Annotated in this window: 32 protein-coding genes and 5 pseudogenes; 24 read left to right on the top strand and 13 right to left on the bottom strand. The window is 70.4% G+C overall.

All coding sequences use genetic code 11. The annotated features are described in order from the left end of the window. Positions 1-629: 629 nt before the first annotated feature. Positions 630-803, bottom strand: a pseudogene (locus tag G3I71_RS30020) (mobilization protein); the annotation flags it as partial. Between the two features lie 226 nt (positions 804-1,029). On the opposite strand from G3I71_RS30020, the gene G3I71_RS30010 reads away from it, so the two are divergent. Continuing rightward, positions 1,030-1,944 carry a HipA family kinase gene (locus G3I71_RS30010; RefSeq protein WP_164319376.1) on the top strand — a complete coding sequence of 305 codons (915 nt, stop codon included), beginning with the start codon at positions 1,030-1,032 and terminating at the stop codon, positions 1,942-1,944. After that, positions 1,941-2,246: a SelT/SelW/SelH family protein gene (locus G3I71_RS30005; RefSeq protein WP_164319374.1), complete on the top strand. Its 306-nt coding sequence runs from the start codon at positions 1,941-1,943 to the stop codon at positions 2,244-2,246. The genes G3I71_RS30010 and G3I71_RS30005 overlap by 4 nt, the downstream gene beginning before the upstream one ends. Before the next feature lie 30 nt (positions 2,247-2,276). On the opposite strand, the gene aceB is transcribed toward G3I71_RS30005, so the two are convergent. Both aceB and G3I71_RS29995 read right to left on the bottom strand, forming a co-directional pair. Then, a complete protein-coding gene (aceB, locus tag G3I71_RS30000) occupies positions 2,277-3,908 on the bottom strand; it encodes a malate synthase A (protein WP_164319372.1) in 1,632 nt (543 codons plus the stop codon). Positions 3,909-4,048: 140 nt separating this feature from the next. Beyond that, positions 4,049-4,648, bottom strand: coding sequence for an NTP transferase domain-containing protein (locus G3I71_RS29995; protein ID WP_164319370.1), 600 nt, complete (start codon positions 4,646-4,648; stop codon positions 4,049-4,051). 166 nt (positions 4,649-4,814) lie between these two features. Here G3I71_RS29995 and G3I71_RS29990 point away from each other — a divergent pair, with 166 nt between their 5' ends. Further along, a complete protein-coding gene (locus G3I71_RS29990) occupies positions 4,815-5,129 on the top strand; it encodes a DUF5955 family protein (protein WP_164319368.1) in 315 nt (104 codons plus the stop codon). A gap of 44 nt (positions 5,130-5,173) precedes the next feature. Here the strand turns inward: G3I71_RS29990 and G3I71_RS29985 are convergent, their stop codons facing one another. Next, positions 5,174-5,980 (bottom strand): IclR family transcriptional regulator, encoded by an 807-nt coding sequence (locus G3I71_RS29985; RefSeq protein WP_164319366.1) that lies wholly within the window; start codon positions 5,978-5,980, stop codon positions 5,174-5,176. A gap of 298 nt (positions 5,981-6,278) precedes the next feature. Between G3I71_RS29985 and allB the strand changes: the two genes are divergently transcribed. Both allB and alc read left to right on the top strand, forming a co-directional pair. Further along, on the top strand, positions 6,279-7,619 hold the full coding sequence (gene allB / locus G3I71_RS29980; protein ID WP_164319364.1) for an allantoinase AllB: 1,341 nt from the start codon (positions 6,279-6,281) through the stop codon (positions 7,617-7,619). A gap of 76 nt (positions 7,620-7,695) precedes the next feature. Further along, the gene (alc, locus tag G3I71_RS29975; protein ID WP_164319362.1) at positions 7,696-8,811 is read left to right on the top strand and encodes an allantoicase; all 1,116 of its coding nucleotides are present in this window, start codon (positions 7,696-7,698) and stop codon (positions 8,809-8,811) included. A 192-nt stretch (positions 8,812-9,003) separates the two neighbouring features. On the opposite strand, the gene G3I71_RS29970 is transcribed toward alc, so the two are convergent. Further along, entirely contained in the window at positions 9,004-9,750 is a 747-nt protein-coding gene (locus G3I71_RS29970) for an SDR family oxidoreductase (RefSeq protein WP_164319360.1), read from the bottom strand. Between the two features lie 150 nt (positions 9,751-9,900). Between G3I71_RS29970 and G3I71_RS29965 the strand changes: the two genes are divergently transcribed. Next, positions 9,901-10,527, top strand: coding sequence for a dihydrofolate reductase family protein (locus G3I71_RS29965; RefSeq protein ID WP_164319358.1), 627 nt, complete (start codon positions 9,901-9,903; stop codon positions 10,525-10,527). 150 nt (positions 10,528-10,677) lie between these two features. Beyond that, the gene (locus G3I71_RS29960; protein WP_164319356.1) at positions 10,678-11,073 is read left to right on the top strand and encodes a ribonuclease domain-containing protein; all 396 of its coding nucleotides are present in this window, start codon (positions 10,678-10,680) and stop codon (positions 11,071-11,073) included. An 85-nt stretch (positions 11,074-11,158) separates the two neighbouring features. Here the strand turns inward: G3I71_RS29960 and G3I71_RS29955 are convergent, their stop codons facing one another. Beyond that, positions 11,159-11,359, bottom strand: coding sequence for a hypothetical protein (locus G3I71_RS29955; RefSeq protein WP_164319354.1), 201 nt, complete (start codon positions 11,357-11,359; stop codon positions 11,159-11,161). A 179-nt stretch (positions 11,360-11,538) separates the two neighbouring features. Here G3I71_RS29955 and G3I71_RS29950 point away from each other — a divergent pair, with 179 nt between their 5' ends. Beyond that, a complete protein-coding gene (locus G3I71_RS29950) occupies positions 11,539-12,894 on the top strand; it encodes a histidine kinase (protein WP_343243113.1) in 1,356 nt (451 codons plus the stop codon). A 54-nt stretch (positions 12,895-12,948) separates the two neighbouring features. On the opposite strand, the gene G3I71_RS29945 is transcribed toward G3I71_RS29950, so the two are convergent. After that, on the bottom strand, positions 12,949-13,983 hold the full coding sequence (locus G3I71_RS29945) for an aldo/keto reductase (protein ID WP_164319350.1): 1,035 nt from the start codon (positions 13,981-13,983) through the stop codon (positions 12,949-12,951). Positions 13,984-14,078: 95 nt separating this feature from the next. Here G3I71_RS29945 and G3I71_RS29940 point away from each other — a divergent pair, with 95 nt between their 5' ends. Next, positions 14,079-14,759, top strand: a complete 681-nt coding sequence (locus tag G3I71_RS29940) for a response regulator transcription factor (RefSeq protein WP_203731732.1) — start codon at positions 14,079-14,081, stop codon at positions 14,757-14,759. Positions 14,760-14,798: 39 nt separating this feature from the next. Further along, positions 14,799-14,918: pseudogene (locus G3I71_RS29935) on the top strand (cytochrome P450); the annotation flags it as partial. A gap of 130 nt (positions 14,919-15,048) precedes the next feature. Here the strand turns inward: G3I71_RS29935 and G3I71_RS29930 are convergent. Next, complete coding sequence (locus tag G3I71_RS29930; RefSeq protein WP_164319348.1) at positions 15,049-16,062, bottom strand: Gfo/Idh/MocA family oxidoreductase; 1,014 nt, start codon at positions 16,060-16,062, stop codon at positions 15,049-15,051. 130 nt (positions 16,063-16,192) lie between these two features. Between G3I71_RS29930 and G3I71_RS29925 the strand changes: the two genes are divergently transcribed. The 5 genes from G3I71_RS29925 (at position 16,193) to G3I71_RS29905 (ending at position 23,960) form a co-directional block, all read left to right on the top strand. After that, on the top strand, positions 16,193-16,930 hold the full coding sequence (locus G3I71_RS29925; RefSeq protein WP_343243115.1) for a GntR family transcriptional regulator: 738 nt from the start codon (positions 16,193-16,195) through the stop codon (positions 16,928-16,930). A gap of 140 nt (positions 16,931-17,070) precedes the next feature. Continuing rightward, positions 17,071-18,258: an ROK family glucokinase gene (locus G3I71_RS29920; protein ID WP_164319345.1), complete on the top strand. Its 1,188-nt coding sequence runs from the start codon at positions 17,071-17,073 to the stop codon at positions 18,256-18,258. Beyond that, on the top strand, positions 18,255-18,857 hold the full coding sequence (locus G3I71_RS29915; RefSeq protein ID WP_164319343.1) for a sugar kinase: 603 nt from the start codon (positions 18,255-18,257) through the stop codon (positions 18,855-18,857). Before G3I71_RS29920 ends, G3I71_RS29915 begins: the two co-directional genes overlap by 4 nt. Before the next feature lie 127 nt (positions 18,858-18,984). After that, complete coding sequence (locus G3I71_RS29910) at positions 18,985-21,816, top strand: DEAD/DEAH box helicase (protein WP_164319341.1); 2,832 nt, start codon at positions 18,985-18,987, stop codon at positions 21,814-21,816. Continuing rightward, positions 21,816-23,960: an SWIM zinc finger family protein gene (locus G3I71_RS29905; RefSeq protein WP_164319339.1), complete on the top strand. Its 2,145-nt coding sequence runs from the start codon at positions 21,816-21,818 to the stop codon at positions 23,958-23,960. Before G3I71_RS29910 ends, G3I71_RS29905 begins: the two co-directional genes overlap by 1 nt. Before the next feature lie 67 nt (positions 23,961-24,027). Here the strand turns inward: G3I71_RS29905 and G3I71_RS29900 are convergent, their stop codons facing one another. Together G3I71_RS29900 and G3I71_RS29895 are read right to left on the bottom strand one after the other, a co-directional pair. Beyond that, positions 24,028-24,756 carry a spermidine synthase gene (locus G3I71_RS29900; RefSeq protein ID WP_164319337.1) on the bottom strand — a complete coding sequence of 243 codons (729 nt, stop codon included), beginning with the start codon at positions 24,754-24,756 and terminating at the stop codon, positions 24,028-24,030. A 134-nt stretch (positions 24,757-24,890) separates the two neighbouring features. After that, complete coding sequence (locus G3I71_RS29895; protein ID WP_164319335.1) at positions 24,891-26,576, bottom strand: ribonuclease J; 1,686 nt, start codon at positions 26,574-26,576, stop codon at positions 24,891-24,893. 131 nt (positions 26,577-26,707) lie between these two features. Here G3I71_RS29895 and G3I71_RS52750 point away from each other — a divergent pair. From G3I71_RS52750 to G3I71_RS51435, 5 genes and pseudogenes are all read left to right on the top strand, one after another. Beyond that, positions 26,708-26,828 (top strand): annotated as a pseudogene (locus tag G3I71_RS52750) (3-oxoadipate enol-lactone hydrolase); the annotation flags it as partial. A gap of 662 nt (positions 26,829-27,490) precedes the next feature. Continuing rightward, complete coding sequence (locus G3I71_RS29890; protein WP_164319333.1) at positions 27,491-28,999, top strand: NAD(P)/FAD-dependent oxidoreductase; 1,509 nt, start codon at positions 27,491-27,493, stop codon at positions 28,997-28,999. Positions 29,000-29,014: 15 nt separating this feature from the next. Next, the gene (locus G3I71_RS29885) at positions 29,015-30,142 is read left to right on the top strand and encodes a hypothetical protein (protein WP_164319331.1); all 1,128 of its coding nucleotides are present in this window, start codon (positions 29,015-29,017) and stop codon (positions 30,140-30,142) included. Positions 30,143-30,146: 4 nt separating this feature from the next. Further along, a complete protein-coding gene (locus G3I71_RS29880) occupies positions 30,147-30,770 on the top strand; it encodes a TetR/AcrR family transcriptional regulator (protein WP_164319329.1) in 624 nt (207 codons plus the stop codon). A 24-nt stretch (positions 30,771-30,794) separates the two neighbouring features. After that, a pseudogene (locus G3I71_RS51435) lies at positions 30,795-30,986 on the top strand (hypothetical protein); the annotation flags it as partial. A 620-nt stretch (positions 30,987-31,606) separates the two neighbouring features. On the opposite strand, the gene G3I71_RS29870 reads toward G3I71_RS51435, so the two are convergent. Beyond that, positions 31,607-31,810: a cold-shock protein gene (locus G3I71_RS29870; RefSeq protein WP_164319327.1), complete on the bottom strand. Its 204-nt coding sequence runs from the start codon at positions 31,808-31,810 to the stop codon at positions 31,607-31,609. Between the two features lie 823 nt (positions 31,811-32,633). On the opposite strand from G3I71_RS29870, the gene G3I71_RS29865 reads away from it, so the two are divergent. Continuing rightward, entirely contained in the window at positions 32,634-33,719 is a 1,086-nt protein-coding gene (locus G3I71_RS29865) for an IS110 family transposase (protein ID WP_203731730.1), read from the top strand. Between the two features lie 180 nt (positions 33,720-33,899). On the opposite strand, the gene G3I71_RS29860 is transcribed toward G3I71_RS29865, so the two are convergent. Beyond that, positions 33,900-37,292 (bottom strand): hypothetical protein, encoded by a 3,393-nt coding sequence (locus G3I71_RS29860; RefSeq protein ID WP_164319326.1) that lies wholly within the window; start codon positions 37,290-37,292, stop codon positions 33,900-33,902. An 850-nt stretch (positions 37,293-38,142) separates the two neighbouring features. On the opposite strand from G3I71_RS29860, the gene G3I71_RS29855 reads away from it, so the two are divergent. Continuing rightward, a complete protein-coding gene (locus G3I71_RS29855; RefSeq protein WP_164319400.1) occupies positions 38,143-38,721 on the top strand; it encodes an SAV_6107 family HEPN domain-containing protein in 579 nt (192 codons plus the stop codon). Beyond that, on the top strand, positions 38,722-39,756 hold the full coding sequence (locus G3I71_RS29850) for a hypothetical protein (RefSeq protein ID WP_164319324.1): 1,035 nt from the start codon (positions 38,722-38,724) through the stop codon (positions 39,754-39,756). Between the two features lie 117 nt (positions 39,757-39,873). Here G3I71_RS29850 and G3I71_RS51430 read toward each other — a convergent pair. After that, positions 39,874-40,017: pseudogene (locus tag G3I71_RS51430) on the bottom strand (IS5/IS1182 family transposase); the annotation flags it as partial. A gap of 128 nt (positions 40,018-40,145) precedes the next feature. On the opposite strand from G3I71_RS51430, the gene G3I71_RS29845 reads away from it, so the two are divergent. Next, positions 40,146-40,601 carry a transposase gene (locus G3I71_RS29845; RefSeq protein WP_239149425.1) on the top strand — a complete coding sequence of 152 codons (456 nt, stop codon included), beginning with the start codon at positions 40,146-40,148 and terminating at the stop codon, positions 40,599-40,601. The last annotated feature ends 324 nt before the right edge of the window (positions 40,602-40,925 follow it).

The following is a 40,925-nucleotide window of genomic DNA, read 5'->3' as shown; positions in this document are numbered from 1 at the left end:
TTGCTCGACCGGAGACCACCTCACTGTCGATGTCCTGCGGTACCCGGGTTCAAGACGTCCGCCCGGGCGATCCTGATGGCGCTCGGCCCCTCCGTTCTTCCCTCTGGGATCAGTCACTTACGACCTGCTGAGCGGGTACTGCGTACTGCTTTCGGCAGCCAGCCCCGTCGCCCGTCCTGCGTCAACTCTGGCTTGGAACCCCACTGCCGAACCTCCCGGTGCGCGCGCCCGCAGCCCGACGCCTTCACCGAGGTACCACTCACCGACCTCACTGCTGCATGTTGTGAACCGCACCTACGGGTACTTCTCCTGCGGTACTGCTCACGGCGGCCCCTGATCACTGCGGGCCACCCGGTCCGACGGCCAGTCCCGTCGCCGTCCTGCAACAACCCTGGCTTCGAAACTCCACCACCGCACCGCCCTGCACACTGCAACTACGGGTACTGCCGCCCGGCAGTTCGTGTCTGCCAGGCCCTGCTGTCTCTCTGGGCTACGAGAGAAACCATAACCAGGCCAACCATCGAATGTCTACTCCGGTCGACATAGATTTTCGCGCGTTCGACAGCGAGGTAATCCCTCTTGACCAGCGGCAGGGCAGGGCAGGACCAGGATCGGTTCGAGGCGGGCGGGTCGCCGGAGGGTGCGGCGCGCTTGCGGATCAGCAGGCCGACGGCGGGCAGCCCGTCGAAGAACTCCTCCTCGCCCATGGCTCCCGCCACTGCCCGCCGTACGGTCTCGCGCGGTTCTTCGCGTGCCGCCTGCTCTCTGCCCTTTCGCTGGGCCCTGTGGAGTTCGGCGCTGGTGACTCCTCGCCTGTGATCACCCTTGGTTACTATGCTCACTTCATGCCGGAGGCCGGAAGCAAGGGGCGAACCGCCATCGACGGACTGCTCGGGAAACGGGGAGAACCGCATGCCGGTCGGAACTCCCCAGATTCTCCCCAGGGCCGTTGACGGGTGGTTCCCGCTGGGACACCTCCCCGACAGTGTTCGTGGATTTCAAGGCTGAAGAGACAGGTGGCCTGGGAAAATGCTAAAAGAGGTCACTGTGACCCGTTATGTCACGCCCCTGCGTGAGGGTGGTTCGCTGCCGGGGCTCGTCGAGGCCGACGACCTGGGCACCTACGTCGTGAAGTTCACCGGCTCCGCGCAGGGCCGCAAGGCGCTGGTCGCCGAGGTGGTCGTCGGAGAGCTCGCGCGCGCCCTCGGGCTGCGCTTCCCCGAGCTGGTCCTCGTCCACTTCGACCCGGCCACCGGCGCCCACGAGCCCCACCAGGAGGTCCAGGACCTGCTGCGCGCCAGCGCCGGCCTCAACCTGGGCATGGACTACCTGCCGGGCGCGAAGGACCTCACCCCTGAGGCGGCGGCCTCGTTCGACGTCGATCCACTGGAGGCGGGCCGGATCGTCTGGCTGGACGCCCTCACCGTCAACGTGGACCGTACGACGCACAGCTCCAACCTGATGGTCTGGCCCACGTTCGGCATCGCGCCGCCGCGCCTGTGGCTGATCGACCACGGCGCCGCCCTCGTCTTCCACCACAGGTGGGACCTGTCGGCACCGGAGAAGGCGTACGACTTCCGCCGCCACGCCCTCGGCCGCTACACCCCGGACACCCGCGCCGCCGACGCCGAACTGGCGCCCCGCGTCACGGAGCAGCTGCTGCGCGAGGTGCTGGCCGAGGTCCCGGACGCCTGGCTGGAGATCGAGGCGGGCTTCACGACCCCCGACGAGGTCCGGGACGCCTATGTGTCGTACCTCCACGCGCGCGTACGGGCCTCCGGGTCCTGGCTGCCCACCGAATTCCCCGGCCGCGAGGAACTGGCCGCCGAGGACGCCCAACGTGCGGCGAAGACACAGCGGGACCGGCCGAACTGGCTCAAGCGGGTCCCCGACCTGCACGGCAAACCGGCGGCGGAACAGGATTGGTCGGTGCATCTCGGATGACGGACACACAGACGGCGGAGACCGGGACGGACGCCGTGCACCGCGTGGAGATCGAGTACTGCACCCAGTGCCGTTGGCTGCCCCGCGCCGCCTGGCTGGCGCAGGAACTCCTCACCACCTTCGAGACCGAGCTGACGGAACTGTCCCTGAAGCCCGGCACCGGCGGCGTCTTCGTCGTACGCGTGGACGACGAGGTGCTATGGGACCGGCGCGAGCAGGGCTTCCCCGAGCCGACGGCGGTGAAACGGCTCGTACGCGACCGAGTGGCCCCGGAAAAGTCCCTGGGCCACTCGGAGAAGTGAGCAACTTCCTTGCTCTGAAAAGCTGTTGACCTAACCCCTGAGCTGCTCGTACGCCGGCAGGGTCAGGAAGTCCGCGTAGTTGTCGTCGAGGGCCACGGTGAGGAGCAGGTCGTGGGCCTGCTGCCAGTGGCCGGCCGTGAAGGCCTCGTCGCCGATCTCGGCGCGGATGTCGGCGAGTTCCTCGGCGGCGATCTTGCGGGCGAGTTCAGGGGTGGCCGTCACCGTACTCCCGGCGTGCTCGAACTCGACGCCCGCGTTGATCCACTGCCAGATCTGTGAGCGGGAGATCTCGGCGGTGGCCGCGTCCTCCATGAGGTTGAAGATGGCGACCGCGCCGAGCCCGCGCAGCCACGCCTCGATGTAACGGATGCCGACCTGCACGGCGTTGACCAGTCCGTCGTACGTCGGGCTCGCCTTGAGGGAGTCGACGGCGATCAGGTCGGCGGCCTCGACGTGGACGTCCTCGCGCAGGCGGTCCTTCTGGTTCGGCCGGTCGCCGAGGACCGCGTCGAAGGAGGCCATGGCGATCGGGACGAGGTCGGGGTGGGCGACCCAGGAGCCGTCGAAACCGTCGCCGGCCTCGCGGTCCTTGTCGGCCTTGACCTTCTCGAAGGCGACCTTGTTGACCTCTTCGTCGCGCCGGGACGGGATGAACGCCGCCATGCCGCCGATCGCGTGCGCGCCGCGCTTGTGGCAGGTGCGGACGAGGAGTTCGGTGTAGGCACGCATGAACGGGGCTGTCATCGTCACGGCGTTGCGGTCCGGGAGGACGAACTTGGCGCCGCCGTCACGGAAGTTCTTGACGATGGAGAACAGATAGTCCCAGCGGCCCGCGTTCAACCCCGAGGCGTGGTCGCGGAGTTCGTAGAGGATCTCGTCCATCTCGTACGCGGCCGTGATCGTCTCGATGAGCACGGTCGCGCGGACGGTGCCCTGCGGGATGCCGACGTAGTCCTGCGCGAAGACGAACACGTCGTTCCACAGGCGGGCTTCGAGGTGCGACTCGGTCTTGGGGAGGTAGAAGTACGGCCCCTTGCCGAGGTCGATGAGCCGCTGCGCGTTGTGGAAGAAGTAGAGGCCGAAGTCCACGAGGGCGCCGGGCGCCTGCTGACCGTCGAGCTGGAGGTGACGCTCGTTCAGGTGCCAGCCGCGCGGACGCATGACGACGGTCGCGAGTTCGGCAGCGGCCTTGAGGGCGTACGACTTGCCGCTCGTCGGGTCGGTGAAGTCGATGTTCCGGGTGTAGGCGTCGGCCAGGTTGACCTGCCCGAGGACCACGTTCTCCCAGGTCGGCGCGGAGGCGTCCTCGAAGTCCGCGAGCCAGATCTTCGCGCCTGAATTGAGGGCGTTGATCGTCATCTTGCGGTCGGTCGGGCCGGTGATCTCGACGCGCCGGTCGTTCAGGGCAGCGGGAGACGGGGCGACCCGCCAGGAGTCGTCGGCGCGGATCGCGGCCGTCTCGGGGAGGAAGTCGAGAGTCGAGGTGCGGGCGATCTCGGCGCGGCGCTCCGCACGGCGCGCGAGGAGTTCGTCACGCCGGGGCGTGAACCGCCGGTGCAGCTCGGCCACGAAGGCGAGCGCCGCGTCGGTGAGCACCTCCTCCTGCCGGGGCAGGGGCTCGGCGTCGACGATGGCCAGCGGGGACGGCGCTGGTGCGGACATGAGCGGTCACTTCCTTCAGCGGGCTGATGTGGGCTGCTGTGGCTTCTTGGCACGGATGTTTCTGATCAGTGGATGCTAGTTTCCTCATCGTGGAAGTTCAATGATTTGTTGATGTCGAGATTCTTCGCGGCGAGAGGCCCTTACGCCAGACGGTCCAGGTCGGACGGCGTGTCGATGTCATACGGCTGAGCCACGTCACCGCACTCGACGAGGGTGATCGCGTCGTGGCGGGTCCTGAGGTAGTCGCGGGCGCCACGGTCACCGACCGCCGCCGCCGCGACGCCTGTCCAGTGGGCGGCGCCGAACAGCACCGGATGCCCGCGCGTTCCGTCGTACGAGGCCGCCGCGAGGGACTCCTCGGACGTGTACGCGGCAAGGACGCGGGCCACGGCCTCCGGCCCGATGCCCGGCTGGTCGACGAGCGAGACGAGGGCCGCGCGGGCCCCGGAGCCGAGTAGGGACGCCAGCCCGGCCCGCAGCGAGGACCCCATGCCCTGCGCCCACTCCGGGTTGTCCACCAGGACGCACCCGGGCAGATCCGCCCGCTTCCGTACGTCGTCGGCCCGCGCCCCGAGGACCACATGGACCGGGGTGCAGCCCGCCGCACGCAGGGCGTCGGCCGCGTGTTCGACGAGAAGGTGTCCACGGTGTTCGAGCAGGGCCTTGGGCCGCCCGCCGAGCCGTCGCCCCCCGCCTGCCGCGAGCAACAGCCCTGCCACCTGCTCCGGTTTCTCCGTCATGCCTCCTGCATACCTGACCCGGAGGCGGACCGCCGGTGTTCATGGGCTGAATTTCGGCCCTTGGTGTGGCGCCCGTCGCGTGGGTGGCGTTTACTGTCCCGCGTCCCTGGCGCCCGACCAGCGCGATGGGGGCTGCAGGACGCGTGTGGGGGCCAGTGGGGGAGCCGTGTTGCGGAGCTTGGGGCAGAGGTCGGTGACCGGCAGCGACGAGGACCCGAGAGTGGCGGAGTTGCGGACCGCGGTGTCCCGGCTGCGCCGTGAACTCGCCGCGCATCCGGCCGAGTTCCCCGACCGTGGCATCGCCGAGGACGAACTGGCCTGGCTGGCCGCCATGACGATCACCGGCAGCCCCGAAATCCCGCGCCTGCGCCGCTCGTTACTCCTGATCGCCGGCGCGATCGGCTCGGTCAGCGCACTCGCCCGGGGCCTGTCGGACGTCCGTGCCGCGGTGGACCTGTTCGGGAAACCGCCGCACCGCTGACGGCGGCCCGAGAGGTTGCGGGCCGACGGGCGGAGGTTTCAGGTTCAGTGGGCGGGGTTGCCCGAACTGGCCAGTGCCACCGACAACTCGGCCGCGACCTGCTTCAGCACGGGCACGATCTTCTCCGTCGCCTCCTCGGTGACCCGGCCCGCCGGGCCCGAGATCGAGATCGCGGCAGCCGTGGGGGAGTCGGGGACGGAGACCGCGAGACAGCGGACGCCGATCTCCTGCTCGTTGTCGTCGACCGCGTAACCGAGGCGGCGCACGTCCTCCAGGGCGGCCAGGAAGCCGTCCGGGGTCGTGAGCGTCTTCTCCGTCGCGGCCGGCATGCCCGTACGGGCGAGCAGGGAACGCACCTCGTCCGGCGGGAAGCCGGCGAGCAGGGCCTTGCCGACGCCGGTGGAGTGCGGCAGGACGCGCCGGCCCACCTCCGTGAACATGCGCATCGAGTGCTTGGACGGAACCTGCGCCACGTACACGATCTCGTCGCCGTCCAGGAGCGCCATGTTGGCGGTCTCGCCGGTCTCCTCGACCAGCCGGGCCAGATACGGGCGGGCCCAGGTACCGAGCAGCCGGGACGCGGACTCGCCGAGGCGGATCAGGCGCGGGCCCAGCGCGTACCGGCGGTTGGGCTGCTGGCGTACGTAACCGCAGGACACGAGCGTGCGCATGAGCCGGTGGATGGTGGGCAGGGGCAGCCCGCTGCTCACGGACAGTTCGCTGAGGCCGACTTCGCCGCCCGCGTCCGCCATGCGCTCCAGCAGATCGAAGGCACGCTCCAGGGACTGGACACCACCGCTGGCGGCGGCGGGTTTGGCGGCGTCGGTGGAGCTGGCGCTGGGCGTCGGCACGGCGCGTTCCTTTCACTGCTGACAGGCGATGGTGCAGCCTACCGGGCGGTTGCTTGACGGCCTTCTGGCGTATGGCTACGTTCTGTTTTCCGGAACCCTAATTCCGTCTTGTGGAAACATCCAGGTTGCCGCCTCGGCTTTCCCTGGCTGGCGTCGGGTCGGGTGGGTCGGCAGGGTTGCTCTTGACGGTGCGAGGCCCTCGGTGAAGACTCCTTCAACAGAAAGTTGAATTCCGTTACGTGGAAGTTAACGGCGGAATCCACAGTGGCAGAGGTGACAGAGGAAGAGAGGGGTCCGGGTGTCCGAGATCGAACTGGTGTTGCGTTCGACGCGCGTCATCACGCCCGAGGGGACGCGTGCGGCCACCGTCACGGTCGCCGACGGCCGGATCGCGGCCGTACTCCCGTACGAGGCCGAGGTGCCGCCCGGCGCACACCTGGAGGACTTCGGCGACGATGTCCTGCTGCCCGGGCTGGTCGACACTCATGTGCACGTCAACGACCCCGGACGCACGGAGTGGGAGGGCTTCTGGACCGCCACGCGTGCCGCGGCGGCCGGCGGCATCACCACCCTCGTCGACATGCCCCTCAACTCCATCCCGCCGACGACGACGGTCGACCACCTCCGTACGAAGCGGGAAGTGGCCGCCGGCAAGGCGCACATCGACGTCGGATTCTGGGGCGGTGCGCTGCCCGACAACGTCAAGGACCTGCACCCCCTGCACGACGCCGGTGTCTTCGGCTTCAAGGCGTTCCTGTCGCCGTCCGGCGTCGACGAGTTCCCGCACCTCGACCAGGAGCGACTCGCCCGGTCGATGACCGAGATCGCCGGCTTCGACGGACTCCTCATCGTGCACGCCGAGGACCCGCACCACCTCGACTCGGCCCCGCAGCGGGGCGGCCCCGAGTACGCCCACTTCCTCGCCTCTCGCCCGCGCGGCGCGGAGGACAGGGCGATCGCCGACCTGATCGAGCAGGCGAAGCGCCTGCACGCGCGCGTGCACGTCCTGCACCTGTCGTCGAGCGACGCGCTGCCGCTGATCGCGGCGGCGAAGGCGGAGGGGGTGCGGATCACCGTGGAGACCTGTCCCCACTACCTGACCCTCACCGCCGAGGAAGTCCCGGACGGAGCAAGCGAGTTCAAGTGCTGCCCGCCCATCCGGGAGGCCGCCAACCAGGACCTGCTGTGGCAGGCGCTGGCCGACGGCACGATCGACTGCGTGGTCACCGACCACTCGCCGTCCACCGCCGACCTGAAGACCGCCGACTTCGCCACGGCGTGGGGCGGCATCTCGGGGCTCCAGCTGAGCCTCGCGGCGGTGTGGACCGAGGCGCGGCAGCGGGGCCACTCCCTGGAGGACGTCGTGCGCTGGATGTCCACGCGTACGGCCGCGCTGGTGGGCCTCGGCGCGCGCAAGGGTGCCATCGAGGCGGGCCGGGACGCCGACTTCGCGGTACTCGCGCCGGACGAGACGTTCACCGTGGACCCGGCGGCCCTGCAGCACCGCAACCGCGTGACGGCGTACGCGGGCAGGACCCTCAGCGGTGTCGTCAGGTCGACGTGGCTGCGCGGCGAACGCATCGTGGCGGAGGGCGAGTTCACCGAACCGAAGGGACAACTCCTCACCCGCATGCCCTGATTCGCAGTCCTCCTTTTCCCCTCCTCCCGTCTCCCGGCACCCGCAGCGCCGACTCCGAAAGGCAGAACTGATCACCGTGACCGCGATTCCGAGCTTCACCGGCGACGCGAACCCCTACGGCGGCGGTGACCCGTACGCGGACTACCGCACCGCGGACTTCCCCTTCACCCGGTACGCCAACCTCGCCGACCGCCGCCTCGGCGCCGGGGTGATCGCCGCCAACGACGAGTTCTTCGCCGACCGCGAGAACATGCTCGTGCCCGAGCCCGCCGAGTTCGTGCCCGAGCACTTCGGCCACAAGGGCAAGATCATGGACGGCTGGGAGACGCGGCGCCGGCGCGGCGCGTCCGCCGAGCACCCGTGGCCGACGGCGGAGGACCACGACTGGGCGCTGGTACGGCTCGGCGCGCCGGGCGTCGTACGCGGTGTCGTGGTCGACACGGCCCACTTCCGCGGGAACTATCCGCAGGCCGTGTCGGTGGAGGGCGTGTCGGTGCCCGGCTCCCCGTCGCCCGAGGAACTGCTGGCGGACGATGTGAAGTGGACGACGCTGGTGCCGCGCACGAAGGTGGGCGGTCACGCGGCGAACGGCTTCGAGGTGTCGCTCGAACAGCGTTTCACGCACCTGCGGGTGAACCAGCATCCCGACGGGGGGATCGCGCGCCTGCGGGTGTACGGCGAGGTGGTCCCGGACCCGGAGTGGCTGGCGGCGCTGGGCACCTTCGACGTGGTCGCCCTGGAGAACGGCGGCCGGGCCGAGGACGCGTCCGACCTGTTCTACTCGCCGGCGTCGAACACCATCCAGCCGGGGCGCTCCCGGAAGATGGACGACGGGTGGGAGACACGCCGCCGCCGCGACCAGGGCAACGACTGGATCCGCTACCGGCTGGTGGCGCGGTCGGAGATCCGGGCCGTCGAGATCGACACGGCGTATCTGAAGGGGAACAGCGCGGGTTGGGCGACGGTGTCGCTCCGGGACGGCGAGGATGGTGAGTGGACGGAGATCCTCCCGCGCACCCGCCTGCAGCCCGACACCAACCACCGGTTCGTCCTGCCGACCCCGGCGGCGGGCACGCACGCGCGCGTGGACATCTATCCGGACGGCGGGATCTCGCGGCTTCGGCTGTTCGGCTCTCTGACGGAGGAAGGGGCCGGGGAACTGGTGGCTCGGTATCGGGGGATCGAGGGCTGAGGCGGCCTTCGGCGGTGAAGCGGGGACGGCGCATGGGGCATGGGGCTTCGGGCATGGGGAGGACGGGGCCGGGTGGGGAGCGGGCTGCTCGGCCAGGAGGCCCGACCCAGCTGCTTCCTCGCCCCCGCACCCCGCCCGGAGCTCTGCCTCTACCCCGGAGGAAACCGCGTTCCGGAGGGTCTCTTCCGACCGTTACGCCGCGTGGCCGCCGTCCACGGAGTACTCGGCGCCTGTGACGTAGCCGGCCGTCGCGAGATGGACGACGGTTGTCGCCACCTCCTCCGTCCGGCCGAAGCGGCCGAGGGCGGTCATCGCGGACTGGGCGGAGGCGTACGGACCGTTCGCCGGGTTCATGTCCGTGTCGATCGGGCCGGGGTGCACGATGTTCGCCGTGATTCCGCGGGCGCCCAGTTCCCTGGCCAGCGCCTTTGTCAGACCGACCAGGGCCGACTTGCTCATCGCGTAGAGGGTGCCGCCGGGACCGGGCACCCGCTGCGTCATACAGGTGCCGATCGTGATGATCCGGCCGCCGGAGGTCATGCGGGCGGCGGCGGCCTGGGAGGCCAGGAACACGCCGCGCACGTTCACCGCCAGCACGTGGTCGACGTCAGACAGGGCCAGGTCCGCCAGTGGCCCGAGGACGCCGACGGCCACGTTGTTCACCAGCACATCCAGGCCACCGAGCGCCTCCGCCGTACGCTCCACCGCCCCGGCGGCCTCAGCCGCGTCCGCCGAGTCCGCCCGCAGGGCCACCGCACGGCGTCCCAGGGCCTCGACGGCCCGTACGACGTCCTGCGCCGCCTCCTTGCCGTTCACGTAGGTGACGGCCACGTCCGCGCCCTCCTGGGCGAGCCGCAGCGCCGTCGCCGCTCCGATGCCTCGGCTGCCGCCGGTCACCAGTGCGACCTTGCCGTTCAGGGGTCCCTGAGAAGTTGTCATACGGCCATTGCAGCGGTGGGCGACAGCGTGTGCTGGCGGTGAGCGGACACCGACGTCCGGCGCCCCCGATCCCACCGACCGATGAGTTGCGGGCGCCGACGGGGTCTGAGCTGATGACAACAGACCCCTCCGAGAGAGCAGGCATCCGCCATGGGCACCCTCACCCTCACCTCGTTCGTCACCCTCGACGGCGTCTACCAGGCCCCCGGCGGCCCCAAGGAGGACCCTCGGGACGGCTTCGAGCAGGGCGGCTGGAGTGTCCCGTACGGGGACGAGGACTTCGGCAGGTTCGTCGAGGAGGTCTTCGGGCGCGTCGACGCCTTTCTCCTCGGCCGCCGTACGTACGACATCTTCGCCTCGTACTGGCCCAAGGTCACCGACCCCGCCGACCCGGTCGCCTCCAGGCTGAACGCCCTGCCGAAGTACGTCGCCTCCGCGAGCCTCAAGGACCCCGAGTGGGCTGCCACGACCGTGCTGAACGGCGACCTCGGTAAAGAGGTCACCGCCCTCAAGGAGCGCACCGATCGTGAGGTCCAGGTGCACGGCAGCGGAGCCCTCGCCCAGTCCCTCCTCGCCCTCGACCTTGTCGACAAGGTCCACCTGGTGACCTTCCCGGTCGTCCTCGGCGCCGGGCGCCGCCTCTTCGCGGAAGGCTCCGTCCCGACCGCCTTCCGGCACATCGGCGGCCGCACCACCGCGGCGGGCGTCTCCATCCAGACGTACGAGCTCGCGGGCCGCCCGGAGTACGGCACGTACGAGCTTCCGAAGAACGCGTAACGCGGTGGCCGATGACGCGCCACGAGGTCCCCACGCACGCGTGGGCACCTCGTGGCGCACGTTAACACCGCGAAAACTCATCGGACGAGACGGGAAATTCTCCGGAGTTGTCATTGACATGCCACGGTCTACGCGCGTCATCATGAGGGCATGAGATTCCCCCCACGGATCACTCGTATCGGAGCTGCGGCCGCCGTTCTGTCCGCTCTCCTGGTCGGCGGTGCCGTCACCGTCGGAACCGCCGACGCCGCCACCTCGGCGGTCGGCAGCATCTGCTACGGCGACCTGCCGTCGCAGGCCCACACCACGCTCAACCTGATCGCGAAGGGCGGCCCCTACCCGTACTCGCAGGACGGCGGCGTCTTCCAGAACCGGGAACGCCTCCTGCCTTCGCAGTCCACCGGCTACTACCACGAGTACACGGTCAAGACCCCCGGCTCCTCCACGCGCGGTGCGCGCCGCATCATCACCGGTGAGGAGAGCCAGGAGGACTACTACACCTCCGACCACTACGCGTCGTTCGATCTGATCGACTACGGCTGCTGACACCACCGTCGAGCGAACAGTGCGACCCCGCCGGAAGCCCGGACCGGGCCGAACCCCACTTCGGTCCCGCCGAACCCCCCTTCGGTCACCCGGGCTTCCGGCTCTCGGCGGCGGCGAAGAGCGCGAACGACAGCGCGAGCAGCGCCACGCTCGCGTAGATCTCGTAACCGTCGAGAATGCCGAGTTTCTGTACGAGGCCCCACCGCAGGTCGGTGAACGCCTGCAGCAGGCCCGCGGCGCCCTGCACCAGGGAGACGAAACCAGCGATTTCCAGAAGCTGCTTCATCCCTAGATCCTCGCTCCGCGAACCAGCCGCTTCCATCGGCCGCAGGGCGAGGCATCCTTCCTCCGAAGTCGCCGGTCGCTCCCGGAAACGGCGCCGAAAGTCTGCGGCGGCGCGACTTTGGTCGACGATCACGGTTCGGTGGGGGTTGCGTGGGCCGGCACTGCGTAGATTTGTCGACCGTGAGTGGTGACAGACCGACATCCGTGCCCGAGGCCCCGACGGCGTTCGCCGGGCGGCGCTGGCTCTTCCCGTCGGCCGTGCTCGACGAACTCGATCACGACCCCGGTTCCGGTCCTGGTTCCCCTCCCGGTTCCGGTCCCGACTCGGCGCGGGAGCGGGCCAGGTGGTTCGGAAGGTCTGCGCAATCCCGGCGCACCGCGCGCGACTGGGTCGTCGACTTCACCTGCTTCCTGCTGGCCGTCCTCATCGGCGTGCTGGGCGCCGACGCCCTGGCCGGCGACCCGAACACCCCGCACGCCGTCGCCGTCGTCGACCAGTGGCTCGGCGCCCTCTCCTGCGCCGCCGTATGGCTGCGCCGCCGCTGGCCGCTCGGCCTCGCCGTCGCGATGCTCGCGGTGAGCCTCGTGTCGAGCACCGCGGGCGGCGCCGGCCTGGTCGCCCTCTTCTCCCTCGCCGTGCACCGGCCCTTCCGGTACGTCGGCCTGGTCGGCGCTGCCTCCGTCGTGGTGATGCCCCTCTTCTACTGGCTGCGCCCCGACCCGGACCTGCCGTACTTCGTCTCGGTGGTCCTCAGCGTCCTGCTGACCGCGACCGCGGTCGGCTGGGGCATGCTCGTGCGGTCCAAGCGCCAGCTCATGGTGAGCCTGCGGGACCGGCTGCGGCGGGCCGAGACGGAGTCGCTGCTGCGCGCCGAGCAGGCGCAGCGGCTCGCCCGCGAGGCCATCGCGCGCGAGATGCACGACGTGCTCGCGCATCGGCTCACCCTGCTGAGCGTCCACGCCGGCGCCCTGGAGTTCCGGCCCGACGCACCCCGCGAGGAGGTCGCGCGGGCCGCAGGAGTCATCCGGGAGAGCGCGCACGACGCCCTCCAGGACCTGCGGGAGATCATCGGCGTCCTGCGGACCGGCGACGCGGAGGAGGCCGGGCGCCCGCAGCCGACACTGGCCGCACTCGACACCCTGGTGACCGAATCCCGAGAGGCCGGCATGAAGATCGTGCTGGACAGCCGCGTGACGGCACCGGCCGCCGTACCCGCCTCCGTCGGCCGCACCGCCTACCGGATCGTCCAGGAGGGCCTCACGAACGCCCGCAAGCATGCCCCGGGCGCCGAGGTCACGGTGTCCCTCGCGGGCGCCCCGGGCGACGGCCTGACCGTCTCCGTACGCAATCCCGCGCCCCCGGGGGAGGTCCCGCACGTCCCCGGCTCAGGACAGGGCCTCATCGGGCTGACCGAGCGCGCGACGCTGGCGGGCGGCCGGCTGGAGCACGGCGCGGAGGCGGACGAGGGCGGCGGTGAGGATGTCGGCGGGACCGGGGGATTCGCCGTGCGCGCCTGGCTGCCGTGGGGTGTCTGACGGCACCGATCCCAAATCCTGAAAATGGCACCTCTTTAAAACAGGAGGGCGGTTTCAGGCGCGCACCGTGCGCGGCACCACCCGTTGTCCCGCCTCCCCGTACACCCAGGCCGAGGTCTCCTCGATGAACTCGGTCGGGAAGCCCGGGCGGAATCCGGTGGTCTCGTCCAGGTTCGCCACCAGGTCGGCGGGGAGCGTCAGTTCGGCCGCGCCGAGGTTGTCCGTGAGCTGCTCGACCCGGCGCGCGCCCACGATCGGGTGCACGGCGGGGGAGTGCGCCATGGTCCACGCGATGGCCACCTGCGCCGGAGACGCGCCGAGTTCGTCCGCCGCCGACTGCACCGCCCGTGCCACCGAGTGCTCGCGCTCGCCGATCGCGTCCGCGGACAGCCGTACGGACTCCTCGGGGGCGATGCCACGCGCGCGTGTGTACTTGCCGGACAGAATGCCGTTCTGCAGCGGGCTCCAGGCCGCCACCGACATCCCGAACGCCTCGGCCATCGGCAGCAGTTCGCGCTCGATGTCCCGGTTGAGCAGGCTGTACGGCACCTGGAGCGCGGCGAACTGCGACCAGCCCCGCCACTCCGCCAGGGTGTTGGCCCGGGACACCACCCAGGCCGGGGCGTCCGAGATGCCGACGTACAGCACCTTCCCGGAGCGCACCGCGTCGTCGAGGGCACGCATGGTCTCCTCGACGGGCGTGGCACGGTCCCAGATGTGCACCCAGTACACGTCGACGTAGTCCGTGCCGAGCCGACGCAGGCTCGTCTCCAGGGACAACGTGAGGTTCTTGCGGTGATTGCCTGCGGCGTTGGGGTCGGCGCCGTCGCGCGAGATCGTGTACTTCGTGGACAGTACGAGCCGGTCGCGCCGCCCCCTGAGGAGTTCGCCCAGGATCGTCTCGCTCGCACCACCGCGGTAGTTGATCGCGGTGTCGACGACATTCCCGCCGGCGTCCTCGTACGCGTCGAGGATGCGCGCGCACTCCCCCTTGGGCGCTCCCACCCCGCCCTGGTCACCGAAGGTCATGGCCCCCAGGAAGAGCTCGGAGACACGTAGACCGGTTCGGCCCAGCAGTCGGTAGCGCACGAAAGTCCCCTCGTTGCACGGGTGTTCAGGTCGGCAATGTAGCCCGCGCCACCCATGTGCGTCCGGGCGCCGCACAACCGTGATTACGTAGGGCCATGACCGTGATCAGACTGCTCCTCGTCGACGACGACCCCCTGGTACGGGCAGGCCTGTCCTTCATGATGGGCGGCGCCGACGACATCGAGATCGTCGGCGAGGCGGCCGACGGCAGCGAGGTCGAGGCGCTCGTCGGCCGCACCGGCCCGGACGTCGTGCTCATGGACATCCGGATGCCGACGGTGGACGGACTCGTCGCCACCGAACGCCTGCGGGCCCTCAAGAACGCCCCGCAGGTCGTGGTCCTCACCACCTTCCACGCCGACGACCAGGTACTGCGTGCCCTGCGCGCGGGCGCCGCCGGCTTCGTCCTCAAGGACACCCCGCCCGCCGAGATCCTCGCCGCGGTACGCCGGGTCGCGGCCGGTGACCCCGTCCTGTCGCCCGCCGTGACCCGCCAGTTGATGGCCCACGCGGCGGGCGGCACGGCCGACACCCGGCGGGCCGGCGCCCGGGAGCGGACCGGCGCGCTGAACGACCGGGAACGCGAGGTCGCGGTCGCCGTCGGCCAGGGCAGGTCGAACGCCGAGATCGCCGCCGCCCTGTTCATGAGCGTCGCCACCGTCAAGACGCACGTCTCCCGCATCCTCGCCAAGCTCGACCTCAACAACCGAGTGCAGATCGCCCTGTTGGCGTACGACGCCGGATTCCTGGAAGAAGACGGGCAGGACGGGCACTAGCGGCCGACGGCACACGTTCTCCTGGCAGCGGCACACGGAATGCTCGATCTGGGGGAGTTCGGCGACGGGTTCAGTACGGACCCCCATCCGGTGTACGCCCGTCTGCGCGCCCGCGGCCCCGTGCACCGCGTGCGGCTGCCGCACCCGGACGCGCACCACCCGGCGACCGGCTCCCGGGGATGCTGATGCGCGGGGTGCCCAGCCTGCCGGTGCGGTGGTAGCCGGCCGGCCCGGCTGACCGCGAACGCCCGCGAATCCGGACGTTCGCTCGCTGCCGCTCTCCCGGCTCTCAGCTCCACCCGCCCTGAATCTCCGCGAGGTGTACGGGCCTGCGCTCCCGTCTGGACAGTTCGCAGGCCTCCGCGACCCGCAGGGCCTGGAGTGCCTCGCGGCCGTCGCACGGGTTGGCGCGTTCGCCGCGCACCACCTCGACGAAGGCCGACAGCTCGGCCTCGTAGGCGGGGCCGAAGCGCTCCAGGAAGCCGGTCCACGGCTTGCTCGCGGCGGGCGGTCCGGCCGGTTCGGTGGACGCGATGGGCGTACGGTCGTCCAGGCCGACGCCGATCTGGTCCAGTTCCCCGGCCAGCTCCATGCGGACGTCGTAGCCGGCGCCGTTCATACGCGTCGCCGTCGCCGTGGCGAGCGTGCCGTCGTCCAGGGTGAGGACAGCGGCGGCCGTGTCGATGTCGCCCGCGTCGCGGAACATCGAGGGCCCGGCGTCCGACCCGGTCGCGTACACCTGGACGATCTCGTGCCCCGTCACCCAGCGCAGGATGTCGAAGTCGTGGATCAGGGTGTCCCGGTACAGCCCGCCGGACAGCGGCAGATACTCGGGCGGTGGCGGCGTCTGGTCCGACGACATCATGCGGACGGTGTGCAGCCGGCCGAGCTTCCCGGACCGCACGGCCTCGCGGGCGCCCGTGTAGCCGGTGTCGAAGCGGCGCTGGAAACCCATCTGGAGGATGGTGCCGGCCGCCTCCACCTCGGCGATCGCGGCCAGGGTGGCAGGCAGATCGAGTGCGATGGGCTTTTCGCAGAAAACCGGGAGACCCGAGCGTGCTGCCCGACCGATCAGTTCGGCGTGGGCCGAGGTGGCGGCTGTGATCACCACGGCGTCCACGCCCCAGGTGAAGATCTCGTCGACACCTGGTGCGGCCGTGGCTCCTAAGCGGTGCGCGAGATCCTGTGCCCGCCCGCTGTCCGCGTCCGTGACGATGAGGGAGCCCCCTACCTCGCGGTGGCGGCTGAGGGTCTTCGCGTGGAATGTACCGATGCGGCCCGTCCCGATGACTCCGATGCGCATGAGAACCAAACTGGGGTCCGAGCAGGCACGCTGTCAATGCGTATGTCCGGACAACCGAACTACACGACTTCCCGTCAACAGTCCCCGGAGCTACGCTCGGGCCGTGCCGAAACCAGATGTGGGTCCGACAGTGCCGCTGGAACTCAGGGTGGACCGGAGCAGTCCGGTGCCGCTCTACTTCCAGCTGTCCCAGCAGCTCGAAGCCGCGATCGAGCACGGAGCACTCACCCCCGGCAGTCTGCTGGGCAACGAGATAGAGCTGGCCGGGCGGCTCGGCCTGTCCCGCCCCACGGTGCGCCAGGCCATCCAGTCCCTCGTGGACAAGGGCCTGCTCGTACGCCGCCGGGGCGTCGGCACCCAGGTCGTGCACAGCCAGGTCAAGCGCCCCCTGGAACTGAGCAGCCTGTACGACGACCTGGAGGCGGCGGGCCAGCGACCCGCGACCAAGGTCCTGGTCAACACGGTCGTACCGGCCTCCGCCGAGGTCGCCGCCGCGCTCAACGTGGCCGAGGGCAGCGACGTACACCGCGTCGAACGGCTGCGGCTGTCGCACGGCGAGCCGATGGCGTACCTCTGCAACTATCTCCCGCCCGGCCTGTTCGACCTGGACACCGGCCAACTGGAGGCCACCGGCCTGTACCGGCTGATGCGCGCCGCCGGGATCACCCTGCACAGTGCCCGCCAGTCGATCGGTGCGCGCGGGGCGATGGCCGAGGAGGCGGAACGCCTCACCGAGCGCGAGGGCGCCCCCCTGCTCACGATGCAACGCACGACCTACGACGACACAGGCCGCGCAGTCGAATTCGGCACCCACACCTACCGCCCGACACGCTATTCGTTCGAGTTCCAACTACTGGTACGCCCCTGAAAGGGGCGCGGGGCTGTGACATTTGCGGCTCCGCCGCGGGGCGCGAACAACCACGACGTACCCGCACCCGGCAAACAACCGCAGAGGCCCGTGCTCCCCCGCAACGCACCCGCATTGCCGGTGAGGCAGAATCACTCCCGATGAGCAGCTACCGCGACCTCGCACTCCCCAGGGCACTGGCCGGCTCCGCCCGAGAGGGCAGCGCCCCCATCGGCTCCCGCAGAGCCCCCGCCCTGCGCACCGTCGGCACGCGTGAGCGCCGTTCCCACCTCACGGCCCCCCGTGTGCCCACCGTCGGTATCGACATCGGCGGCACCAAGGTGATGGCGGGAGTGGTCGACGCCGACGGCAACATCCTGGAGAAGCTCCGCACCGAGACGCCCGACAAGTCCAAGAGCCCCAAGGTCGTCGAGGACACCATCGTCGAGCTGGTCCTGGACCTGTCCGACCGGCACGACGTGCACGCGGTCGGCATCGGCGCGGCCGGCTGGGTCGACGCCGACCGCAACCGGATCCTGTTCGCACCCCACCTGTCGTGGCGCAACGAGCCCCTGAGGGACCGTATCTCCAGCCGCCTCGCCGTCCCCGTCCTGGTCGACAACGACGCCAACGCCGCAGCCTGGGCCGAGTGGCGCTTCGGCGCGGGGCGAGGCGAGGACGACCTCGTCATGATCACGCTCGGTACCGGCATCGGCGGCGCGATCCTGGAGGACGGCCACGTCAAGCGCGGCAAGTTCGGCGTCGCCGGCGAGTTCGGCCATATGCAGGTCGTGCCCGGCGGCCACCGCTGCCCGTGCGGCAACCGCGGCTGCTGGGAGCAGTACAGCTCCGGCAACGCGCTGGTCAGAGAGGCACGTGAACTCGCGGCTGCCGACTCCCCGGTGGCGTACGGGATCATCGAGCACGTCAAGGGCAACATCGCCGACATCACCGGTCCGATGATCACCGAGCTGGCCCGCGAGGGCGACGCCATGTGCATCGAACTGCTCCAGGACATCGGCCAGTGGCTCGGCGTCGGCATCGCCAACCTGGCCGCCGCCCTGGACCCCTCCTGCTTCGTCATCGGCGGCGGCGTCTCCGCGGCCGACGACCTGCTGATCGGCCCCGCCCGGGAGGCATTCCGCCGCCACCTCACCGGCCGCGGCTACCGCCCCGAGGCCCGTATCGCCCGCGCCCAGCTCGGCCCCGAGGCGGGCATGGTGGGCGCCGCCGACCTCGCCCGGCTGGTCGCCCGCCGCTTCCGGCGCGCCAACCGGCGCCGTGTCGAGCGGTACGAGCGCTACGAGAAGTTCGTCGAGACCCGCCGTACCACCCAGGGGCCGCTGTGACCGCCTCCCTGCCCCGCCAGGCCATGCCCCCGGACGAGCCGCCCGGGCCGCCCGAGGACCGCGTTCACAGGAACCGCCGTCGCGCCCTGACCCTGCTGATCATCGTGCTGCTCATCGGTGTCCCGGCCGGCTATCTGGTGATCTCCGCCAACCAGAGCCGCGACAGCGGCAAGGACAAGGAGCGGAAGTGGGCGGCGCGCGGCCTCACCGAGGCGTGGCCCTCCAAGGTCCAGCGCCACATCTACGAGGTGCCCGTCCCGCGCCAGGCCGACGGCGAGGGAATCCTGTCGACGAAGGTCGCGTACTACGAGACGAACAACTGGCGCACCAGCCGCCTGTACGTCCAGTTCATGACCACGAACGCGGGGCTCGACTACTTCTTCAAGGCCATGGGCGTCCCCCGCACCAGCCTGAAGAAGGACGACCTCTCCATCAGCGCCCGGGACCGGAAGATCGTCGGCTGGGAGTTCAAGGAACCGGGCCCGTGGTGGGGGCTCGCCCACTCGCAGAAGAACCCGGCACCGACGCAGCACATCGTCGTGAAGTGGTCCCACCCCAACCACTACATGGTGTACGTCGTCTCGCGCACGACCCCCTGACCGGCCGCGCGACGCGCTTCGACCCGTTTCCGGAACCTGAGTATCAGCATCAATGTCAGACCCCGCCCGTACAGTCGAAGACGTCCGACCGGACGGACACGGCATGAGGGCGGGAGGTGACGTACGCATGAGCCACGAGACGTCGGCGACAGCGGTGGCGGACGTGTCCGTGCGCCTCGCGGCCGTCTTCCTGCCCGCCCCTCTTCCGTGCGAGGGCCGCATCGCCTTCTGGGACCCGGAGGGGGACACGGGCCTGCCGGACGGGGGCGACGGTCATACGGAACTGACGGTCGTACGACGACACGGCGCCGGCGTCCGCCGCCGGACCACCCCCGCGCTGACGCTGCCTGTCGACGCGGCGCTGCCGCTGCTCGTGCGGGCCCGCCGCGACCCCGCCGCCCACCCCGCCACGGCCTGCTGGGGCGCCGCCGCGCTGCACGCCCTGCGGCTCACGGCCCGCGGCAGACTGCTGCCCGGGCTCACCCCCACCGGCCACGACGCCTGGCGTGCGGGCCCGCTGGACCCCGACGACATCGCCCACCTCAGGGCCATCGCCGCCGCCCTGCCGTACGAGGGCCACGCGGTGCCCCTGCCAGGCTCCGGCCCCCTGCTGCTGCCCGAGCCGGAGGCGCTGCTGCGCGCCTTCCTGGACGCCGTCGCGGACACCCTGCCGCGCACCCCCGCCGCTCCGTACGCGTCGGGGATGCCCTTCGCCGCGCGTCCGGCCCAGCGGCTGCCGGACGCCCACGACTGGGCGGCGGAGGTCGCCGCGGGCATGGACGCGGGTGTACGGATCTCGCTCCGCCTCGACCTGTCGGCGTACGAACTGTTCGACGACCCCGGCCGGGCGCCCACCGCGGGCGCGGCGATCGTCCAGGTGCACAGTCTCGCCGACCCCACCCTGGTGACCGACGCGGCGACCCTGTGGGCGGGCACCGCGGACGCGGCCTTCGGAGCCCGCGCCCGCGTGGACGCCGCCCTGGCGGTGCGCCGCGCGGCCCGCGTCTGGCCCCCGCTCGACCGCCTCACCGAGCAGGACACGCCCGACGTCCTCGCCCTCTCCGAAGAGGAGCTGTACGACCTGCTCGGGGTGGTCGCGACCCGGCTCGCCGCCGCCGGCGTCGCCGTGCACTGGCCCCGGGACCTCGCCCAGGACCTGACCGCCCAGGCGGTCGTACGCCCGGCGCCCGGCTCGGCCAAGGACGGCACCGGCTTCTTCGAGAGTGAGGAACTCCTGCAGTTCCGCTGGCAGTTGGCGCTCGGCGGAGATCCGCTCACCGAGGCCGAGATGGATCTGCTGGCAGAGGCCCACCGTCCCGTCGTCCGTCTCAAGGACCAGTGGGTGCTCGTCGACCCGGCGCTCGTCCGCAAGGCACGCAAGCGCGAACTGGGCCTGCTCGACCCGGTCGACGCGCTCTCCGCCGCACTCACCGGCCGTGTGGAGGTCGACGGCGAGAGCGTCGAGGCGGTCCCGGTCGGCGCGCTCGCGGCCCTGCGCGACCGGCTGACGGCGGGCATCACTCCCGTGGAACCACCCCCGGGGCTGCAGGCCCGCCTCCGCGACTACCAGCTCCGGGGCCTGGCCTGGCTGGACCTGATGACCTCCCTCGGCCTCGGCGGCTGCCTCGCCGACGACATGGGGCTCGGCAAGACGATCACCGTCATCGCCCTGCATCTGCGACGGTCCCGCAGTGAGCCGACGCTGGTGGTCTGCCCGGCCTCGCTGCTCGGCAACTGGCAGCGCGAGATCAACAAGTTCGCGCCCGGTGTCCCCGTCCGCCGCTACCACGGCCCCGACCGCACCCTGGACGACATGACGGGCGGCTTCGTCCTCACGACGTACGGCACCATGCGCTCGATGGCGCCCCGGCTGGCCGAACAGCCGTGGGGGATGGTCGTCGCGGACGAGGCACAGCACGTCAAGAACCCGTACTCGGCGACGGCGAAGGCACTGCGCACGATCCCGACCCCCGCGCGCGTAGCGCTCACCGGCACCCCCGTGGAGAACAACCTCTCCGAACTCTGGGCCCTGCTCGACTGGACGACCCCCGGTCTCCTGGGCCCCCTCAAGTCCTTCCGCGCCCGGCACGCGCGCGCGGTGGAGACCGGTGAGGACGAGGAGGCGGTGGCCCGGCTCGCCCGCCTGGTCCGCCCGTTCCTGCTGCGCCGCAAGAAGTCCGACCCGGGCATCGTCCCCGAACTGCCGCCGAAGACGGAGACGGACCACCCGGTCCCCCTGACCCGCGAACAGGCCGCGCTGTACGAAGCGGTCGTGCGCGAGTCGCTGCTCGCCATCGAGGCGGCGGACGGCATCGGCCGCCGGGGCCTGGTGCTGAAGCTGCTGACGTCCCTCAAGCAGATCTGCGACCACCCCGCCCTGTACCTGAAGGAGGAGGCCCCCGGTCCCGCCGCAGGAGACCGGCTGGCCGCCCGTTCCGGCAAACTCGCCCTGCTGGACGAGTTGTTGGACACCCTGCTCGCCGAGGACGGCTCGGCACTGGTCTTCACACAGTACGTGGGGATGGCCCGCCTGATCACGTCCCACCTCGCGGCCCGCGCGGTCCCGGTGGAACTGCTGCACGGCGGCACCCCGGTCCCTGAGAGGGAACGCATGGTGGACCGCTTCCAGAGCGGGGCGACCCCGATCCTGATCCTCTCCCTGAAGGCCGCCGGCACCGGCCTGAACCTCACGCGCGCGGGCCATGTCATCCACTTCGACCGCTGGTGGAACCCGGCGGTCGAGGAACAGGCCACGGACCGCGCCTACCGCATCGGCCAGACCCAGCCGGTCCAGGTGCACCGCCTGATCACCGAGGACACGGTCGAGGACCGCATCGCGGAGATGCTGGAGTCCAAGCGGGCCCTGGCCGACGCGATCCTGACCTCCGGCGAGTCGTCCTTCACGGAACTGACGGACCGGGCACTGTCCGACCTGGTCTCCCTGCGCGGGGCGGTGTGATGTCGTCGGAGGAGCACGGAGAGCACCGGGAGCGAGAGGAAGGGCACGCCACGGTGGGGGAGGAGCCGACGTCGGGCGGGCGCCCCCTGTCGGGCGAGGCCGAGCCGGACCGGCCCGCCGACGCCGCGCGCAGGGCGTTGCGGGCCGCGCGGGAGCGTGCGGGTCAGGAGACGACCGGGACCCATGGCGCGGTCGAGGCCGGAGCGCGTGAGACCCGGCCGGGAGACGTGGCTCGTGCCGCTCTGCGGGGCGCGACGTCGCGGGCCGGGGGCCAGGTCGCCCAGGCGGAGGCAGAGGCGGCTGACGTGACCGGCCAGGAGGTTCGTGAGGTTCCGACGACGCGTGCCGACCCCGGGGACCGCACGGGCGGGCGCCCCGCGGATGTCGCCCGGGAGGCTCTGCGCGCCGCGCGCGGGGAGGCGCGGCGGGCCCGGCCGGACGCGGAGACGCCGGCAGTCGCGGCCACCCGGCGGCCCGTCCGGCCCGTGCCTGGGCGGGACCCACGTGACCGGAGTCCCGGGGACCGGAGGCGTGACGTACGAGAACTGCTCGCCGGTTCCTTCGAGTTGCCCGCCGACGAGTCCCCGGCGGATCCGGTGAGGGGCCCGGAGACCCGGGACGACGGGCCGAGCACGGATCCGTCGCCGCCGGTGACCGTCGGGGATGTCCTGCGTGCCGTCGCCGCACCGGCTTCGCGAGGCGGCAGCACGGGTGTCGAGGCCCCGGAGGCTTCACCCGGCGGGCCATGGGACACCCGGAACACCCTGGGCACCGCGAACACCCGGGACACCGCCAGGTTCCGGCAGGCGGCGCCCCTCGTCGAGGCTCCCCGCAACATCTCACGCCTCGCCTCCCCGTCCTCCTCCATGGCCGCCCCCGGCCGTGACGGTGAGCTGCGCCGCACCTTCCCCGCCCTGCCGGCCTCGACGAACCGGGAGGCGTCGTCCCAGCAGGTCGGCTTCGCGGAGAGCTGGTGGGGAAACGCCTGGGTGGCCGCCCTGGAGGAGGGCGCGTTGGATGCCGCCCGGCTGGTGCGGGGGCGCGGGTATGCCGCAAAGGGGCACGTCGATGCCATCACCGTGACACCGGGGCTCGTGCTCGCCTATGTGCAGGGCTCCCGGCCGCGCCCGTACCGCGTCCAGGTGCGGCTGCGCACCCTCGGCGACCAGGAGTGGGAGCGGTTCCTGGACGCCGCCGTGGAGCGGCCCGGCCACATCGCCGCACTGCTCGACAAGGAGCTGCCCCAGTCCCTCGCCGACTGCGGGGCTCCGCTGCTGCCCGGCCCCGGCGACCTCGAACCCCTGTGCAGCTGCCCCGACTCCGGACACCCCTGCAAGCACGCCGCCGCGCTCTGCTACCAGACCGCCCGCCTCCTCGACGCCGACCCCTTCGTCCTGCTCCTCCTGCGGGGCCGGGGCGAACGGGAGGTGCTCGACGAGTTGTCCCGGCGCAACGCCGCCCGCGCCGCCCGTGCCGCTCAGGAGCAGCAGCCGGGGTCCTTCCCAGGGGTCCGGGCCTCCGACGCGCTCGCCCCGCGCACCCGCCCGCCCCTGCCGGCCCCGCTGCCTCCCCGCCCGCACCCCGAGCCGCCTCCGGCCTACCCGGCGTCCCCGGGTGGCCCGGACCCCTTCGCGCTGGACCAGTTGGCGACGGACGCCGCCGCCCGCGCCCACACGCTGCTCACCAGCGGCCTCGACCCGGTCGGTGAGCTGACCCTGTGGCAGGACGCCGTACGTCTCGCCGCCGCCCGCCCCGGCTCCGGCCTCACCGCCGGCACCCGCGCCCTCTACTCCTCGCTCGCGAGAGCCGCCGGCTGTAGCACGGCGGATCTGGCGCGTGCGGTGGCCGCCTGGCGGCAGGGCGGACTCGACGGACTCGCGGTCCTCGAGGAGGCCTGGGACCCGCCGGCGGGACGGTTCGACCGCGCCCGCCCCCTCCTCCTCGCCGCCGACCTCCCCGCCTTCAGACCCCGGCGCAACCACCTCACCCACCCGCGCGGCCACATACAGCTGCGCCTGGGCCGCGACGGCCTCTGGTACGCGTACGAGTCCGAACCGGGCCACGACGACTGGTGGCCCCGCGGCACCCCCGACCTGGACCCGGTCGGCGCCCTCACCGGCCTCGGCAACCCGACGGAGCCCTGACCCGGCGGGTGGCCTGGCCGTCCGGCGTCAGGCCTCCGCCGAAGGGTGGTGGTAGGGAACCGTTCGCCTACCGCGGGCCCGGCTCGGTGCCGGCCACGTAGACGGTGTTGGTCGAGGTGCCACCCTGCAGGAAATTGTCGAAGTCGACGACATGGGCCGCCGACCGCGAGAAGACCTCTGCGAGTACGGCGGTGAACTGTTCGTCCGGCGGGTCGTTCGACCACAGGGCGAAGACCCCGCCCGGGTGGAGGTGTTCGGCGAGAGCGCGGAGCCCGGCAGGCTGGTAGAGGGCCGCGTGGCGCGGGTGGAGCACATGGCGCGGCGAATGGTCGACATCCAGCAGGACGGCGTGGAAGCGGCGGCCCGGCTCGCTCGGGTCCAGACCGCCCGAATCTGCCGCCATCGCGAAGAAGTCGCCTTGAACCAGGCGGCACCGGGCGTCCGAAGTCAGCCGGGCGCCGAGAGGGACGAGACCCCGCTGATGCCAGTCGATGACTTCGGCGAGCGTGTCGATCACGGTCAGCGAGCCCACCCGGGGGTCGTCCAGCACAGCCTGGGCGGTGTAACCGAGTCCGAGTCCGCCGACGACGACGTCCAGCTCACTGCCGGGCAGTTCCGCCAGCCCGAGTTCCGCGAGCGCGATCTCGCCGGCCGTGAAGAGGCTGGACATCAGGAACTCGTCGCCGAGCTTCACCTCGTACACATCGGCGCCCGACACCGGGTCGCGCCGACGCCGCAGGCTGATGTCACCCATCGCTGTCGGGCGCCAGTCGATCTCCTCGAAACGCGCGCTCATACGTTTACCTTTCTGCCGCACCGCCGGTGTCCGAAGCCGGTGCCCGGAACGCCGGTCGGCGCGGGTGTGGACGCAGCCGCGAAACCCGCCCCTTGCCCTGCTGGTAGGGCAGGGCAAGGGGCGGGGGCCGTCGGTCAGGCGTCGATGATGACGGGGATGATGAGAGGCCTGCGGCGGTGGGTACGGAAGGCCCAGTTCGCCACGGCACGAGCGATCAGCTGTTCCAGCTGGCGCGCGTCGCCGACGCCTTCCTGGGCCGCCGTCGCCAGAGTCTTCTCGATGACGGGGATGACCGGTTCGAAGGTGGTGTCGTCGTGGACGAACCCCCGTGCCAGGAAGTCGGGAGTCTCGGCAAGGGCACCCGTGTCGGCGTCGACGATCGCCACCACGGTGACCACGCCTTCCTCCGCGAGGGTGACACGGTCCTTCAGGGACGCCTCGGTGGCGCCGCCGACCTCCATGCCGTCCACGTAGACGTTGCCCGCGGGCACCTTGCCGGTGATCGACGCACGCCCGTCCACCAGGTCGACGACGACGCCGTCCTCGGCGATGACCACCCGCTCGGGATCGACTCCGGTACGGATGGCCAGGTCGGCGTTGGCCCGCAGGTGGCGCCACTCGCCGTGCACGGGCATGACGTTGCGGGGCTTGACGATGTTGTAGCAGTACACGAGCTCACCGGCGCTGGCGTGCCCGGAGACGTGCACCTTGGCGTTGCCCTTGTGGACGACATGCGCGCCCCACCGGGTCAGCCCGTTGATCACCCGGTAGATGGCGTTCTCGTTGCCGGGGATCAGGGAGCTGGCGAGCAGGACGGTGTCGCCCTTGCCGATGCGGATCACATGGTCGCGGTTGGCCATCCGGGACAGAGCCGCCATCGGCTCGCCCTGTGATCCGGTGCACACCAGGGCGATCCTGTGGTCCGGCAGCTTCTCCATTTCCTTGGTACTCACGACCAGGCCGCTGGGAACCTTCAGATACCCGAGGTCGCGGGCGATGCCCATGTTGCGGACCATGGAACGGCCCACGAAGGCGACCTTGCGGCCGTGCTGGTGCGCGGCGTCCAGGACCTGCTGGATGCGGTGCACATGGCTGGCGAAACTGGAGACGATCACCCGGCGCGGGGCGGTACGCATCACCTGCTCGATCGCCGGGTTCAGTTCGCGCTCGGAGGTGGTGAAGCCGGGGACCTCGGCGTTGGTGGAGTCGGTGAGGAAGAGATCGACGCCCTCCTCGCCGAGGCGGGCGAAGGCGCGCAGGTCGGTGATGCGGTCGTCCAGCGGGAACTGGTCCATCTTGAAGTCGCCGGTGTGCAGCACCATCCCGGCCCCGGTACGGATCGCGACCGCGAGACTGTCCGGGATGGAGTGGTTGACCGCCACGAACTCGCAGTTGAAGGGGCCGAAACCGCGCCGGTCGCCCTCACGTACCCGCACGGAGCGCGGCCGGATTCCGTGCTCTTTGAGCTTGGCCTCCAGGAAGGCCAGTGTCAGCTTCGAGCCCACGACAGGGATGTCGGAGCGCTCACGCAGGAGGTACGGCACGGCACCGATGTGGTCCTCGTGGCCGTGGGTGAGCACCACGGCCACGATGTCGTCCAGACGGTCACGGATCGAGGTGAAGTCCGGCAGGATCACGTCCACGCCGGGTTGGTTCTCTTCGGGGAACAGCACGCCGCAGTCGACGATGAGCAGCTTTCCGGCATGCTCGAAGACGGTCATGTTGCGGCCGATCTCACCAAGGCCGCCCAGGGCGGTGACCCTCAGCCCTCCTTCAGGCAGGGGAGGGGCGGCTTTCAGTTCGGGATGCGGATGGCTCATATTCCGACGTTACCGGAGAGCCCGCACGCGCTGATCCACTGGCTGCCCGACGAGCCGGGTTCAAACGTCGCTGGAGAGGTCTTTCACCCGATCCGGCCCACATCCTCACAGCCCCCGTCACAGAGGCAGCCGTGAGATGTGGGAGCGTAAGTCGAGTGATCGACGCACAGACCGGCACCCTGCAATACCGCTTTGACGGGCCGCAAGACGCACCTGTCCTGATCCTGGGTTCCTCAGGGTACGACATGGCACAGGTTGGAAACGCCGTCCATACCGGTCCAGTGAGAGCATGCGGGTCCATGAAAGGCCAGGTCAGAGCGTTGAGGATCGGTGGCGTCGATCCAGTCCGTGACACATTTGTGAGACGCGAAGGCAGGAGGGGCACGGTCCGCAGGGCTGTGTCTCGCGGCTTCTGTATCTCGTCTCGGCGGCGGCTGGGTCACCCGTCGCCGGCGTCGGGAGTCCGGTGGAGTGGGTGCTCAGGTGGGTCCGTAGGGGCTACAGCCGTGCATGAATGGCTGGAGGTCTTCGGTGCGAGGCTCGGGGGTTTCGGGTAGCAACGGTGATCCGTTGAGCGGGTTCAGGCGTTGGACGTGGCTCTCCGTCCACGCGATCCATGCCTCGGCTTCCTCCCTGGCCGGCCCGGGCGGCAGACTTTCTGCGTGAAGTCGGAGTGCGCCGACGTACTCGACGAGGCCGGCTGCGCGCTGCCACGCCGCGTGCTGTGCTTCGAGGTGGCGGACACGGGCCCTGAGGCCACGTGGGCGTCCCAGCCGGCCGTTGCCCCGGCTGGACCGTGGGAGGTCACTCCGCCGGACCCGACGTCTCGCGGGAAGGGTGGCATGTTCAGGCCGTACCTGTTAGCTTCCCCTCCGCTCATACATTCAGTCATGACATGTATGAATGGAGGCAGCATGCGGGGCAAGACGGCTGTGGTGCTCGGCGGTAGCGTGGCGGGGCTGTGCGCCGCGGGAGTGCTCGCGAGGCATTTCGACGAGGTGATCGTCCTGGAGCGGGACTGGCTCCCGCCGGACGCGCAGCATCGGCGGGGCGTGCCGCAGAGCAAGCACCCGCACTTCCTCCTCAACTCCGGGCGTCGCGCGATCGGCGAGATCTTTCCTGGCTTCGAGGAGGCACTGATCGCCGCGGGCGGGATGCGCCTGATGCCGGCGATGGACGCGGCGTACTGCGAGCACGCCGGCTGGGCCCCGCGCAAGGCCGGGTCGATGACGATGGTCTACAGCTCCCGCGTGCTCATCGAGCGGATCCTGCGCGACAAGGTCCGTGAGCTCCCGGCCATCGAGATCCGCGAGGGCGTGACCGTCACCGGACTTCGTTCCACCAGGGGCGGCACCGCGCTCGGGCGCGTCGAGGGAGTCGAGTACCGCGCGGGCGACGACTCGGGCCACCTGTCCGCCGACCTGGTCGTCGACGCGCTGGGGCGCGGCTCCTCCGTCGCCGACTGGCTGAGCACGGCGGGATGGCCGGCGCCGCCGGAGAAGACTCTCGACGCCAAGGTCACCTACACGTCGCGGTGGTACGACCTGCCGCCCGCCGACCGGCGTCCACCGGCGTGGTGGTGGAAGCACCTGGTCGTCACTCCGACCCAGAACACCGGCGACCATCCCGAAGAACACGAGTTCCTCAGCAACTTCTTCCCGATCGAGGGGAACCGCGCCATCGTGTGCATGGGGGCGTGGGGCATCCGGATGCCGCGCGAGGTCGACACCTTCGAGTCCGCGGTGGACCGCGTGCGGGCCAGGTCCTTCGGGCAGGCGACGCGTGCCTGCACTCCGACCTCCGGGGTGCACCTCACTCGTTCGACCGGCAACAAGTGGCGCCGATTCGACCTGCTCGACCAGCCCCCGCTCGGGCTGGTCTGCGTCGGTGACTCGATCTGTGCGTTCAACCCGTTCTACGCCCAGGGGATGAGCTCGGCGGCCCGCTCCGCGCTCATCCTCGCCGAGATGCTGCACGGCCACGACGTCCTCGACCTCGCCTTCTTCCGCGAGTTCCTCACCCGGCAGAAGAAGTCACTCGACGTGCCCTGGATGCTCGCGATGGCCCGTGACCAGGCATATGACTTCGCGACCGGGAGTGAGGTCGTCGCTCCCTGGCGCCGCAAGCTGGCCGCGCGCCTCAGCTGGCCGGTCTTCAACGCCATCAACGCCACGAGCCGCGAGGACGCCTACGTCGAGCGGACGTTCGCCCAGGTCTTCAACCTCGACATGTCACTCAGGGAGATGACCACCGATGTGCGGTTCTGGTTCGGCATCGCGCGCTACAAGGTGCGTCAGCGGCTCGGACGCACGGTCGTGCCCGGCGGATTCAATGACCAGCAGGATCCGCCCGGCACCGACTTCACCGGCCTGACCCGCGCCGGCAGCTCGCCGTACGCCGAGACCGACCTCGTCAATGACTGACCCGAGGAGCGAGGAATGAGCTATTCATGCGACTCGGCGGCCGAGCGCCTCGCTGGAAGGCTCGGCTTCTCCTGCCATGACGCCGATCCCGTCGTGGACTTCCGCAACCCGTTCGGTCTCGAGAACGGCACCATGCCGTTCCTCGAGCTGCTCATCATCGGCGGTGCGGTGTTCGCCCTCGTCCATGCGTGGCGGCGGTGGCGGCGCGACGGCGACCCGGTCAACATCTCCCTGTGGTTCGCCTCGCTCGTCTACCTGGCGGTGATCGAGCCGCCGCTCTATTTCCCGGCCTGGTTCGGCCTGGAGGAGCACGTCGGGTTCATTTTCTCCCACAACGTGTTCACCGTGCAGTTCATGTACGACCGGCTGCCGCTCTACATAGTGGCCTTCTACCCGGCGCTGTCGCAGCTCGCCTACGAGGTGGTCCGTGTTCTCGGCGTCTTCGCGCGACGTGGGCTCCTTCTCGGTTCGCTGGCGGTCGCGTTCGCCTGCCAGGCGTTCTACGAGATCTTCGATCAGCTCGGACCTCAGCTGAAGTGGTGGGCCTGGAACCCCGGCAACGAGATGATCAACAAGCCGGCGCTCACCTCGGTCCCGATGAACAGCATGTTCCTGTTCGCCTCCGTGTCCTTCGGCGCGATGACCTACCTGGTCGTCCGGCTGGTCGGCGCGAAGGACGGCCGAGGCACGCTCACCGGCCGGCAAACCAGCCTGCGTACCGTGGCCGCCGGCGCCCTCACACCGTTGGCGATGGCGGTCGCCGGCGTGCCCAGCAACATCTTCCGCGGTGGGGACCACCTTGGGATCCAGCGGGCCATCATCGGTGCCGAGCTCGCCCTGGTCTGGACCGTCGGCCTCTACCTTCTCGCGGACGCCTGGCGCGCGCGGCGAACAGATCCGGCTCCGGTGGCATCGCCGCTGTTCGCGCGGATCTATCCGGCGCTGTACCTCGGCGTCCACATCGTCCTCTGGCTGGTCGCATTGCCGGCCTACTTCGCGGCGGCCAATGGCATCACCGAGCAGGGCACACCGATCGGCAGCCTGTGGTACACCGTGCTGTGCACCGTAGCCGCAACCGGGCTCATCGTGGCCGTACTCCGCGCGACCATGTCCCGGCAGACCACAGAGCCTGTGCGATCCTGAGTCCATGGGGCATCACGGCTGGGGAGGCCGGCCTCCCGCATCGGACGCGGAGGCCCGGCAGCGCATCATCGACGCGACCGCCCGCTGCATCGACAGGCACGGCGTCACGAAGACGACCCTGTCCGACGTCGCCGGCGAGCTCGGCGTCACCCGCCAGACCGTCTACCGCCACTTCGGCCGCATCAGCGACATCATCGGCGAGGTGGCGGCCCAGGGCGCCGAGTCGTTCGTCGACCTGATGATCGCGCACCTGCAAGGGACCACCGACCCGGCCGAAGCCGTGGTCGAAGGCATGGTCTTCTGCGTACGGACCATCCCCACCGAGCCACGCCTGAGCCTTCTGCTGCAACTCGGAGACACCACCGCCTTCGGCCGCGGCGCCACCACCAGGGAAACCATCGCCTACGGCGCCAAGATGCTGCAGCGCTTCCCCGTCGACTGGGCCGCCGCCGACATCGACGAGGACGACCTCAACGGCCTCGCCGAGATCATCATGCGACTCCTCACGTCGCTGCTGCAGCACCCCAGCGAGCCACCGCAGGACGAAACCCGGCTCCGCACCTTCCTCAACCGCTGGCTGGCCCCGGCCCTGTCCCGGACATCAGCATCCGCGCACCCACGTTCTTGAACTGAGGGGCCCTCTACAAGGGGGGGTGATCCGGCGCAGCCTGCGGAGTGGCAGGATCCGGCGGAGCTGTCCCGGCACCTCACTCTCGCCAAGGAGTATCCGGAGGTGCGGGGGCATGTGTTCTTCGCTGCCAGGGAGGTGAAGGCGGACAGGATCGGGGCGATGGCCCGGGTGGTTGCCGACCACTACCAGGGGTCGGCGAGGATTCCCCGGTGATCGAGGGTCCGGCCGTCTACAGGGTGGTCATGGAGGTCTTGAGTCGGCATCCTGAATCGGAACGGTCTCGGATACTGGGTGTGCTGTTCCCGGATCGTGTGGCTGCCCGGGATGAGCGGCGGCCTTCCCGTTCCTGCACACCGCTTCCGCGTAGAGGTGCTGGCGGTGGCTCGATCAAGGTCGCGGTCATAAGACAAGGGCCCAGGGCCCGATGCCTGGTACAGCGGCCCGGGAATGGGGCGGGCCCTGCCGGTACGGCGCCTCATCGTGGGCCCTGATTGGGGTGTCCCGGCCCGTGTGCCCCTCGGCCCGCGGTGTGAGGGTGGTCGTGGTGCCGGCCCCCTTGGTGCCAACGACGCCGGAGGCGGAGCGGTCAGGCATGCGTGGCCTCCGCGGCACGGCTTCACCCACGGCCCATGCCCCCATCCAGGGGATGAAAGTCATACCGGACAGGGAGGTCAACTGTCCGCCCGCAGGGACCTGAAATGACCGCTACCTGGACGGCCCGCCGTCCGTGGAGATACGCGCCATAGAAGAGCCCGGCCGGTAGTAACGGCCCGGCCGGGCTTTTCACAGGGCGTGCGCCAGTGACCTGGCGGCGCCTGCTGAACAGACGAGCGTCAGGCGGGGGTGATGTTCTCCGCCTGGGGGCCCTTCTGACCCTGGGTGACGTCGAAGTTCACCTTCTGGCCTTCCTGAAGCTCGCGGAAGCCGGAGCTGGCGATGTTCGAGTAGTGGGCGAAGACGTCCGGGCCGCCACCGTCCTGCTCGATGAAGCCGAAACCCTTTTCGGCGTTGAACCACTTAACGATGCCGCTGGCCATGTGTCCTCCAAGGGGACTCGAAATCGGTCCCGCACCGTGCGGGAACCGGAGGTGATCGCCCTGGTCCTCAGAGACGGTGAACAACAAAATCGCCCGTGAGGGTGTGCTCACGGGCGACCGGTACTTCGGAACCATGACAGCTACCGCAGACGGTACACGTACTGTTCTGCTCGCACCACGAGGACATCGATGCTTCCGTGGAGCTCGATCACGGTGATGCCGCGGACAAGGTAACTGCGCGTGTGCCGACATGGGGGCGGCAGCCTCCCCGGTATCGGGTGATTCCGGCGCTGCTCCGAGGCTGTATTTGTCTCCTTGATGCCCATGACGGTTCCTGACATGAGACCCCCGCTGGACGGGAGTTCGTGGTCGTCGGACCGTCGCCGGGGACTGGGCCAACGCCCAACTACCGTACGGGCGCGTGCCGGTCGTATCCGGCTGGTGCGGCGGGTGACTTGGGTGTCTGTCAATGCCGGTCACGAGCAGACGAAGGGTGAGGCCATCCTCTCGTCTTGCGGCAGCAGTTGGTCTCCGGTCCGGACGAAGTCTTCCGAGAGTGATCGGACGCCGCCTTTGTGCCGGTGCTGGTGGGACTGTTGCGTGGTGCTGTCCCGGGCGGGGGTCTGACCCTTGAGATCTATGACCGAAGTGTCCAGTCACGGGCTTGTCGACTGTCGTTGCGGGATGGTGTCTGCTGTCACCGGGCCACAGGGCGTGTCCCAATAGGGGCCTTGCCGAAGTTCAGGCGCCATCACGGTTCAGACCGCCCGTCCAGGCCGGTGCCAGCCACCCAGTACGTCACCACGCGGGAGGCGAACCAATCATGACGATCAGACAGCGCAGCACGTCCTCCAGTACGGATCCTCCGGTTCCGGGCGAGGTCGTTCTGGGCGTGGACACGCACGGCGAGATTCATGTTGCGGCCGTGGTCTCTCCTCTGGGGGAGGTCCTGGGTACTGAGTCCTTTCCGGCTACGGCGACCGGCTATGTTCGGCTGTTCGTCTGGGCCCGCAGGCTGGGGGTGGTGCGCCGGGCTGGTGTGGAGGGCACCGGTACCTTCGGTGCGGGCCTGTCCCGCTATCTGCTGGCTCAGGACGTCCAGGTCTTCGAAGTGAACCGGCCCGATCGCTCGGCCCGCCGTCTGCTCGGGAAGTCGGACCCGCTCGATGCGCGGGCTGTGCTCAGTGGTCGCGCCCGGGCGCGGGCCAAAACCGGCGACGGTCCGGTGCACAGTGCCCGGATGTTCAAACTCGCCAAGGTCTCCGCGGTCAAGGCCCGTACACAGGCGATCAACCAGCTCAAGGCCGTCCTGGTCATAGCTGACCCCGCCTTGCGGGAGCGGTTGTCGAGCCTGGGCAATGCCGAGCTGTTCCGCACCTGCGCGCGCCTCGGCCTGTGCGACGGCGGGGGCGACGAGGACGCGGTGGCCCAGGCCACCCATATGACCCTGAGCATGCTCGCCGAGCGCATCGAGCAGCTCACCGGGCAGATCGATGAGCTGAACCGGCGCCTGACCCGGCTCGTCGAGCGCCACGCCCCGCAGCTGCTCGTACCGGTGGGTATCGGCCCGGACAGTGCCGTCACTCTCCTGATCACCATGGGAGACAATCCCGAGCGGCTGAGCACTGAGGCATCCTTCGCCGCTTTGTGCGGGGTCAGCCCCGTCGAGTACTCCTCGGGCCGGCGGAGTACGCGGCGGCTCAACCACGGCGGCGACCGGCAAGCCAACGCGGCCCTGCACCGCATCGTGTTCACCTGGCTGCGCCACGACCCGCGCACCCAGGCGTACTACGAACGCCGCACCCAGGAGGGCAAGACCCGCCGTGAGATCATCCGATACCTCAAGCGATATGCCGCCCGAGAGGTCTTCAACCTGGTCAGGACGGTATCCATCGCCCCCCAGTCATAGGGGCGTCTGTGACGCGTGATGGTCGTTGAGGCCCTCGCCGGGCAGGCGTCGGCAGGGGCCCTCAGCGTTCCTCAACGGCGAGGTCCTCTCCTCGATTAGAGCCGGCGTGAAATCGTTCGTTGCCTCAAGCGCTATGAGGCCCGGGAGGTCTTCCACCTGGTCGGACGGCGCGGGCCCCGGTCACCACTGGATCGTCCCTGGGACCGACGGCGGCGCCTCCCGTGCCGTGACCGTCTCGCGTGCCGACGCGCGGACGTCGGGGTGTGCGTGCCGGCGCAGGGTGCGGAGCTGGCCGCGCCACGGCTCCGTCCACCGAGAACGGCTGCCGCCGGAGACGGTGAGCCTGATGGCGAACAGGCCCTGGACCAGGTCCGGTTCCGCACCCAGCGTGCGGGCGGTCTCCAACCACGCGTCCGGCGCGGAGCCGCTGATCGCGTTGAGCCGCGAGCTGATCCCTTCTGCGATGTCCCGGGCGAGCAGCGGACGTCCTTCGCAGTCGGCAGCCAGTCGGCGCAGGCCCGAGGACAGCGCGGTGGCGTCCTTGTTCAGTTCGAGGGCGTACAGCCGGAGTTCGGCGACGGAGCGCGCGAAATCCTCGTGCCCGGCGGCGGTGTCGGCGGCGCGCAGCAGCGCGTCCGCCGTCGGCCGGCCCCCGCCCCGGTAGCGGTGGTGGAGCAGGAGGTGGTGCAGCAGGCTCGCGGCCCGCTGCCGGGCCGGCTGGTCGCGTTCGGGCTCGGCGTCGGGCTGGTCCGGGTCTCCTGTGGCTTCCAGCATCGCCCGCAGGGCCCGAAGGTACGGGCCGTCGTCGTCCGCCGCGAGCTCCACCAGCTCCTGCCCGGCCATCGCCCACACCGCCCGATCGGCAAGGTCCGTGGTGGCGGCCACCAGCATCTCGGCGATCTCCGGCTGCCACGGTGCCCATTCCGCCAGTGCTGGGAACAGCGCCGCAGCCGTTTCCGGTTCGAGCGGCTCGCAGGCGCGATGCAGCAGCCCTGCGTACCTGGCCCGATGCTCCTCGTCCACCTCGGCCACGGCCGCCCGTGCCAGCTCCTGGCGGAGCTCCGTGCGTCCCTGCGCGGCCGACTCCAGCATGGGCCAGCTGGCTGGCTCCGCCAGCATCCCCTGGGCAAATGCGACGCACACCGACTGCACGTCGTGGTGCTGCCCGGGCAGCTCGAACGCCTCCCGCAGCAGCGGCGCCGCCTGCGCCGGGGGCAGCATCGTCGCCGCGAGGCGCACCGCCTCCTTGCGGCTGGTGACCTTCACCGTCCGCGGGTCCTTCGGCGTGAGCAGCCTGCGGAGCTCCGTGGCGAGCCGCGACGGCGCGACGTACTGCGCGGCCCGCGTCGCCGCGTAGACCGCGACCCGGGCGCGGTCGCCGCCCGCGTGCTCCAGCAGCAGTGGCAGCACCTCGTCGGGGCGGTCGGTCCACGGCAGTGCGCCGAGGGCCGCCTCCGCCAGCGGGGCGTTCGACGATCCCGTGTAGCGGCGGACGACTTCCAGGCCCGCCTCCGGGATCACTGCCGCCGCAGAGAGGGCCTGGACGCGCACATGCATCGGCTGCCCCGCGTCGCCCGCCGTGCGCGCGAGCAGCTCCGCCGCCGCCCGCTGCTGGCGCGGCACCCAGCGGTGGGCCCGGTAGGTGCGTGGCGTCCAATGACTGCGGGCGGTCAGGAAGCGGCCGTACGGTGGGGTGTCCGCCAGCAGCGGGTCGAGCAGGTCAGTACGCCACCCCGTCAGGACGCTCAGAACGGACGGCAGGACGGCGGCGGACGGCTCCAGCCGCACGATCCGCTCCACCCGCTCGTCGCGCCCCTTCGGCTGCTCCAGCCAGAGGTCGACGGCGGTGCGGACGGACGCGTCGTTTCCGAACTGGACGGCCTGCCACAGGTACTCCTGGAGTTCGGCCATCCCCCACGCGCGCCGCCCGAGTGCCCGTACGAGTGCGAAGACGAGCGAGTAGTCGGCCTTGTCGGTGGCGGCCTCCAGCCACGGCCGTAGCGCCGCCAGCACCTCGTACTCCTGGCCGCGCCGCAGCACGATGTCGAGGCGGCCGACGTTCGTGCCGCCGGTGTGGCCGGACAGGCGGGTGAGGGTGTCGAGGGCCCAGCCGATGAGCCGCGTGCCGCCCGTGACGGCGTGCTCGCGCAGCACGGACAGGGCGAGCGTGCTGAGCGCGTGACGGGTGCTCCAGGAGGAGTCGCGGGCTTCGACGGCGTCGATGGCGATTCGTCCGAGGTCCTCGGCGGCGTCCTCCGTGAACAGCGAAGGGCGCACCTCCGCCAGTGCGGAGAGGGCGGCGCTGCGGACCGGGTCCTGTTCATTGCGCAGCCGCAGCAGCGCACGCAGCAACCGGCTCACTTCCTGTGGGTCGCGGGAGCGTGCTGCGTTGCGGACGAGCAGTGGGTACGCCGTGGCGCGGTCGTCCGCGGCGGAGCGGCGGACGGCGGTGAGAAGGTCGTCACGGACCTCGTCCGGCGGCAGATAGGCGGCTGCCGTCAGTATCTGCGCCCAGTGCGCACCCCTGCCGCGGGCCAGCGTCGCCATCCGCCGAGCCTCGGCAGTGCGCCGCTCGTACGGCAGTACGTCGAGCAGGGCGGGGCTGAGGTCCGCGTGGGCGAGGTCCTTGCCCTCCATCGCCGCGTCGAACAGGGTGCCGCGGCGGGAGGGCGGCAGGCAGGCCAGCAGCCGGGCGAGAGCGGCCGCGTTGTCCTTCCAGGCGCAGGCGAGGTCGGTGAGTTCCGTCGGGGCGTGGCGGACGAGGCGGCGCAGCACGGCGGGTTCGAGGTGGCCGCTGTTCAGCCGGGACCGCAGCTTCGGGCGTAGCAGCAGCCGCACCGTGCGGCCGGGATCAGCCTCGGCCAGGAGGTGCAGCTTGCGGTCCACGGGCATCGGCAGCGTCTCGTAACGCTCGAGCACGCCCAGCACGCCGAGCGGATCCCGTTCGGCGAGGAGCGCGAGCGCGTCCGCGTGGGACGCCAGCCAGCCGTCCCGTACGACGGCGGGGAGGGTGTCGAGCTGCCGCTCCAGCTCGGCGAGCAGCAGAGCGGGATGGCGGGCGGCGAGCAGCCGGTAGGAGCTCAGTCCGCGGAACAGGCGGGGCAGCAGCCGGGCGGCGGTCTCCGCCGTGCAGGCGGCGAGCAGTTCCGCGGCGGCCTCGGTGCCCCATCGCCGGTACGTCGGCTCGACCAGCGCCTCGGCGAGACCCGTACGCCCCGCCACGGCGATGGCGTGCACGAGCTGCTGCCGCACGGCGGCGGGTGCGTCCTCGATGGCCTCGATCACGGTGGCGTCCGTGAGCCGCCCCTGTCGCAGCGCCCTGATCGCGGGGGCGCGGACGAGGCGGTCGGGGTCCGCGAGGCAGCCCTCCAGATACGCGTCGTGGCGCACCATGTCCGCCGCGGTGGCGGCGAGCCGCCGCCCGTGGACGCCGTGGGCGGCGAGCCCGGTCACAAGCTCGTCGACCGCCCCCATTGCCGCGGCGCGCCGGGCAGCGGAGGCCAGCTCACGCATGCGGTGGGGGTAGGAGAGCCGGTCGACGGCTGTGAGCAGGTGTTCGGTGCGCTGGGACATGAGGGCGATTCTGTCTGGCGAGCGGGGGTGGCGCCTGCGGATTTCGGCGGGGCGGGGGTCGCGTGCGGCAGGCTGTGTGGCTGTCCCTGCGGGCTCTGGGGCGGTCTATGCAGGCTCGGTCAGTAACTCCGCCAGCCGGTCGTGTGCCAACGTGCGGCTCTCCGGGGACGGATGTCGTCGTGGTGGGCGCCGGACAGTCTGCGCAGGAGAGCGCGGCGCTGCTGTGCGAAGCCAGCGTCGAGGTCCGACTGCACACCTGTGCAAGGGATTTGTGTTGAGAGGCGGTTCCGCCCTTCCGCCCCGGCAGCCAGACGCACCGCTGGGCCGCTCCTGGGCGCTGACTGGGGCCGTGTACCAGGTCGCGCTTTCCGGTACTAACCAGAGCAGTCGCGGTTGCAGATGCCCGACTCGCACGTGTCCAGGAGGTTCCCCGCGCGATAACCTCGGGCGGATCGCGCGTCCTTACGCCACCACTGGTGAGGGCGTCGTGTGCAACATTCGTGTGGGCTTCGGGGGTGTGATGGCGTCGGGCAACAGTCGACGATCTGCGGTCAAAGAGGGTGCTGTTTCGGATGGCCACGGCGGCACCGTTATCCGTTTCACCTATGGGAAAGACGTCAATGACGTCCCTGGGACCTCTACGGCAGTCGCACAGTGCCTAGCGGAAATTCGCCTCCACCTCGCGGCTGGTACGGACGCCCAGACCGTCAGGGCTGTGGCGCTCGTATACCGCGCGTTCGACGAGATCGCCGATGCGGAACGAACGGTTGGAACGGTCGCACGCCAGCTGGATGACGCTTTGGCAGCCACCAGCGTCCCAGAGGCGCTGATATCGCGCCTTCGAGAGTTGATGGATCTCGCTGCGAGAGCCCGCAGGCTTCAGGGGACCGTTCCCCGTCCTGCGCTGGATCTGTTGGCCCAGGCAGAGGCCGGCCTGCAAGAGGCATCTGCGATGGAGTCTGCGAATGATCGTTTCGCCACGGCTCATCTGGCAGCGTTACGCACCGCCGCCGCAGTGCTTGCTGCCCGAGGCCGGCCGCCGGAAGGCGCGAGCGATGGGCGCCGCAGGCAGATCCGCAGCGCATGGGAGGTGCTTCCTGAAGTAGCTCCGGAGCTGACCGAGTGGAGCGTTCTCTTCGCGGCCAGGGCTCGAACGCGCGCTCGCGCCGAGGCCGGCCTCCCGGGCGCGGCGAGCATGCGCGAAGCGGAGGACTTGCTTCGCGATGCTCGGATGTTTCTCCGGATCAGCCAGCGGATACTCCTGTCTGACTCTCGGCAGCTTGAAAATCTGCGACTGCCGGACCCGGAGCCCGCGTTCAGAGACGCCGACGAGCGCGCAGCGCTCGAAAGCCCACCGCTAGACATACCCCTTGGTCACACCCCGCCGGGCCCTCCATTGGGCGATGACGACGATGAATGGGACGAGTAGTTGGGGGATATCGCCAAGGGTGTTCTCGGTGGCGGGTGGAGCCTGTTGGTCGGCTGGATCCTGCCGACAGCCATCAACTTGGGCATTCTGGCCATCACCATGGGGCCCAGCCTGCGCCAGGTCCCGGTGGCGAACCAGATATTCACTGCCTCGCCGGGTGCCAAGGCGCTGCTGTTGCTGATTGCTTCCGTATTGACGGGCCTCATCCTCAATGCCTTGCAAGTCCCCCTCTATCGAGTTTTGGAGGGGTACCTGCTCTGGCCGGCGCGGCTGTATGCGCGACGCAGTCGCCACCACCGCAAGCGCCGTAGCGACCTGGCCGATGAACTGACACGGACGCGCCGCGCGCGTCGGGCTGCAGCTGAGCGGATGCAGTCGGCAGGCACTGCACAGAGGCCACCTACCCCTGACGGAGGAGCCCCAGCCGGGCCGGATCCACGCGACGAAGTACTAACAGCGACGCAGCAGGCGCTGCTTGGTGAGCGGCTGGCCAGATATCCGGTGCAGGACGACCAGGTCACGCCTACTAGGCTCGGCAACGCCATTCGGCGCTTGGAGGAGTACGGCTATGACCGGTATCGCCTAGATTCTCAGGTACTTTGGAACGAGCTCACCGCGATGGCACCCGAGCAAGCTCGCCGACAGGTCGACACCGCGCGCACCAGCGTCGACTTCTTCATAGCCCTGCTGTACGGGCACACAGTCCTCGTCGCCATGGCCCTGTGTGCCACATCGGTTGATAGTTCCGATCCTCCAGTTCTCCTCGGCACGGCCGGCGTCCTCTGCGCTCTGTGCCCGCTTTGGTATCGGGCCGCGGTTGCAGCGACTGATGAATGGGCGGCAGCCGTCCGCGCACTGGTCAACCTGGGGCGCCTCCCATTGGCTCAGGCCATGGGCCTTGACCTGCCACAGGACATCGCAGAAGAGAGAGAAATGTGGCGGATGGTCTCTCGGATGTCCCGTTCCCGGTTCCACGACCGAGCTGTCGCTTTGAACCGCTTCCGCTCCTCGCCTGGCATGGGCGAGCCTCGGTGAACGACCGCCCGGTGACGACGGGAGTCGGCGCTGGCATCTGTGGGCGAGTTGCGTCTCCCGGATGCGACTTCTCGTGCTGCTGTAAGCAACTGGAGGCGGCGTCACACAGACTGCCGACGAACGGAAGGGCATCCGGGCTGAGATCCACGGCGGTCGGCCATCCGGATCGGTCAGCAACTGCACGTGCACGCCATTCGGGCGGTGCGTGGCGGAGCAGTCGGCCCGGCCGTCGCCCAGGCGGTCGCACTCCGCGAGCGTCCCCGTCGGCCCGGAGTCCGGCCGGCCGCAGACAACGTGAGCCGCGCCGGGAGCGGATCTGCGGGGATACCGCGCACCAGTGGCTTCAGCCGTTTCCGGGTGCTTGGCGCCTCCTTCCAGGGACCCTGAGCATGCTGGCCCAGCGCATCGAACAGCTCACCGGCCAGATCGATGAGCTCAACCAACGCCTGACCCGGCTCGTCGAGCGCCACGCCCCGCAGCTGCTCGTACCGGTGGGCATAGGCCCGGACAGTGCCGTCACGCTCCTGATCACCATGGGAGACAACCCCGAGCGGCTGAACACCGAGGCGTCCTTTGCCGCCCTTTGCGGAGTCAGCCCCGTCGAGTACTCCTCGGGCCGGCGGAGCACGCGGCGGCTCAACCACGGCGGCGACCGCCAGGCGAACGCCGCCCTGCACCGCATCGTGTTCACCCGGCTGCGCCACGACCCGCGCACCCAGGCGTACTACGAACGCCGCACCCAGGAGGGCAAGACCCGCCGTGAGATCATCCGATGCCTCAAGCGATATGCCGCCCGCGAGGTCTTCAACCTGGTCAGACCGGTTTCCTACACCCCCGCGTCATAGGGGCGTCGGTGATACGGTGCGGCCCCGCTGGGGGTCCGTCCTGACGGGACCTCTGCGCGGAGCCGTGAGACGACGAAGCCGCTCCGGTGCAGATTCGTCGTGAGTTCGACTGCGCTGGCGTGCAGACGCGGTTGGCGCCCTATGGCGTCCGTGGTCCTGCGACGTTTCCAGAATGTGCCTACTTTGCGATTGCACTCGCTGGGAGACGACCCAAGCGGTCCTCCAGGCCACCCGCGGATCAGTATCCACGAAGTGCTGAACACCCATCGGTGCCTAGACGCGGGCCTGATTTGACGGCCGGCCGCGGAAGTACCGGGCGCATCA

This window comes from Streptomyces sp. SID12501 (assembly GCF_010550245.1).
GTDB lineage: Bacteria > Actinomycetota > Actinomycetes > Streptomycetales > Streptomycetaceae > Streptomyces.
Note: the sequence above shows the minus strand (reverse complement) of the source record. Positions and strands in the feature narration are given on the sequence as shown.

Excerpts from the sequence above, each read along its gene's own strand:
- G3I71_RS30010 (WP_164319376.1), top strand. The coding sequence starts at position 1,030 with ATGCTAAAAGAGGTCACTGTGACCCGTTATGTCACGCCCCTGCGTGAG.
- G3I71_RS30005 (WP_164319374.1), top strand. The coding sequence starts at position 1,941 with ATGACGGACACACAGACGGCGGAGACCGGGACGGACGCCGTGCACCGC.
- aceB (WP_164319372.1), bottom strand. The coding sequence starts at position 3,908 with ATGTCCGCACCAGCGCCGTCCCCGCTGGCCATCGTCGACGCCGAGCCC.
- G3I71_RS29995 (WP_164319370.1), bottom strand. The coding sequence starts at position 4,648 with ATGACGGAGAAACCGGAGCAGGTGGCAGGGCTGTTGCTCGCGGCAGGC.
- G3I71_RS29970 (WP_164319360.1), bottom strand. The coding sequence starts at position 9,750 with ATGACAACTTCTCAGGGACCCCTGAACGGCAAGGTCGCACTGGTGACC.
- G3I71_RS29965 (WP_164319358.1), top strand. The coding sequence starts at position 9,901 with ATGGGCACCCTCACCCTCACCTCGTTCGTCACCCTCGACGGCGTCTAC.
- G3I71_RS29960 (WP_164319356.1), top strand. The coding sequence starts at position 10,678 with ATGAGATTCCCCCCACGGATCACTCGTATCGGAGCTGCGGCCGCCGTT.
- G3I71_RS29955 (WP_164319354.1), bottom strand. The coding sequence starts at position 11,359 with ATGAAGCAGCTTCTGGAAATCGCTGGTTTCGTCTCCCTGGTGCAGGGC.
- G3I71_RS29940 (WP_203731732.1), top strand. The coding sequence starts at position 14,079 with ATGACCGTGATCAGACTGCTCCTCGTCGACGACGACCCCCTGGTACGG.
- G3I71_RS29930 (WP_164319348.1), bottom strand. The coding sequence starts at position 16,062 with ATGCGCATCGGAGTCATCGGGACGGGCCGCATCGGTACATTCCACGCG.
- G3I71_RS29920 (WP_164319345.1), top strand. The coding sequence starts at position 17,071 with ATGAGCAGCTACCGCGACCTCGCACTCCCCAGGGCACTGGCCGGCTCC.
- G3I71_RS29910 (WP_164319341.1), top strand. The coding sequence starts at position 18,985 with ATGAGCCACGAGACGTCGGCGACAGCGGTGGCGGACGTGTCCGTGCGC.
- G3I71_RS29905 (WP_164319339.1), top strand. The coding sequence starts at position 21,816 with ATGTCGTCGGAGGAGCACGGAGAGCACCGGGAGCGAGAGGAAGGGCAC.
- G3I71_RS29900 (WP_164319337.1), bottom strand. The coding sequence starts at position 24,756 with ATGAGCGCGCGTTTCGAGGAGATCGACTGGCGCCCGACAGCGATGGGT.
- G3I71_RS29895 (WP_164319335.1), bottom strand. The coding sequence starts at position 26,576 with ATGAGCCATCCGCATCCCGAACTGAAAGCCGCCCCTCCCCTGCCTGAA.
- G3I71_RS29890 (WP_164319333.1), top strand. The coding sequence starts at position 27,491 with ATGCGGGGCAAGACGGCTGTGGTGCTCGGCGGTAGCGTGGCGGGGCTG.
- G3I71_RS29885 (WP_164319331.1), top strand. The coding sequence starts at position 29,015 with ATGAGCTATTCATGCGACTCGGCGGCCGAGCGCCTCGCTGGAAGGCTC.
- G3I71_RS29880 (WP_164319329.1), top strand. The coding sequence starts at position 30,147 with ATGGGGCATCACGGCTGGGGAGGCCGGCCTCCCGCATCGGACGCGGAG.
- G3I71_RS29870 (WP_164319327.1), bottom strand. The coding sequence starts at position 31,810 with ATGGCCAGCGGCATCGTTAAGTGGTTCAACGCCGAAAAGGGTTTCGGC.
- G3I71_RS29865 (WP_203731730.1), top strand. The coding sequence starts at position 32,634 with ATGACGATCAGACAGCGCAGCACGTCCTCCAGTACGGATCCTCCGGTT.
- G3I71_RS29860 (WP_164319326.1), bottom strand. The coding sequence starts at position 37,292 with ATGTCCCAGCGCACCGAACACCTGCTCACAGCCGTCGACCGGCTCTCC.
- G3I71_RS29855 (WP_164319400.1), top strand. The coding sequence starts at position 38,143 with ATGGATCTCGCTGCGAGAGCCCGCAGGCTTCAGGGGACCGTTCCCCGT.
- G3I71_RS29845 (WP_239149425.1), top strand. The coding sequence starts at position 40,146 with ATGCTGGCCCAGCGCATCGAACAGCTCACCGGCCAGATCGATGAGCTC.